Origin of the sequence: Seleniivibrio woodruffii, from assembly GCF_004339245.1 — a bacterium.
In the GTDB taxonomy this organism is placed as follows: Bacteria; Chrysiogenota; Deferribacteres; order Deferribacterales; family Geovibrionaceae; genus Seleniivibrio; species Seleniivibrio woodruffii.
In genome coordinates this window covers 689,612-744,671 of record NZ_SMGG01000003.1, presented here as the reverse complement: position 1 = coordinate 744,671, position 55,060 = coordinate 689,612, and the positions used below count along the sequence as shown (strand labels likewise).

Below are 55,060 nucleotides of genomic sequence, written 5' to 3'. Positions count from 1 at the left end.
AACAACCACGCCTGCGCCAACAGTACGTCCGCCTTCACGGATTGCGAAGCGAAGACCGGGGTCCATAGCGATGGGTGTGATAAGTTCAACATCACAAGAGATGTTATCGCCGGGCATTACCATCTCTACGCCTTCTGCAAGAGTGATGATACCTGTAACGTCTGTTGTTCTGAAGTAGAACTGAGGTCTGTAGCCGCTAAAGAAAGGTGTATGACGTCCGCCTTCCTCTTTAGCAAGGATGTATGCCTCAGCTTTGAACTTCTTGTGGGGAGTGATTGAGTTCGGCTTGGCAAGTACCTGACCGCGCTCAACGTCGTCCTTTTTAATACCGCGGACAAGAATACCTACGTTGTCGCCAGCTGTTCCTTCATCAAGAAGTTTGCGGAACATTTCGATACCTGTTACGGTTGTTTTCTGTGTGTCACGGATACCGATGATCTGGACTTCTTCGCCGACTTTGACTTTACCACGCTCTACTCTGCCGGTTACAACTGTACCACGGCCGGAGATGGAGAATACGTCCTCGATGGGCATAAGGAAGTCTTTATCGATATCACGCTGGGGTTCCTGAATGTAGTCATCAAGTGCCTGCACAAGGTCAAGGATAGGCTGAGACCACTTGGGGTTGTCGCCGTCGTTAAGAGCCTGAAGTGCGGAACCTTTGATGATGGGTGTATCGTCGCCGGGGAACTCATAGGCAGAGAGAAGATCTCTGATTTCAAGTTCAACGAGTTCGATAAGTTCCTCGTCGTCTACCATGTCGATCTTGTTCATGAATACTACGATGTAAGGAACGCCTACCTGACGAGCGAGCAGGATGTGCTCACGGGTCTGGGGCATGGGGCCGTCAGCGGCAGACACAACGAGAATTGCGCCGTCCATCTGTGCAGCACCGGTGATCATGTTCTTAACGTAGTCGGCGTGACCGGGGCAGTCAACGTGAGCATAGTGACGCTTGTCAGACTCGTACTCCACGTGTGCTGTTGCGATGGTAATACCGCGCTCTCTTTCTTCAGGAGCTTTGTCGATGTTACCGTAGTCTACGAACTGTGCGTAGCCTTTCTTCGCAAGGATGTTAGTGATCGCTGCGGTCAGTGATGTTTTACCGTGGTCAACGTGGCCGATTGTACCAACGTTAACGTGAGGTTTCGTTCTTTCGAATTTAGACTTGGCCATTTAAGTCCTCCTAAAACTTTTAACTTCTTATTTTGAATGAGCTTTAACTATTTCATCAGCGATGTTGTTGGGAACCTGCTCATAGTGGTCGAACTGCATTGTTGATGTAGCTCTACCCTGAGTGATAGATCTCAGCTGAGTAGTGTAACCGAACATCTCTTTCAGAGGCACCATACATTTAACAACCTGTGCGCCGCCTCTCATGTCCATACCCTCTACCTTGCCTCTTCTGGAGTTAAGGTCGCCCATTACGTCGCCGGTGTATTCATCGGGACAAACGACTTCAACTTTCATGATAGGCTCAAGGATAACGGGGCCTGCTTTCTTGGAAAGTTCTTTGAAAGCCATAGATGCCGCAATTTTGAACGCCATCTCGTTTGAGTCAACATCGTGGTATGAACCGTCATAAAGGACAGCTTTAAGGTCTTCAACGGGGTAGCCTGCAAGGCATCCTGTTTCCATTGCTTCCCCGATACCTTTTTCAATAGCGGGTATGTATTCTCTGGGAACCGTACCGCCCACGATCTTGTTCTCGAATACGAAGCCCGTGCCGGGTTCCTGAGGATGCAGCTCGATGCAAACGTGACCGTACTGACCACGACCGCCGGACTGCTTGATGTATTTGCCCTCTCCGGAAACGGACTTGGTAATTGCCTCACGGTAAGCAACCTGAGGATTACCGACGTTGGCTTCAACTTTGAACTCTCTCATCATCCTGTCGACGATGATCTCAAGGTGAAGCTCACCCATACCGGCGATGATTGTCTGACCTGTCTCTTCGTCAACACGAACTCTGAAAGAGGGATCTTCCTGAGCAAGTTTCTGAAGAGCAACGGACAGTTTATCCTGATCGCCTTTAGTTTTAGGCTCAACGGCAACTGAAAGAACAGGCTCGGGGAATTCCATAGCTTCAAGAATTACCGGCTTGCTTTCGTCGCAAAGAGTGTCACCCGTGATGGTGTACTTAAGACCTACTGTCGCACAGATATCTCCGGCGCAGATCTCTTTGATCTCCTCACGTTTGTCGGCGTGCATCTTAAGAAGACGGCCGATTCTCTCTTTCTTGCCTTTTGTTGAGTTTATTACATAGTTACCTGCTTCAAGCACGCCTGAATAAACTCTGAAATATGTGAGCTGACCCATGTAGGGGTCTGTCATAATTTTGAATGCAAGGGCAGAGAAGGGTGCTTTGTCGTCTGCTGCTCTCTCTTCTTCTGCGCCTGTATCAGGGTTAACACCTTTGATGGGCGGAATGTCTGTGGGAGAGGGCAGGTAAGCAACAACTGAGTCAAGCATGGGCTGAACTCCTTTGTTCTTGAACGAAGAACCGCACACTACGGGGATGAAGTCGATGGCTATAACGCCTTTACGAAGGGCAGCCTTCACTTCTTCCTCGGTGAACTCCTCGCCTTCGAAGTATCTGTTCATCATCTCTTCGTCAGATTCACAGACAGTTTCGATAAGTTTAGTTCTGTACTCTTCAGCTTTGTCGACAAGGTCTTCGGGGATTTCAGCTTCGTGGAAAGCTGCGCCGAGTTCCTCACCTGTCCAGATGAATGCTTTCATCTTAACAAGGTCGACTATACCCTGAAATTTGTCCTCAGAACCGATAGGAAGCTGGATGGGAAGGGGCTTGGCTTTCAGTCTGCTCTCGATCTGAGATACGACGTTATAGAAATCCGCACCTGTTCTGTCCATCTTGTTTACGAATGCGATTCTGGGAACTTTGTATTTATCAGCCTGACGCCAAACGGTTTCAGACTGGGGTTCAACACCACCCACTGCGCAGAAAACTGCAACAGCGCCATCGAGTACTTTCAGAGAACGCTCAACTTCGATTGTGAAGTCAACGTGTCCGGGGGTATCGATGATGTTTACCACGTGGTCTTTCCACATGCACTGAGTTGTAGCGGATGTGATGGTGATACCACGCTCACGCTCCTGCTCCATCCAGTCCATTGTAGCGGCGCCGTCGTGAACTTCGCCGATTTTATAGTTAACACCGGTGTAAAAGAGTATTCTCTCAGTTGTGGTCGTCTTACCGGCATCGATGTGAGCCATGATACCGATGTTTCTCTGCATGTTCAGAGGTGCTTTTCTAGCCACAGTGAGCCTCCATTACCATCTGAAGTGGGCAAACGCACGGTTTGCTTCAGCCATTTTGTGAGTGTCTTCTTTCTTTTTAAAGGCGTTTCCTTTGTTTTCGGAAGCGTCGATAAGTTCAAATGCAAAGCGGTCAACCATGGTTCTTTCTTTTCTGTTTCTGGAGGCGTTGATGAGCCACCTGATAGAAAGAGCCTGTTTTCTGCTCAGTTTAACTTCGATGGGCACCTGATATGTTGCTCCACCTACTCTTCTTGATTTAACTTCAAGCTGGGGCTTAACGTTTTCAACCGCCTGACGGAACACTTCGATTCCTTCTTTGCCGGTTTTCGCTTTGATAAGCTCAAGCGTCTGGTAGAATACTCTCTCGGCGACTGACTTCTTGCCATCGTACATCAGGCTGTTGATAAATTTAGTCACCAGAGTGTCGCCGTAAACGGGGTCACCAAGAACCTCACGTTTCTTAGCTACTCTTCTTCTTGCCATATTAGTTCACCTTGCCTTACTTAGGTCTTTTAGCGCCGTATTTAGAGCGGCTTTTCTTTCTGTTTTTAACGCCTTCTGCGTCAAGAGCTCCACGGATGATCTTATAACGAACACCGGGAAGGTCTTTTACCCTTCCGCCTCTCACAAGAACAACTGAGTGTTCCTGAAGGTTGTGGCCGATACCGGGGATGTAAGCTGTAACTTCGATCCCTGATGTGAGTCTTACCCTTGCAACTTTTCTAAGAGCCGAGTTAGGTTTCTTAGGTGTAGTTGTGTAAACCCTTGTGCAAACGCCTCTTTTCTGAGGGTTTCCCTGAAGGGCGGGCGACTTGGTTTTTTCGACCGGTTTCTTTCTGCCTTTTCTTACCAACTGATTAAGTGTAGGCAACGTCGCACCTCCATAAATATTGCTTCGCATTTATATCAAGTTCCTGCGGCGATCTTCGGGCGCAACAGGACGCACCAATATCAGGCGAAGAGCAAACACAATAGCAACCGCAGGAGATAAAGTCAAGAACAATATTTAAGGTGAAAACCGCACGGGAAGGGGGTGGTGAGAGGAGAATCATCATATCGGATTTGGTGTTTAGATGCAAGTTATACGAGGAAGATTTTGTGAGATGAGCAAAAGCATACGTTTAAGTATGTGTTGCAAGCGAACGGAATCTGACGCAGCAATGCGCCGCAGATAAACACCAAACAAAAAAAGGGGAGCTTTTCAGCTCCCCCTGTTTACTAGGCTTCCTTTGTTCCTGCGTTAAGGAACTTATATTTGCTGTTGCAAATATGCTTCGAACCTGTACCGGCGGGTATGAGTTTACCCATGATAACGTTCTCTTTAAGGCCTCTGAGCTCGTCCATCTTACCGGAGCAAGCAGCGTCGGTAAGAACTCTGGTGGTCTCCTGGAAGGAGGCGGCAGAGATGAAGCTGTGAGTGTTAAGAGCCGCTTTGGTGATACCCTGAAGAATGGTACGTCCCTGAGGCGGTCTTTTGCCTTCTGCTATCATCTCTTCATAAACCTTAACGAATTCGGATTTGTAAACCTCTTCGTTGGGCATGAAGATAGAGTCGCCGGCTTCCTCGATAACGATCTTCTTAAGCATCTGGCGAACGATAACTTCGATGTGCTTATCGTTGATATGAACACCCTGCTTACGGTAAACTTCCTGAATCTCGTCAACGAGATATTTCTGCAGAGCCTCTTCACCGAGAACCGCCAGAATATCGTGGGGGTTCACGAGACCGTCAATAAGAGCCTCGCCCGCTTTGATACGGTCGCCGTCGTGGACGTTGATGTATCTCTGAACGGAGATGCTGTAGCTCTTCTTAACGTTAGTCTCTTCGTTGGTGATGGTAAGTTTTCTTAAGCCACGGGCAGTGTTCTCAATTGAAACTATACCGTCAATCTCTGCGATAACCGAAGGATCTTTAGGCTTACGGGCTTCGAAAAGCTCTGCAACCCTGGGAAGACCCACGGTGATGTCTTTTGTTTTCTGAGTATCTCTGGGTATTTTTGCCACGATATCACCGGGCATAACCTCTGCACCCTCTTCCACCATGATGTTTGCACCGACGGGGAGGATGTAGCGCTGGATAGTTTTGTTATCCTCGCTCTTGATAGAGATACGGGGCTGTTTGCGGCCTCTTGTGTTGCTGATGATTACCTTCTGTGACAGACCTGTGATCTGGTCGATGTCCTCTTTCAGGGTCTCACCTTCAACGATATCGCCGAAAGCAACCTTACCTTTAAATTCTGTCATGATGACAGCAGCATAGGGATCCCACTCAGCAATCAGATCGCCCTGTTTTACCATAGAGCCGTCTTTAATGTGCAGTTTGGTTCCGTATGCAATGTTGTATTTCTCAAGTACACGGCCTTCGACATCGATGATCTTAAGGATACCGTTACGGTTAAGGACAGTAGGTTCACCGAACCTGTTGTCAACAACCTTCATATCCTCAGTCTGGATGCGGCCGCCTATCTTGGCGTTCAGGCTTGACTGCTCTGCGGATGAAGAAGCAACACCACCGATGTGGAACGTTCTCATCGTAAGCTGAGTACCGGGTTCACCGATTGACTGTGCCGCGATGATACCCACCGCTTCGCCCATCTCAACCTCACGGCGTGTTGCCAGGTCAAGACCGTAGCACATGCGGCATGCGCCGTGCTTAGCTTCACATGTCAGGATTGAACGAACCATTACTCTGTCGATTCCCGCCTGCTCTATTTTGTGGACGATCTCCTCTGTTATGAGTGAACCGGCCTCAACGATCAGTTCGTCTGAAACTGAGTCGTAGATGTCCTCAAGAGTGTAGCGTCCGAAGATACGCTCACCAAGGGGCTCAACAACTTCAGAACCCTCCATGAGAGCTGTGATCACGATACCTTTGATGGTATGGCAGTCGTCCTCGGAGATGATGACATCCTGAGCAACGTCGACCAGACGTCTTGTAAGGTAACCTGAGTTCGCAGTTTTAAGAGCCGTATCCGCAAGACCTTTCCTCGCACCGTGGGTGGAGTTGAAGTACTCGGACACCGTCAGACCCTCACGGAAGTTTGACGTAATGGGTGTCTCGATGATCTCGCCCGAAGGTTTGGCCATAAGACCCCTCATACCCGCAAGCTGTGATATCTGCGCCTTAGAACCCCTCGCACCTGAGTGCGCCATTATATAGATGGGGTTGTAGAAGCGTTCACGCTTGGCAGTTTTCGATTTATCGCCGCCGATGGTCTGAATGTTTTTCATCAGTTTATCGGTGATGACGTCGTTTGTTGTAGACCATGTATCGATGATCTGGTTATAGCGTTCGCCCGCTGTCAGAGCACCTTCACGGTAGTGGTCGTTAATTTCACGTACTTTCTGGTGCGCCTGAGCGAGCAGGTCGGCCTTCTCATTAGGAATGATGAAGTCATCAATACAGATTGAGTAGCCCGCAACCGTTGAGTATGCGAAACCAAGGTTTTTAAGTGCGTCAAGGAACTGAACCGTGTGGAAGTTGCCCAGACGTTTGTAAATTGTGTCAACCAGCGTTACGAGGTCCTTTTTGGTGAAAAGACGGTTAACGACATCAAACTCTATTCCTTCGGGAACTATCTTATAAAGGATGATCCTGCCGGGAATTGTGTCGTATATCTTGCCGTTCATTCTCACTTTGATCTCAGCGTGGATATCCACTTTCTTGTGATCCAGAGCGATGAGAACCTCTTCGGGGCTGGAGAATTTCATTCCTGCGCCTTTAGCGTTTCTCATCTCGCGTGACAGGTAGTAGATTCCGAGAACCATATCCTGTGTAGGCGTGGCAAGGGGCTTGCCGTGGGCAGGTGAAAGTATGTTGTATGAAGCGAGCATCAGTGTGCGTGCTTCAAGCTGTGCTTCGTATGACAGAGGAACGTGAACCGCCATCTGGTCACCGTCGAAGTCCGCGTTGAACGCAGGACAAACGAGGGGGTGAAGTCTGATAGCCTTGCCCTCGATGAGGACAGGTTCAAATGCCTGAATACCGAGTCTGTGGAGCGTAGGGGCACGGTTCAGAAGAACGGGGTGCTCTCTGATAACCTCTTCCAGAACGTCCCAGACCTCGGGTCTCTGCTCTTCAACCATCTTTTTGGCCTGTTTAATGGTGGAAGCGATTCCTCTTTCCTTCTCAAGTTTGTAGTAAAGGAAGGGTTTGAACAGTTCCAGCGCCATTATCTTGGGGATACCGCACTGGTGCATGTTAAGGCTGGGTCCCGCAACGATAACGGAACGGCCTGAGTAGTCAACCCTTTTACCCAGAAGGTTCTGACGGAAACGACCCTGCTTACCTTTGATCATGTCGGAAAGAGATTTCAGAGGGCGCTTGTTGGAGCTTCTGATAACTCTTCCGCGTCTGCCGTTGTCGAACAGTGCGTCAACCGCTTCCTGAAGCATACGCTTCTCGTTGCGGATGATGATCTCTGGTGCGTTCAGTTCCATCAGCTTCTTAAGACGGTTGTTCCTGTTTATTACCCTTCTGTAAAGGTCGTTAAGGTCGGATGTCGCAAAGCGGCCGCCGTCCAGAGGAACAAGGGGACGAAGCTCGGGCGGAATTACGGGGAGAACGTCAAGGATCATCCACTCAGGTCTGTTGCCGGACTTGCGGAATGCCTCAACCACTCTCAGACGTTTCGCCAGCTTCATCTTCTTCTGCATGCTGGTGGTGTCACGGAGTTCCTCTTTCAGCTCGATGAGCAGAAGGTCAAGATCCACTTTTTTCAGCAGGTCTTTAATTGCTTCCGCACCGATCTTCGCTTCGAAAGAGTTGTTTCCGTGGTCTTCGATCAGTTTTCTGTATCTGTCCTCTGTAAGCAGCTCACGCTCTTTCAGGGGAGTAGCCTTCGGATCCGTAACTATGTAGGATTCGAAGTAGATGATTCTTTCAATATCCTTGATGGAAAGGTCAAGGATCGAGCCTATACGGCTGGGAGTGCCTTTGAAGAACCAGATGTGGCACACGGGAGAAGCGAGGTCGATGTGACCCATTCTCTCACGTCTCACTTTAGACTGAATAACCTCAACGCCGCACTTCTCGCACACGATTCCTCTGTGCTTCATACGCTTGTACTTTCCGCAGAGACATTCCCAGTCCTTCACGGGACCGAATATCTTCGCACAGAACAGACCGTCCCTTTCAGGTTTGAAGGTACGGTAGTTGATGGTTTCAGGCTTTGTAACCTCGCCGGAAGACCACTCAAGGATCTTCTCGGGAGAAGCTATTTTGATTCTTATTGCATCAAAAAATCTTTCTTTTTTGTTGTCGAACAGGGTACTCACTTTCATATGTTATGAGTCCTCCGTAGTGTCTTCTTCTGTCACTGCATCCTCTGGAAGCTCAATGATTCCGTCTTCATTGTATGTCAGCAGTTCTATGTCAAGCGCCAGACCCTGAAGTTCTTTGATAAGAACGTTAAAGGATTCGGGCATGCTCGGGCTGAATGAGAAGTTACCGTTGACGATGGCTTCGTAAACTGTTGTACGTCCCTCAACGTCGTCGGACTTAACTGTCAGCATCTCCTGAAGGATATGCGCCGCACCGTATGCCTCAAGTGCCCAGACCTCCATCTCTCCCAGTCTCTGTCCGCCGAACTGAGCCTTACCGCCCAGAGGCTGCTGAGTAACCAGAGAGTACGGGCCTGTTGAACGGGCGTGGAGTTTGGTATCAACAAGGTGGTGCAGCTTAAGAACATACATGATGCCCACTGTCACTTCCTGCTCAAACTTGTCGCCTGTTCTGCCGTCATACAGAGCTGTCTGTCCGTCGGACTGGAAGCCCGCTTCAAGCAGCATATCTTTGATGTCCGATTCACGGGCACCGTCGAAAACTTCTGTTGCAACCTTGATGCCGAGTGCTCTCGCCGCCCAGCCGAGGTGAACTTCAAGAACCTGTCCCACGTTCATCCTCGAAGGAACTGAAAGGGGGTTCAGGACTATGTCAACGGGTGTGCCGTCGGGCAGATAGGGCATGTCCTGAATGGGAAGTATTCTTGAAACAACACCCTTGTTACCGTGACGTCCGGCCATCTTGTCACCAACGGAGAGTTTTCTCTTGATGGCAACATAAACCTTTACTGATTTAAGAACGCCTGCGGGAAGTTCGTCGCCCTTCTCCACTTTGCGCTTCTTATCTTTATAGTAGTCGTCCGCCTCTTTAACTTTTTCGAAGTAGATGGCGTTGACCTTTTTAACTTTTGCGTCAAGCTCTTTCGCCTCAGCTACATCAAGCTGGATGAGGTCTGTGTAGGGGAGTTTGTAAAGAACTTCCTCTGTCAGAACCGTACCTGCGGGGATGCTTGCCGTGGGCGAAGTGTATTCGCTTTTCAGTGTCAGACCGATGAAGAGTTCCGCAACCTTTTCGTTTCTTGATTTCTCAAGAGCCTTGAGTTCACGCTCGTAATCTCTCTGGATTGCGATGTATTCCTCTTTTTCGATCTGCTCTGTTCTGTAGTCCTTGTCGATTCCCCTTCTTGTCATCACCTGTACGTCAACGACAGTACCGTGGATGCTGGGGGGAACTCTCAGAGATGCGTCCTTAACGTCGCCCGCTTTCTCACCGAAGATCGCACGAAGCAGTTTCTCTTCGGGTGTGGCCTGAGTTTCGCCTTTGGGCGTAACTTTGCCGACGAGGATGTCACGGGGTTTAACTCTTGCGCCGATGCGGATGATACCTGATTCGTCGAGGTCTTTCAGAGCCTCGTCGGAAACGTTGGGAATATCAGCCGTGATCTCTTCGGGTCCGAGTTTTGTATCTCTGGCCTCAATTTCGAATTCTTCGATGTGGATTGAGGTGTATCTGTCTTCACGGACAACCCTTTCTGAAATCAGAATGGAGTCCTCATAGTTGTAACCCATCCAGGGCATGAATGCGAGAACCATGTTCTGACCGAGAGCAAGCTCTCCGTTGTCAGTTGCAGGGCCGCCCGCAAGGAATGTTCCCACATGAACTTTTTCGCCGGGTCTTACGATGGGCTTGAAGTTGATGCAAGTATCCTGGTTGGATCTTCTGTATTTCACAAGTTCGTATACGTCCAGACCGAAGTCTTCGCCGTCGGTGTAGCGTACACATATCTTTGATGAGTCGATGTATTCAACAACGCCCGCTCTTTTTGCGGTGATGACCGCTCCGGAGTCAACGGCAACCTTCTGCTCCAGACCTGTTCCCACGATGGGGGAGTCGGTACGGATAAGGGGAACTGCCTGACGCTGCATGTTCGATCCCATAAGTGCCCTGTTCGCATCGTCGTGCTCAAGGAAGGGAATAAGAGCTGCGGACACTGAAACGATCTGCTTGGGAGAGATATCCATGAACTGGATAGACTCTTTCGCCGTAAGCAGAGGCTCGCCGAGGTGTCTTGCCGCTACGAAATCCTTCACAAATGAACCGTCCTCGTTCAGAAGGGCGTTGGCCTGAGCGATGAAGTAGTCCTCCTCCTCAATTGCCGACATGTAGACGACTTCGTCTCTAACAACGCAGTCAGCTACCTTTCTGTAAGGCGTTTCGATGAAACCGAACTCGTTCACTTTCGCATAGGTTGTAAGCGATGTGATAAGACCGATGTTCGGACCTTCAGGTGTTTCAATGGGGCAGATACGTCCGTAGTGAGATGTGTGAACGTCACGTACCTCGAAGCCGGCTCTGTCTCGGTTAAGACCGCCGGGGCCGAGTGCAGAGAGCCTTCTTTTGTGGGTAATCTCACTGAGGGGGTTGGTCTGATCCATGAACTGCGAAAGCTGGTAGCTTCCGAAGAATTCCTTAATGGATGCAGACAGAGGCTTAGCGTTCAGCAGATCCTGAGGAGTCAGGTCTTCAACGTCCTGAATGCTCATTCTCTCCTTAACGGTCTTTTCCATTCTGGAAAGGCCGATACGGATATGGTTCTGCAGCTGCTCGCCTGCCGCACGCACACGTCTGTGACCAAGGTGGTCGATGTCGTCCACACGGTCAAGACCCTTACGGATGTTCTCCAGAACACGGATGGTTTCAACTATATCTTCTTTTGTAAGTGTGGTTGTATCAAGGTCAACGGAGAGACCGAGTCTCTTGTTGATCTTAAGACGGCCGACCTTCGACAGGTCATATCTCTTCGGGTTGAAGAAAAGGTTGTCGAAAAGGGTTCTGGCCGTATCCTCCGTTGCGGGTTCGCCGGGACGGAGTTTTTTGTATATATCAATGAGAGCCTCTTCCTGAGTCTTAACCTTGTCAGCGGCGAGGATGTCCCTCATAACGCTGTCAGCGGTAAGTCTGTCGATGAAGAGAACTTTGAAGTTCTGTACGTTTGCTTCCTTGATCTTGTCGAAAAGCTCAAGATTGACCTGAGTGTTGGCCTCGATGAGCACTTCGCCGAAGCTGTCAAGCACGTCCTCTGCAAAGAAGGTATGCTCAATATCTTCAAAAGTGATGGGCAGTTTTGTTATGCCGGCTTTTGAGATACGCTTTCTGGAAGCTTTGGTGATCTTATGTCCGGCCTTAACGATAACGTTTCCTTCTTCGTCAACGATATCGAGACTGTTACGCAGACCGAGAACTATGTCCTCGTTGAAATCCTTGAACATAGATGCGCCGTCGAAGAAGATGTTCTCCTTGGTGTAGTACATGTTCAGAATCTCATGCTCTGTGTAGCCCAGTGCTTTCAGCAGGACTGTAGCGGGGATCTTACGCTTCTTGTCGATGCGCACATACATGATGTTCTTGGAATCAAAATCGAAATCTATCCATGAACCTCTGTAGGGGATGATCCTTGCGCTGAAAAGGTGCTTCTCGATAACGCCTTTAGAGGACGTAAGGTCCTCGAAGAAGATACCGGGTGAGCGGTGGAGCTGATTTACGATAACCCTTTCAACACCGTTGATAACGAAGGTACCACGGTCGGTCATAAGGGGAATATCGCAGAGATAAACCTCCGATTCCTTGGCAGAAACAACTGATTTCTCACCTGTTTCCTCGTTGACATCATAAGTTACCAGCCTGACTTTGATCTTCAGCGGGGCAGCATATGTTGTACTTCTGTCAATGGCTTCCGAAGGAGTGTATTTGTGCTTTTCTATTGAATAGTTGATATACTCCAGCACGGCGGTCTCGTTGAAATCCGTGATGGGGAATATCTCTCTGAACACCTCTTCCAGACCCTTAAGGCTGCGTGATTCAGGAGTTTTTTCGGCCTGAAGAAACTCGAAATAGGAGTCTCTCTGCACCTCAATGAGATCCGGAATATCAATAACCTTATTGATTCGGGAAAAATTGCGTCTCTGGGTGGGTTTGCTGGTCAAATTCATTCGTTTCACCTTCCGGTAAATTATTAACGAAAGAGGGGGGAGCAGTGCTCCCCCTTTTTAGGATTGCTTGTTTAACAGTAACTTAAGCGGGTTGTTACTTAACTTCAACAACTGCGCCGGCTTCTTCAAGCTTAGCTTTGATAGAAGCAGCTTCCTCTTTAGTTACACCCTCTTTAACGGGTTTCGGAGCTTCGTCAACTACAGCCTTAGCCTCTTTCAGTCCAAGACCTGTAAGCTCTCTAACTACTTTAATAACCTGAACTTTTTTCTCGCCGCCATCTTTGATGATTACGGAGAATTCAGTTTGCTCTTCAACAGCTTCAGCTGCAGCGGGAGCTGCAACAACTGCTGCAACGGGAGCAGCGGCAGATACGCCGAATTTTTCTTCGAGCTCTTTCACGAATTCAGCAAGCTCGATAACAGTCATTTTCTCGATAAACTCTACTACTTGATCCTTAGTTACAGACATCTGTGTCCTCCATTAATTCTGTTTTTTATCTTTCACAGCGTTCAGGACGTTCAGCAGGCTTCTTGGTATGTTAGCAAGAAGCGAAACGAAGTTGACGACAGGTGCGTTCATTGAACCAAGCATTTTGGCGAGCAGTTCTTCTCTGCTCGGCAGGTCTGCCAGTGTGTTCACATCTTCGGCTGTGAGTTTGTTACCGTCAAGGTAACCGCCTTTGATCTTAAACTTATCATAGGACTTGGCGAATTTTTTGAATTCTTTGGCGATGGCGGCAACATCACCAGTTACGATAGCGCAAGTAGTGGGCTCTTTCAGATTTTCATCCAGAGCGGTAATATTGTTGTTGTGAAGGGCGATTTTCAGAAGCGTGTTCTTGACTACTTTGAAATCGCTTCCCTGTGCTTTGATAGCCGCACGAATAGCGGTTATCTGGGGGAAGGTAAGGCCCTTATAGTTTGCCAAGAACAGCGCATCGGCACTTTTGACCTGTTCGGTCAGTGCACTCACTAATTCTTCTTTATCAGCTCTTTTCACGCTGTTCCTCCGTTTCCGGTTGTCTATTGCAACCGATTTCCGCAGGATTTAATACGCCATTATTGCAGACGCAACCTGCTTCTTTAACCGTGTAATTTCCTGTGTTACAGTTCGTTGACCAGCTTGTGATGGTCTACTTTTACGCCGGGTCCCATTGTCGCTGACAGTGCGATACCACGGACGTATTGTCCTTTTGCTGAGGACGGCTTCATCTTGATAAGCGTATCAAGAAGAGCCCTGATGTTTTGATCGAGTTTGTCGTTTTCGAAGCTTTTCTTGCCTACTGTAGTGTGAATGATACCGACTTTATCCACACGGAATTCAATCATACCGGCTTTCAGCTCTTTCACAACTTTTGCCACATCGGGAGTTACCGTTCCGACTTTGGGGTTAGGCATAAGGCCTCTGGGTCCGAGTACACGTCCCAGTTTACCAACCTGAACCATCATGTCGGGTGTTGCCACTACTTTGTCGAATGCTGTCCATCCGCCCTGGACCTTTGCGATAAGTTCGTCGTCACCTGCGAAATCCGCACCCGCATCGAGTGCTTCCTTCTGTTTTTCGCCTTTGCAGAATACAAGAACCTTAACATCTTTTCCTGTACCGTTGGGAAGACTTACGGAACCGCGAACCATCTGATCAGCGTGCTTGGGGTTAACACCAAGTTTGATAGCGATGTCGATGGATTCGTCGAATTTTGCGAAAGCGGCTTCCTTAGCGAGAGCTATAGCCTCTCCCAGATCGTAAGATTTTTCTGCGTCAATCTTACCTGAGGCAGTCTGGTACTGTTTTCCTCTAGCCATGTTTCACCTCTGAAAATTAGTCTTTAACTTTTACACCCATGCTGCGTGCGGAACCTGCAACGATTTTCATTGCCTGCTCGATGTCAGCGGTGTTAAGGTCGGGCATTTTTGCCTCTGCGACCCTTTTGAGCTGTTCTTTTGTCAGCGTTCCTGCAACGTCTTTTTTAACGTTGGTAGCACCGCTTTTGATTCCCAGCTCTTTTTTGATCATGTCTGTTACGGGGGGAGTCTTAGTCACGAAAGTGAAGCTTCTGTCCTCGTAAACAGTGATGACCACGGGAATGATCCAGTCGCCCATGTTCTGGGTTTTAGCGTTGAACGACTTGCAGAATTCCATTATGTTCACGCCTCTCTGACCGAGAGCGGGACCAACGGGGGGCGAAGGGTTTGCTTTGCCCGCAGGAATCTGCAGTTTAACGCTTCCTGTTATTTTCTTGGCCATTTATAAACCTCCGAATCAGGCCTCAGCCTATCCGTTTAACCTGCAGATAATCAAGTTCCACAGGTGTTTGTCTTCCGAAAATGCTGACGATAACACGGACTTTCTCTTTGTCGGGGTTAACGTCTTCAACCGTACCGGTGAATCCGAGGAAGGGACCGTCCACAACCTCAACCTTGTCGCCTTCAACATATCTGGAGGCGATTCTGGGAGCCTGTGACTTGGCAAGGTCGATCATAGCCTTAACGTCCTGCTCAGGAATCGGAACAGGGTTAATGCCGCCTACGAATCCGGTTACTTTGGGGATACTTTTGACAACGTGCCAGTTGGAGGTAGACATCTCCATGTGCACCAGTATGTATCCGGGGAAAGTCTTTTTCTTACTGATCTTTTTCTTGCCTTTCTTCAGCTCGACAACGTCTTCAGTAGGGATGAGAACATCATCAATCTGCTCTTTCAGCCCTTCGTTTTTGACCTTCTCCTCAAGGAGCGTTACAACACGCTTCTCGAAGCCGGAATAAGTGTGTACCACATACCACTGTTTTGCCATTATGTTCTACCTAGTATAAGAACGAAGTAAGTTTGGCAAGGCCGAAATCGACGACACCCATAAATATGGCAAGCACCACGCAAATGGTGATAACCACGGCAGTAGTACCGACGGTGGATTCTTTGGTCGCCCAAACCACCTTTTTCAGCTCTTCCTTAACTTCGTTGTAAAACTCAGACACCTTGATCATGTTTCCAAGCTCTTCTTAATTATATTTATGGCAGGCCAGAGAAGACTCGAACTTCCAACCCCCGGTTTTGGAGACCGGTGCTCTGCCAATTGAGCTACTAGCCTGCAATTCTGTTTAAGCGTTAATGCTTATTTTGTTTCTTTATGAAGAGTATGCTTGCGTTCACGCTTGCAGTACTTCATGAATTCCAGTTTGCCTGTTGTCGTTTTCTTATTCTTTGTTGTAGAATAATTTCTTTCTTTGCACTCAGTGCAAGCGAGTATTACTTTCTCTCTCATTATATTACTCCGAGATTTCGACAACCACGCCTGCGCCAACAGTACGTCCGCCTTCACGGATTGCGAAGCGAAGACCGGGGTCCATAGCGATGGGTGTGATAAGTTCAACATCACAAGAGATGTTATCGCCGGGCATTACCATCTCTACGCCTTCTGCAAGAGTGATGATACCTGTAACGTCTGTTGTTCTGAAGTAGAACTGAGGTCTGTAGCCGCTGAAGAAAGGTGTATGACGTCCGCCTTCCTCTTTCGCAAGGATGTATGCCTCAGCTTTGAACTTCTTGTGGGGAGTGATTGAGTTCGGTTTAGCAAGTACCTGACCGCGCTCAACGTCGTCCTTTTTAATACCGCGGACAAGGATACCTACGTTGTCGCCAGCTGTTCCTTCATCAAGAAGTTTGCGGAACATTTCGATACCTGTTACGGTTGTTTTCTGTGTGTCACGGATACCGATGATCTGGACTTCTTCGCCGACTTTGACTTTACCACGCTCTACTCTGCCGGTTACAACTGTACCACGGCCGGAGATGGAGAATACGTCCTCGATGGGCATAATGAAGTCTTTATCGATATCACGCTGGGGTTCCTGAATGTAGTCATCAAGTGCCTGCACAAGGTCAAGGATAGGCTGAGACCACTTGGGGTTGTCGCCGTCGTTAAGAGCCTGAAGTGCGGAACCTTTGATGATGGGTGTATCGTCGCCGGGGAACTCATAGGCAGAGAGAAGATCTCTGATTTCAAGTTCAACGAGTTCGATAAGTTCCTCGTCGTCTACCATGTCGATCTTGTTCATGAATACTACGATGTAAGGAACGCCTACCTGACGAGCGAGCAGGATGTGCTCACGGGTCTGGGGCATGGGGCCGTCAGCGGCAGACACAACGAGAATTGCGCCGTCCATCTGTGCAGCACCGGTGATCATGTTCTTAACGTAGTCGGCGTGACCGGGGCAGTCAACGTGAGCATAGTGACGCTTGTCAGACTCATACTCTACGTGTGCTGTTGCGATGGTAATACCGCGCTCTCTTTCTTCAGGAGCTTTGTCGATGTTACCGTAGTCTACGAACTGTGCGTAGCCTTTCTTCGCAAGGATGTTAGTGATCGCTGCGGTCAGTGATGTTTTACCGTGGTCAACGTGGCCGATTGTACCAACGTTAACGTGAGGTTTCGTTCTTTCGAATTTGGATTTTGCCATGTAATCTGTCCTCCTGAAAAAGAAGATAAAGCCCACGACCGGACTCGAACCGGTGATCTCGTCCTTACCAAGGACGTGCTCTAGCCACCTGAGCCACGTGGGCATAGCATATAAAAAAAAACAGACGTAACTGTATCGTCCGTCTTTTATACAGCTTATTTTTTAGAAAAAAAAGCGGGCAACGGGATTCGAACCCGCGACCCTCAGCTTGGAAGGCTGATGCTCTAGCCAACTGAGCTACACCCGCATTTTTCCTATAAAAAAGTGGGGAGAGAAGGATTCGAACCTTCGAAGTCATCCGACAACAGATTTACAGTCTGCCCCCTTTGGCCGCTTGGGTATCTCCCCTCACGTGGCAGCAGAGCGCTGCACACTGAGTCCGTGAAGCAAAAAAAAGCTGGTGAAAGGAATTGAACCCTCAACCTACTGATTACAAGTCAGTTGCTCTACCGTTTGAGCTACACCAGCTTACCGTGAAACGGAGGTGAATATTATCGTTTAAAGATATAGATGTCAAGAGTTTTGTTGAAAAAAAATTAAAGTTTTTTTAATTGCCCTGAAACCCGCTAAACACAAGGATTTAAAAAAGAATTTAGCATCATCCGGAGGAATGTTCCATACTTTTTTTTATCAATACTCTGACACCTTCACTCTGTAAAGCATAAAAAACCTGTTTGCCCGATTTTTTCCATGTTACCAGCTTTGAATTGCGGAGGATACGAAGCTGATGAGACACGGCAGACTGGGAGACTCCGGCCAGCTCGGCTATGTCCGCAACGCAGAGTTCTGAAAGGGAGAGTGCATATAATATTTTGACACGGGTGTGGTCGCAAAGTATCTTAAACGTGTCCGCCATATTTAATGTAATGGTCTCCGGCGGCATCCTGTCCTTCATTTTGGGCAGCATGTCCTCAACTGGTTCCGCTAACTGAAATATATTATTGGCCATATTTTCCTCAAAATTTCACTCACTCATTCATGGAGAGATTCTTCGGCTAATGCCTCAGAATGACTGCGGCTATACAAACTCCGTCACTCTATTCTACAATTACCACAAGTGGACTCATACAGCCTTCGGCTAGTGAGCGAAACAGTCTCATTGAATAGAGATTCTTCACTGCGTTCAGAATGACATACTACACATAAGATTGTCACTCTGAGCTTGCGAAGAGTCTACATTCGGAGAGATTCTTCACTGCGTTCAGAATGACTGCAACTGCACAGCCTCAGCATTAAGTGCCCGACAACACACATGAGCACCTGCTCAGATGTGTATGATATTCCGCTCTTTTCCTTATGTCAATATATGTTTATGCACCCTGATACATATTGCCTGTTGACATCAGGTCGGTTTGCATCATAATGATAAGTTCTTAATCGCAATCATAACAGGCTATAAATGCTTATGGAGAGATATATATGAACATTCAGCAAATGATGAAACAAGCTCAGAAAATGCAGAAAAAGATGGAAGAGGCTCAGGCCGAGGCGGCTCTTGAGGTTGTCGAAGCCACTGCCGGCGGCGGAATGATCACCGTTAAGGTGAACGGCAAGCAGGAGATAGTGGGCATAACCATTGAAAAAGACGTTGTTGACCCCAACGATGTTGAGATGCTTCAGGATCTCATTCTGGCGGCTGTCAACGAGGGACTTAAAAAATCACAGGAAGTGGTTCAGCAGAAGATGTCTGCTGTTACGGGCAATCTGGGCATCAACTTCCCCGGCATGTTCTAATAACCCCTAATGAAGAACAGAATTTTTGAAAGGTGCGTGGGCGAGCTTTCAAGGCTTCCGGGCATCGGCAGAAAGACTGCGGTGCGCCTTGCGCTTCATCTTCTGAAATCCGACGCCCAGCTGGTCAAAAACCTTGCTGAGAGCATGACGGAGCTTAAGGAGAAGACCGTTTTCTGCAAAGTGTGCGGAAACCTTGCCGAAGAGCCTATCTGCCACATATGTCAGGACGGATACCGCAAGAACGGCCAGCTCTGTGTGGTTGAAGAGGCAAAAGACATCTTTGTTCTGGAAAACACAGGCTTCTTCCGTGGACTCTACCATGTTCTGGGCGGCAGAATATCCCCTCTGGACGGCATAGGCCCGCAGGATCTGTCTATCGACAGACTGCTTGAGCGCATTGCGGCGGAGGGAATCACTGAGGTGATAATCGCCACCAACCCCGACATAGAGGGCGAAACCACTGCAATCTATCTTTCAAAGGTTCTCAAAAACAAAGGCGTCCGTGTAACAAAAATAGCCAGCGGCGTGCCCATAGGCACCAACCTCGAATATACGGACGAGCTGACGCTTTTCAAGGCTATGGAACAGCGCACCGAATTTCACGATTAACAACGGATTACATACATGCCAAAGGAAATAATAGTAAACTCGACCCTCAACGAGGCTCGGGTGGCGGTGCTGGAAAACGGCAACCCCGCCGAGATCCTCATTGAGAGGGCGCACAGTAAAAATGTCGCCGGAAACATATATAAAGGACGTGTGATAAAAGTCCTCCCCGGAATCCAGTCCGCATTTGTGGATATCGGCCTTTCAAAGGCGGCCTTTCTGCCCGCCGCAGACGTCTACGTTGAAAACGGAGAGCGTGTGAGCTTTCTGGAAGCTATGGACGGAATGCAGGACGAGGCGGATGTCGACACCGCCACACCTTCTGAGCCCAAAGAGGTTCCCCCCATCGAACAGCTCTTAAAAGAGGGTCAGGAGATCATCGTTCAGGTGGCCAAGGAATCCATCGGCCAGAAGGGCGCAAGGCTGACCACCCATCTCACTGTTCCCGGAAGATATATAGTGCTGATGCCCGGCTATGAACACGTCGGCGTATCACGCAAAATAGAGGAAGAGGAGGAGCGGGAACGCCTCAGACTCATCCTTAAAGAGATAAAGAAAGAGGGAATGGGGCTTATAGCCAGAACTGTTTCCGCAGGGCACGACCGTGACGAGATAGTGGCCGACCTCGACTACCTTGAGCGTCTCTGGTCTATGATAATGGATAAGATATCCACATCAAAAGCTCCCTGCATGGTCTATGAGGATCACGGGCTCATCTTCCGCATACTGCGTGACACCGCAACGGCGGATGTCAGCCGCATTATCATAGACAATAAGGCGGACTACCTTAAAATAAAATCGTTCCTCCGCGAATTCATGCCCGACATTAATATAGAGGTCAGCCTCTACACCAACGACATCCCCATCTTCGATTACTACAACATCGAGATAGAGATAGGCCGTATTCTGGACAAAAAGGTCTGGTTGAAATCAGGCGGCTATATAGTTATTGATCAGGCCGAGGCACTCACCGTCATAGACGTTAACACCGGAAAATTCGTCGGCAAGCGGAACTTTGAGGAGACCATCCTCAAAACCAACCTTGAAGCCTCAAAAGAGATCGCCTGGCAGCTGCGTCTGCGCAACATCGGCGGAATCATAATAGTTGATTTCATCGACATGGCAAAAGAGGAGAACCGCCAGAAGGTTCTCAAGACAATGGATCTGGAACTGAAAAACGACAGAGCCAAGTCCAGCGTGGTGAACATTTCGCCGCTGGGACTTGTGGAAATAACCAGAAAGCGTGTTCAGGAGAGCCTCACCCGCTCACTGAGCGAACCCTGCCCCTACTGCGAGGGCAGAGGCATCGTAAAAAGCAAGCTCACGGTCTGCTACGACATCCTGCGGGAGGTGCGCCGCATAGCCCCCTTCTTCAGAGACAAAAAGGTATACATCGAAGCTCACCCGGAGGTTGTGGACCTTATACTCGACGACGAAAAGCAGTCGCTGGACGAGATAGAGCTTATGATGAACATCAAGGTGGAGGTCACTCCCAACGAGTCCTTCCACATACACGACTACGAAGTAACACCGATGGACTAACATGTACAACAGACAGGACGCATTCTACAAAAAAGCAAAGCGAGAGGGCTACCGCTCCAGAGCGGCATACAAGCTCATTGAGCTTAACAAGAAATATGAGATATACAGGAACGGGCAATACGTTCTCGATGTGGGCTGTGCCCCCGGAGGCTGGTCTCAGGTCGTGGCGCAGATGTCAAAGACCCGCATAGTGGGCGTTGACCTTCTGGAGACCGGCGAAATGGAACTTGACCGCTACACCTTCATTCAGGGTGACATAACCGAACAGGAGACTGTTGACAAGGTTCTGGCTGTCAGTTCCGGCTATGATGCGGTGATTTCCGATGCCGCACCGAACACTTCCGGATCAAAACTGCTCGACCACGTAAATTCTATTGAACTTGTGCGTAAAATATTCTATTTTGCCTGCTCCGTTCTGAAGCCCGGCGGAAATTTCGTCTGCAAGGTATTCGAAGGAGAGGACAGGGACGCACTGGTGAAAGAGATGAGAGTGCATTTCGAGTTCTGCAAGCAGTTCCGTCCAGAGGCCACCAGAAAAGGCTCATTCGAAATGTATGTTATTATGAAAGGTTTCAAAGGTTTAAAGAGTGAATAAAGATCTTTTATCCGTTCTGAAGCTTGTCTCCGAAGGTTCCGTAAACCCTGAACAGGCTCAGGAGCTTATCAGAGGATTTTCCGACGGCGAAGAGGTCAAGATCGATACGGACAGAAAGAACCGTGTGGGTTTTGAAGAGGTTGTATACGGCAGAGGAAAGACCGTTGCCCAGCTTGCTTCAATTGCCGCAACCTATGCAGAAAAAGGTCTGAACCTCATCTGCACGGGACTGTCTGAAGAGAAGATAAAGGAGCTTGAACCCCTCTGCCCCGACTGCACCTTTGCGGCGGACGCAGGAATAATGAAGCGCATAGTTAAGCCCATAGACACAAAACAGGGCTCGGTGGCGGTCATTACTGCGGGAACAAGCGACATGCGCACGGCGAAGGAGGCGGCAGAGATTCTGGCCTTCAATGGCGTCAGCGCAAAGCTTTATGCCGATATCGGCGTGGCTGGCATACACAGATTCCTCAGCTACAAAAATGAGATATCGGATGCGGACGTGATAATCGTTGTTGCCGGAATGGAAGGCGCACTGCCCTCCATCACAGGCGGGATGTTTCCCCAGCCGGTGATAGCTGTGCCCACCTCAACAGGCTACGGCACTGCTCTGAACGGTTTCACCGCCCTTTTTGCCATGCTGACCAGCTGTGCGGCGGGTCTGACAGTGGTGAATATTGACAACGGATTCGGCGCTGCAATGTCAGCAATCAGGATTATTAATACATTAAACAAATACAGAACCCGCCAGTAATGCACTATAGAGCATTATTTGAATATGCAGGTTTTGTTGATTAACGAACATTTATTCATTTTCCTATGGTATTTTTTAAAGCGAAATGCTAGCTTATGTCCATAAATATACTTATTTGAGACATTTTATTGTGAAAAAACGGAGGAGAAAATGCCCAGACCATCTAAGCCTAGAGTTATAGGCGCGCAACCCGAAATTTCCAGTTTCAAACCCAGAGGTATCTCAGCAAAAAAACTCAAAGCTGTAAACCTCACCCTTGACGAGTTCGAGGCTATCCGCCTTGCAGACTATCAGGGACTCTCTCACGAGGATGCGGCTGTTCTTATGAACATCTCACGCCCTACATTCTCAAGACTGGTTGAAAAAGCCAGAATCAAAGTCGCATCATTTATTATTGAAGGTTCAGAACTGAATATCTCAGGCGGCAACGTTACGTTTCAGGACAGAGGATGCAGCGTCTTCAAACAAGCCCTGCCCGACAGCAGGATTGAAAGAAGAAAGCATTCTGCGGCGGCTCTCGAAGAGAGCTATTGCTAAGTTAAACTCTGAGGCGGCTTTCGGGCCGCCTTTTTATTTTTTTCTTCATTTCTCAAAAAATTTTTTTAAATCTTTTCTATACTCTCCCAATACACGGTGTGCGTCATAAAACCCTATAACTTTCGCAAATACCTGCTATAAATATGCAAAATGTTGACAAAATGAATGCCTGACAATAAGTTGACTATCCTCCTGATATCAAAACACATATTTTCTACACAATTACTCATAAGTTTAATATTGACATAAAAACGGTATGTCCATAATATTCATATATTCATTTTTCTCTGGAGGATTTATTATGGAAGAATGGTTCTCAACGTACTCGGAAAAGCTTAAGGCGATCGGCCACCCCATCAGACTCAAACTTATGGTCGGCCTAATGAGCAACGAGTGCAACGTGACCAAAATTTGCAAAGGACTTGATATACCTCAGGCAACCACAAGTCAGCACCTTGCCATACTCAAGAACAAGGGGCTCATCAAGGGAAAAAGATCCGGAACAAGCATATGCTACAGCATAGCTGACGACGGCATCAAAGCTATGACTAAAGAATTAATGGAGAAGACAGGATGCGTATCCCCATGCGAGGGTTCACACTAAGCCTGATTCTGCTTTTTGCGGCAGCACAGGCACAGGCGGTTTCGCTCACTTTTGCCCAGGCAAAGGACATGGCACTGAAAAACTCATACGTCATAAAGTCCTATAAAGCGGGCGAAGAAGCGGCAGGATATGTTAAAGATCAGGCTAAAGGGGCATTTCTGCCCACGCTCAGCCTGCATCAGACCCTTATGAAGACGGACGAACCGGGCAATGCTGCGTTTGCGACTGCCAGACAGGGCAGGTTCGACATGAACTATTTCACAAACAACATGGCAAACCCCGACAGAGTCACCAGCTACACCACACAGGTGCAGGTGATGCAGCCGGTGTTTATGCAGGGACAGATCTATTTCGGTGTAAAGCAGGCGGACATGGCATATCAGGCCAGCCGCATGGAGACCGAAAGAGCGACTCAGTTCACCCTTTATAACCTTCATATGGCGTTTTACGGTCTTGCTCTGGCCGAAAAGGCACTGGACACCGCCAGACACTCGTATGAACGTACCGAAAGGTACTACAGGACGGCAAAGGATTTCTTCAATAACGGACTGATAGTTAAAAGCGACCTGATGGTCTCCGAAAGCTACCTGCTGATGAACGAGCAGGCGGTTAAAGAGGCCGAGAAACAGCATGCGGTGGCAACAAGCAACCTGCAGAGGCTTTTGGACACGGACGAACCCATCAAGGTCGTCTGGACAACACCCGAACTTGAATTTTCGGAGGACGTGGCGAAATATACCGCTCTGGGTCTTTCCGAAAGACAGGACCTCATAGCCATGCAGAACTATCTGAAATCCGCTGAATACGAGAACAAAAAGGCAAAATCAGCCTTTCTGCCCTCGGTATATCTCTTTGCCGACTACCAGCGCAACGATGACAAATTCTTCGGCGACAACGGAAACGGAACAACCTACGGAGTTCAGGCCGATCTGAACCTTTTCAAAGGTTTCAGCGACCACAACAAAGTTGGCGAAACAAAAAGCAGACAGCTGTCGCTTATGCACCGCATTGCCGATAAAAAACTTGAGATCAAGTCCGAGATCAAAAATTCTTATTACGGCGTAATTGCCGCTTCAAAACAGATCGAGGCCTCAAAAAAACGTGTGGAGGCTGCCTTTGCGGCGCTGACCATCACTGAGAACAGATTCAACGAGGGTCTTTCGAAGATAACTGAGCTTCTGGACAGGGAGGTTGACCTGAAACAGGCGGAACTTTCTCTTTATATGTCCGAATATCAGGAGATAGTCGAAATGGCCGGACTGCATCTGGCGGCCGGAAACCTTAAATAATCAGTATTCTTTTCAGGCTCCCTGTCTTTTGCGGGGAGCCGTTTGAAGAAAGGACGCCATAGTCCCGCCAGCCACGATCCGGTGGTATAATACATATATTTGTCCAACTGAACTTTAAGTGAATAAATCACTTGATAATTGCGCCACAAATATCATATTATCCGAATATAACAGAATTAAAGGGGTTTGAAGATGTTGCGTAAGTTTATTGTATCGGCAGCCATTTTGTCTCTGCTGACCGCATGCGGCGGCGAAAAGAAGGAAGAAGCGGCCAAGACACCCGCCACGGTTAAGGTTCAGCTCCATGAGGTAAAGCTTACGGATGCCGACTCCACAAGGGTTTTCACAGCCACAGTGTCCAGCGACAAAACAGCCGTCATGATACCGAAAGTGACAGGCTACGTTGAGCAGATTCTGGTGACTCCCGGTCAGCAGGTAAAGGCCGGTCAGCTTCTGGCGGTTATAAAGAGCGGGGAGCTTGAACAGAAGATGGCCATTGCGGCCTCCGGCGAAATGGAGACACAGAACGCCATGCGTCAGGCCGAAATAGGCTACAAGATGGCGAAATCCGAGTTCGACCTTGCCGAAAAGACATACAACAGATATCTGAACCTCATCAGAAACAGCAGTGTCAGCAAACAGGAATTTGATCAGGTGGAATCCCAGTATAAACTCGCAAAGGAGAACCTTGCCCTTTCAGCCGAAAAGGTTCAGCAGGCAAAGATACGCTCCGGTCAGGCGGGCGCAATGCGTGGCGAGGTGAACACCTATCTTTCATATACACAGCTCAGAGCACCCTTTGACGGTGTTGTTCTGGAAAAGAACATGGATGCCGGAAACCTTGCGAACCCCGGAAGCCCTGTGCTGAAAGTCGGCAACAACGTTCCCGTCATAGTGGCATACATCAGCCAGAACATGATATCCGCTCTGAAACTGGGTACGAAAGCCACTGTGTCCATCGACTCCACAGGCGAGGAGTTCGAAAGCAAAGTTCTTGAGATAAGCCCCGACATAGACCCCGCCACGGGCAACTTTAAGGTAAAACTCTCCGGCTCTGAAAAACTGGCGCAGGGGATGTTCGCCAAGGTGCGGTTCATCACCGGAGTTGAAAAGGTGATAGCTGTTCCCGATTCCGCAGTGGTGATCCGTGGTCAGCTCAGCCTCGTTTTCGTGAACGACAAGGGCAAGGCCGACATGCGTGTGGTGAAGACCGGACGTGACTTCGGCGGCTTCACGGAGATACTTTCAGGTCTGTCCGCAGGCGAGAAGGTTGTTTCGTCCAATGCGGCAGTGCTGAAATCCGGCGACATACTTGAGGCGAAATGATGGAAAATCCGGATAAGAAGAATCTGGCGGCCAGAATTGCCGCCGCATTCATAACATCAAAAATAACTCCCCTTCTGGTGATAGCCACGCTTTTCATAGGCATGGTGTCCATCATCATGACCCCCAAAGAGGAGGAACCCCAGATAGTCGTGCCAATGGTGGACATTCTCGTCCCCTACCCCGGAGCAACCGCCAAGGATGTTGAAAAAGCGGTCACGGAACCTCTGGAGGAGATAATCTGGGAGATTCCCGGCGTGGAATACGTCTACAGCACCAGCATGAACGACCTGAGCATGGTCATTGTGCGTTTCAAGGTGGGCGAGGATGAGGAAAAATCCATCACCAAGCTGAAAGACAAGATCGACTACAACATGGACAGAATGCCCCACGGCGTTCAGTCCCCTTTAATAAAGAAACAGTCCATCGACGACGTGCCCCAGATGGCCTTCACCTTCTGGTCGGAGAAATACGACTCATACCAGCTGCGCAGGATAGTCTCCGAGGTTCAGAAGAACCTGAAAGAGGTGGACAACGTATCCAAAACCGAGATAATCGGCGGCTACAAACGCATGGTGCGCATTGAGCCGAACATAGAAAAGCTGAAAAGCTACAACCTCGACCTCTTCCGACTGCACAAAGCGGTGGAGATGAGCAACCTATCCCTTAACACAGGCGAGATAACCAAGAACAACAAAGTTCTGTATGTCAGCGCAGGCGGATTCTATAAAGATGCCGAGGCGCTCAGGAACATGGTGGTGGGCGTTGCGCAGGGCAAAGCGGTCTACATGAAGGACGTTGCCGAAGTGACCGACGGCCCGGAAATTCCCGACCATATTCTTCTGATGGGCTTCAAAGCATCAAAAGACACCGAACGCTATCCGGCCGTGACCCTCTCCATCTCCAAAAGACAGGGGAGCGACTCGGTGGTGGTGTCTGAAGCGGTGCTCCATAAGCTCGACATGCTGAAAGGCTACATAATCCCCGACGACGTTCACGTTGAGGTCACCAGAAACTACGGCGAAACGGCATTCGTAAAGGTTATGACCCTCATAGAGCACCTTGTGGGCGCAATCATTGCGGTGATAATCGTAATGAGCCTCACCATGGGCTGGCGTGCGGGTGCGGTGGTGTTCGTTGCGCTTCCCGTGACGTTCGCTCTGACCTTCTTCGTATATTTCATGTTCGACTACACACTCAACAGAGTTACGCTATTCGCCCTTATCTTCGTTGCAGGGCTTGTGGTGGACGATGCAATCATCGTTGTTGAGAACATGGAACGGCATTTCCGCCTCGGTGCAAAAAACCTGCTGCAAAAGGCCATCTATGCGGTTGGCGAGGTGGGCAACCCCACTATTCTTGCCACCGTGACGGTGATCGTTGCCATATTCCCCATGGCTTTCGTAAGGGGGCTTATGGGACCCTACATGAAGCCCATGCCAATCGGCGCATCCCTTGCGATGATATTCTCGCTGTTCGTTGCGCTGATAATCACCCCTTGGCTGGCCTATAAACTTCTGGCGGGGCATGCGGCAAAGAACGCAGGCGAACCCGTTGAGGATGAGGCCGCATACGTTAAAAAGACAAAACTCTATTCAGTTTACAATAAATCGTTCTCACTGCTGATAGACAGCGCACGCAACAGGATACTTTTCGGAGTTGTGATGCTTTCGCTGTTTTTCGGTGCGTTCCTTTTCATCCCTACAAACCTTGTGGTGATGAAGATGCTCCCCTTCGATAACAAGAACGAGGTTCAGATAGTTATAGACATGCCGGAAGGAACCCCCCTTGAGCGGACGAACCTTGTGGCATCCGAGGTTGGCAAGTATCTGGCGACGGTGGACGAGGTCAAGGACTATCAGATATACACCGGAATCTCTTCGCCCTATAACTTCAACGGTCTGGTGCGCCACTATTTCATGCGCCGTGGCCATAACGTTGCGGACATTCAAGTGAATTTTGTGGACAAGAGCCAGCGGAAACTGGACAGCCACGAGATGGCCAAGAAACTCCGTCCGCAGGTTCAGGAGATAGGCAATAAATATCAGGCAAATATAAAAATTGCAGAAGTTCCGCCCGGCCCTCCCGTGCTCTCCACCCTTGTGGCAGAGGTTTACGGACCTGACGAAAAGACCCGCTCGGACGTGGCAAAACAGGTGCTCGACATCTTCAGAACCACAAAGGGCGTCGTGGATATAGATACCTACGAAGAGGACGACATGATGCAGTACGACCTTCAGGTGGACAAGCAGAAGGCCGCCGTCATGGGCATCTCCTCCGAGATGGTATCAAAGACTCTCTATACGGCTCTTCAGGGCATGAAGGCCGGTGTGCTCCACACCGAAGAGGACAGGGAACCTGTTGACATAACCATTAAACTGCCTGAGGACAGACGGAATATGCTTGAGACCCTTCAGGAGATAACAATAATCTCCATGAGCGGTCAGCCCGTCAGTCTCGGCGAACTGGTGACCGTTCGACAGAAACTCAAGGACAAGGCCATCTACCATAAGAACATGAAGCCTGTGACCTACGTTGTTGCCGACGTTGCCGGAGAGGTTGAAAGCCCCGTATACGCCATTCTGGATATGAAAGAGAGAATGTCGCAGATACAGTGGCACGGAGTTGACGTTAAACAATACTGGACGGGACAGCCGGAGACCTATGATCTGCCGTCTATAAAGTGGGACGGTGAATGGCAGATAACCTATGAGGTGTTCCGTGACCTCGGTCTGGCGTTTGCGGCGGTTCTGGTGCTTATGTATTTTGTTCTGGTGGGCTGGTTCCGCTCGTTCGTGACCCCCATAATAATGATGGTACCCATCCCTCTGTCGCTTCTGGGCATCATCCCCGGACACTTCCTGTTCGGTCAGTTCTTCACCGCCACCAGCATGATAGGCTTCATCGCCCTTGCGGGTATAATGGTAAGAAACGCAGTGCTCCTGATAGATTTCATAGAGCATGCACTGGCAAACGGCAGAACCCTGCGTGAGGCGGTAATCGAATCCGGAGCTATCAGAACCCGCCCGGTTGTGCTGACCACGGTAGCGGTTATAACGGGCGCACTTTTCATGCTCCCCGACCCCATCTTTGCGGGTCTGGGCGTGTCGCTCATTACGGGAGCCGTGGTGTCCACGGTGCTGACACTGCTGATAATCCCTCTTATGTATTTCTTCCATAAGAGGTTCTGGGATAAAAGATATAAGGAGTAATAATCATGTCTATCAAAGATATTTTAAGACTTGTACCCGGGATAATGATCCTGCTGAGCATCGGGCTTTTTCTGGCAACAGACCAGAAATGGTGGCTGGCTCTGGCGGCCTTCGTGGGGCTTAACCTGCTCCAGTCCGCCTTCACCAAATGGTGCCTTCTGGAGGATATCCTCCGCAAGGCGGGAATAAGGGAGATATAAAAAATCAAACGAGCCCGATAGTTTCTCTGTCGGGCTCATTTTTTTTATGCTATACAGTGCCATGAGCATTATTAAAGTTGAGATCAACTACAAAAACCTACTCATAGCCGCAATAGCAACAGGTGTCGTCGTTCTGCTGTTCAAACTGCAGACGATAATAACGGTTTTCGCCGTTTCATTTTTCATAGCATACATGTTCGATCCGGTGGTGGACAAGTTTGAAGAACGGAAAATACCCCGTTCGGTGACCATTCTGGTCATGATGGCACTTACCGCCGCACTGATAGTTCTGCTTCTGGCGTGGCTCATCCCCGTTGCCGCATCGGAACTGCAATACCTCTCCAACAACGTTGCAAACTATGTGGATTCTCTTTTCGGTTTCGTCCAGACATCAGCCGCAGTGTTCGACATACAGCTGGATGTGAACACTCTGAAACAGCATATCGGCTCCCACAGCAGCGACTATCTGAAAGAGATATTCTCAAGCATGTCCAGTCTCATGTCCTCTTTCTCGTCCATGGTCTCTGTTATACTGAACATCGCCCTTGTGCCCATTCTGGTGTTCTATTTCCTTAAGGATTTCGACAAGATTCTGGCTAAGATGCTGGAGTTTCTCAATACACGGTTCAAAATGGATTTCACCGGTTACTACAGGGAGTTCGACAACATCCTCTCAACCTATTTCAGAGGGCAGATAATCGTTGCGGCGATCCTCGGTCTGCTCTACACCCTCGTGCTCTTTATAGCCGGAATAAAACCCGCCGTTATTGTTGGCACTGTGTCCGGAATCCTGAGCGTTGTTCCCTACCTCGGCTTCATTGTCGGGTTCACTGTTTCCGTCATTCTGGCGGCTCTTCAATACGGCGATTTTCTGCATCCGACAATGGTCATCGCCGGTTTTGCTCTCGTTCAGTTTTTCGAGGGCAACTTCATAACACCCAGAATCCTCGGAGGTTCTCTGGGACTGCACCCCACGGCGGTAATTTTTTCTCTGATGGCGGGCGGTGCGCTGTTCGGCATAGGCGGAATGATCATAGCCCTGCCTGTGGCGGCTTTTCTGCGGGTGCTTATCAACCAGCGTTCAGCACAATAATCCAACCCTGTCCTGTCTCTGACATTTTCCTCTTGCACACCGTTATATTCCATGCTACATAACGCTTATGAAAATAGACGGCAAACTCTGGATAGATATTAACGGAAACGGGATAGCAGGGCACGGCAGGATAAAACTGCTGGAACTGGTGCAGGCGACAGGCTCCATTAAGAAAGCGGCTGAAAGCATCAAAATGAGCTACAAAGCCGCATGGGACAGCATAAACCTGCTTAACGAGATATTCGGCACACCGCTGGTGGAGAGACAGACGGGGGGAAAAGGAGGCGGCGGCACAACCCTCACAAAGGCAGGTCTGGAACTGATCAAGACCTATAATCACCTCAGCAGACTGCATATGATGTATCTCGGAACACTGAGCGAATCGAACAAGTTAACAGGCGTTATTCAGACCATAGCCGACAGTTATGCTGTGGTTAAAACCGATCAGGGTGACATCATTTCTGGCTCAATGCTCGATCCGGATCTGAAACCCGGAGAATCTGTTTCGGTTTTCATCAATCCCAAAGATATTATCCTCGTTGACAGCGACAAGCTGAAAACCAGCGCAAGAAACATTCTGCGCACAACCACCGAAAAAGTTGAAAACGAAAAGGACAAGACTGAGGTACTTTTGAAAACGGCATGCGGCACACCGCTGAAACTCAGCATTATGGCGGCCAGCTCCGAAAAACTGGGGCTCAAACCGGGAATGGAGATATTTGCACTTTTCAAAACAGCTTCAGCATTAATAATGAGGTGACATCATGAAAAAACTTCTGATCCTTGCACTTGCACTGGCCATCTCCACAACGGCCTTTGCAAAAGAACTCACCATCTCCGCTGCGGCTAACCTTCAGTTTGCTCTGGAAGAGGTCGCCAAGGCCTACAAAGCAGACACCGGAACCGATGTTAAAGCCACATACGGCGCATCGGGCAAACTTGTTGCACAGATAATCAACGGCGCAAAATTCGATATCTTTCTTGCCGCCGACATGAGCTTCGCCCAGAAAGCGTACGAAGCCGGACTCACAACCGACAAACCCGTTATGTATGCCGAAGGACTTCTGGTTCTCTGGTCAAAAAAATATAACATCAAGTCGATCGCCGACCTGAAAGACCCCAAATACGTTAAGATCGCCATCGCCAACCCCGCAACAGCCCCCTACGGCAGAGCGGCCGTTGAAGCCATGAAAGCATCCGGCGTTTACGATGCCGTAGCCCCCAGAATCGTTCAGGGAGAAAGCATCTCCACCATGGACACATACATTCAGACGGGCGTTGCCGAAGCAGCCTTCGCAGCCAAGTCACACCTTGCCAGCGGCAAAGTTCAGGATGCCGGTTCATGGTTCGACGTTGACAAAAAACTCTACGCACCCATCGAACAGGGCGGCGTTATCCTTAAAGCAGGCGACGTTGCCGAAGCTCAGAAGTTCATGAACTATCTGACCAAAAGCAAAGGCGCAGCGATCATGAAAAAATACGGCTACGAAAAATGAATGTTTTAGAGGCTAAGATTCTTCATTACCGCACTTCCGGCCAGATAATAATCTGCGAGCTGGATACTTTCGGCGAAAACGCCACTGCTGTTCTTCTGGACAGCCCCAGCGAGCTGAAATACATTTTTGAAGGGAACACTGTGAACATGCTGTTCAAAGAGACCGAGGTCATCATCGCCACAGGCGAGATAGGCCAGCTGAGCCTCAACAACAGATTTCCCGCCAGAATAACGGCCATGGAGAAGGGTGAAATTTTCACAAGCCTTGCTCTGGATTTCGGAACGGGCATCGAATCGGTGATAACCACCAAATCCGTTGAAAGACTGGGGCTGGCTGTGGGAACCGAGGTGACCGCCCTTATTAAAGCCAACGAAATTGCAATAGGCCGGAGAGATTAGCATGAGAGAGCTTCTGTCTCCGCTTATACTTACATTTGAACTTGCGGCTGTGACAACCCTCATTCTGGCTGTCACAGCCATTCCCTTTGCCTACTGGCTGGCATCCGCAAACTTCAGGGGAAAATCCATCGTGGAATCCGTAACAGGGCTTCCCATCGTGCTTCCCCCATCTGTTCTTGGTTTCTATCTGCTGGTGTTCATGGGTCCCCACGGATCTCTGGGCGGTATTCTGGCAAAGTTTGACATCCGCATGGTCTTCACTTTCGAAGGCCTTGTGTTCGCATCGGTGATATACAGTCTGCCCTTCATGGTTCAGCCTGTTCAGGCCGGGTTCGAAGCCCTGCCCCACTCTCTGAAAGAGGCATCATACACTCTGGGCAAATCCAGAATACGAACCTTTTTCATGGTGATGCTTCCCAACATAAAGCCCTCTCTGATAACAGGCATTGTCCTCAGCTTCGCACACACGGTGGGGGAGTTCGGCGTGGTTCTTATGATAGGCGGAAGCATTCCGGACGAAACCAGAGTGGCGTCCATAGCCATTTATGATCAGGTGGAGGCGATGAACTATTCAACGGCGCACTTCTATTCGGCGGTGCTGTTCGTTCTTGCTTTTGCTGTGCTCGTCACGGTCAATATGGTAAACAGGAAGATAAGCGGAAAGACAATATGATTGAAATAGATGTAGTTAAACGAATAAAGACCGCCTCGGGAGAGGTCGATATGCACGCAAAGGTGGATATCGAAAAGGGCGGTTTCTGCTCACTCTTCGGAAAATCCGGAGCGGGCAAAACAACAATTCTGCGCATTCTGGCAGGACTGACCGACCCCGACGACGGAGTTATCAGGATTGACGGAAAGGTCTGGTTCGACAAAAAGAACAGGATAAACGTGCCTGTTAATAAGCGTAAATGCGGATTCGTGTTTCAGGACTATGCACTGTTTCCCAACATGACCGTCAGAAAAAATGTGGAGTATGCTTCAGTGAACAGGTCAAACGTGGACAGGCTCATCGACATGGTGGGCATGACCGAGCTGACCCACAGAAAACCCGCCACACTCTCCGGCGGACAGAGACAAAGGGTTGCGCTGGCCAGAGCACTGGCTGCGGAACCGGAGATTCTGCTTCTGGATGAACCTTTTGCGGCTCTGGATGCGGATATGCGCAATGTTCTGCAAAACGAACTTAAAGTTATCCACGACACACTCGGTGTGACCACCATACTGGTAAGTCACGACAAGGGCGAGGTCTTCAAGCTGGCGGACAAGGTCTACTGCATGGACGACGGAGTAATAACCAGAATCGGTACACCCGAAGAGGTGTTCACAGACAGCACCATCAGCGGGAAATTCAAATTCACCGCACGGGTTCTCAAAATTGAAAGGAGCGACTGCCTCTATGTGCTAACGCTCTCCATCGGCTCCGAGGTGGGACACGTCGTCGCCACCCGCTCCGAAGCGGAGGATATAAGCATAGGCGACAGGGTTCTGGTCTACACCAAGGCGTTCAACCCTTCGGTTAAAAAGATATAAGGCACGGAAACCCGTGCCTCAGACTGATAACAAACTATATAGTTTTGCTTTATTGAACCCTCCTTTGGGAAAGGAGGGAAGGGTGGATTTCCCTGCTAATAAAAAAATCCCTCCAAACCTCCCTTTCTAGCTAGCCCGGTGCAGAAACATTCGCAAAGATAGGCGAATGTTTTGCCAAAGGGAGGCTTAACAGTCCAAAGCAAACTTTGTCAACAACCTAAGGCACGGAAACCCGTGCCTTTTTTTATTTCGACAGTATCTCGTTGACCTCTCCGATATAGAGATCGTGATAGTCCTGCTCGGGATACCATTTTGAATCGATATCGTCTGCGATGAAGTTTTTCGGGTCTATGGGCTGACGAAAAATCTTTCTGCAAAGGATCACCTTTGATGCCTCTGTAAAATAGGGTGTTCCTTCGTAATGCTCAAGTGTGAGACCTGAAACCTTTATTTTGTCCTCATTTCTGCCGGAAACCGTTCCCATATAACCCAGCATTTTCGAATATTTCTCCCTGTCGAAAAAGGTCAGGGAAAAACTGTCGGAAGCGTCCATAAACTCTTTAGTGAATCGGCTGGGGCGTACAACTATGAATGCAACGTTCCTGCCCCACATAACCCCCAGCCCGCCCCAGGATGCGGTCATAGTGTTCACCTTTCCCTCTTTCTCCGCCGTAACCAGCATCCAGTCTTTGCCTATCATCCGGAAAGGGCTGTAGTTGAAGCTGTCCGGACTTTCGGAATAAAACCCGCTCATATCTGCCTCCATGATAATTTAATTGTCTTAATTTTAGCGATTTAATCGAACTATTCAATAGAGGATAATTTGTGAGTTACTTACAAAAAAGGCACGGATTTTTTTGTCATTGCGAGGAGGCTGCAAGCTGACGTGGCAATCTCACATATACAGGCAGCCAAATGTTATGAGACTGCCGCAGCAGCTACGCTGCTTCGCAGTGACACAGCAAAAAAGGCACGGAAACCCGTGCCTTCTACAATGCATATTTCACACCTGTTGCTTAGAGCCGAGCAGTTCAAGGCTGAGGTTAAAAAATCTGCTGAGTGTACACATAGGTACATGATGGAGATTTTTTGACCGACAACGCAGAAATGCGAAGTGCTGTAAGCGGCAGACTATCAGTCTACGGCGACTATTATTGAGGATGCCTTCATAATAGTATACACTTTTTTACCCTTCTCCAGAGCCAGATTGTCGCATGAGCCTTTTGTGATGACGGAAACAACTTCCTGTCCGCCTGCAAGCTCAACAACCACCTCAACGTTTACGGAACCCTCTTTAATATCCTTAACTTTACCTTCAAGAACGTTTCTTGCGCTGAATTTCATAACGAACCTCCTGTGTTAACATATTTGGAATATATTACCGCAGAAGACTGTAGTCAAAGAAAAAGACGTTATTTATCAATAAAATAACGCAATGAAATAACCTTTTAATAATGTATGCGGCATTCATTAAAGGAATTAATTCTGATAGCGGATAACGAAAAAATAATTATCTGACGGGAAATGAAAAGTATGTTTTTCCGAAGGGCTCGTTTTTAAGTGTGTAGTGCCACCACTCCTTTTCGTAGTTATAGAATCCGTGTTTTTCCATAACCCTTTTGAGCAGGAGGCGATTCTGCATGGCAGTGCCCGTTATGCGGGGGTTTTCGGTGGCCGACAGACCGCTGAAACAGTCGAAACCTGTTCCCATATCAACGGAATTGTCTCCGAACCGTTTCTCATAGGGTGCATCGCACCGTCTGAGGTTTTCGTAGGGAATAAAAATCTCTTTCGGTGTGCTGCCGAGGGGGATTATGGTCAGATCCACCGTGCCGCCTCTCGAATGTCCCGATTTATGCGCTATATATCCCCGTTTGAACAGGGTTTCTTTCGGCTCGTCGGGGTAGAACTCCCCTTTTGTTTTCGTATCCGCAAAGTCTTTCGCCCAGCGGGAGAAGTGGTCGACCGCCTTTTGCGGGCGGTAGCAGTCGTACACCTTCAGTCCCAGCCCCATCGGAACAAGTTCAGCCTGAACTTTTTTAAGAGCCTGCGCCGCCTGAGAGGTCAGGATGCATTCCGCTTTTTCGTAGCCGTCAACAGGTCTGCCCACAAAGTTGTGGTAGTTGAAATATCTTATGTCATGTGCGATGTCCGGAGCTGTATCCCGCAGATAAACAAATCCGTCCGGCAGGGCGTGACAAACGGAAGACATCAGTAATGCGATAACACACCCGTAAAAAATTTTCATGCGGGTTTAAGAAAGCCTATGCGGATCTTTTTCAGACCGCCGGATTTGAAGAACACGTCAACGTTCGCCGTGTCTCCGGAACCGGTGATGGCGACCACCATTCCCTCGCCGAACATTTCATGCATTACCTTGCTTCCGCTTTTTATGCCGTTGATCTCTTTTGCGGCCACGGCGGCTTTGCGCTCGGTTTTGATATATTCGGGTACGGGGCGTTTCTGGGGTGCGGCCTTCATTCCGACTATGCCCATTTCATCGATGAACCCTGAGCGTCTCTGGGGGTTCACCTTGCCGTAGACCATGCGGGTTCCGGCATAGCTCATGTGCAGGTTCTGCTTTGCACGGGTAACACCGACGTAGCAGAGTCTGCGCTCCTCCTCCAGCTGATCGGGTTCGTCCAGACTGCCCTGAAGGGGGAAAAGTCCGTTCTCAAGTCCCGTGAGGAAAACGTTTTCAAATTCCAGCCCCTTTGCGGAGTGGATCGTCATAAGTTTGACTGCGGCGGTTCCGTCGCCTTCGTCAACGGACGTTGTGAGCGAAGTTGCCGCAAGGAAATCCGATATTGTGCCGTCCTTTACGTTCATTTCGAACTGCACGGCGGCGTTATAAAGTTCTTTTATGTTGTCGATGCGCTTTTCGGCTTCGTGTTCGTCCTCATAGCGTTTGATGAACCCTTCGTAATCGATGCTGTCTATGACCAGCTTGACCATCTGGCTTATTTTGGGTGTGGTTGTCAGCTCTTCAAAAACTGCCAGATAGGGTTCCATACCCTTTCTCTGCGCACCTCTCATCTGAATGAGGAACCTTTTCGATGCCTCAAGCAGGTTGATGCCTTCATGGGATGCATACTCGGTTATGCTGTCCACAGCAGTGTCACCCACGCCTCTGGGGGGAGCCTTAACGCTTCTTGCAAAGGATACCGTGTCGTAAGGGTTGTCGTACAGTCTCAGGTAACTGAGGATATCCTTTATCTCTCTGCGCTGATAGAAGCTTATGCCGCCTATGACCTTATAGGATACGTTCAGGCGGTTCAGAAATACCTCAAAGTTACGGGACTGGGCGTTGGTTCTGTAAAGAACGGCTATCTCGTCTGCGGGCACGCCCTCATCAAGATAATTTTTTATTGTGCCCACAACGTATTCCGCCTCGGCGGTCTCGTTTGAAACGGGCATGACCTGAACCATGCCGCCCTCCTCACGGAAGGCCTGAAGGTCTTTGCCCTTTCTCATGCTGTTGTTCTTTATGAGCTGGTTAGCCGCAGTGAGTATCACAGGGCGGCTTCTGTAGTTCTCTGTGAGCCTGACTATCTTTGCGGAAGGATAGACGCTGTCGAACTCAAGGATATTTCGGATGTCCGCACCCCTCCAGCCGTATATCGACTGGTCGTCGTCGCCCACCACGCAGATATTCGCATCGTCGCCGGAAAGCATGTTCAGAAAAAGAAACTGAATGTCGTTTGTATCCTGATACTCATCCACAAGGATATAGCGGAACATATTTTTGTAATACTCAAGCACTTCGGGATTTGTGCGGAACAGCCTGATGGTCAGAGCAAGCATGTCGTCGAAGTCGATGAAATTCTGCTCTTTCAGCTTCTGCTGATAGATCTTGAACACATCATCCATCATATGAAAAGGATCCGTGCCGGGGTTCAGCCCGTCAACGTAGGCTCTGGTGTTCTTATAGTTGCTGATGCGCCACATATACTGCTTGGGCGGATATTTTTTAACGTCGATATTGAGGTTTTTTACGATATCACGAACGACAGACAGCCTGTCGTCCTGATCCAGTATCCCGAACCCTGCGCCAAGCCCCAGAAGGTGGCCGTCACGGCGGAGAAGTCTCAGGCAGATTGAGTGAAAAGTGCCTATCCAGATGTCGGCCTGAGAGCGTGGAACGAGCTTCATTATACGCTCTTTCATCTCCCCTGCCGCCTTGTTGGTGAAGGTCACCGCAAGGATATTGTGTGCGCTCACACCGAGATTGTTAATGAGATGGGCTATGCGGTAGGTTATCACCCTGGTTTTGCCGGTTCCTGCTCCCGCAAGCACCAGCAGAGGTCCCTCTGTCTTCGTTACCGCTTCATATTGCTGTTGGTTAAGTTCTTTTGAATAATCAGGCATGTTTTATGTTTCCGTGTAGTTTTAAGAGAATCCACCCCTGCCCTCCTTTTCAAAAGGAGGTTTTTTTCCCCTTTATCAAAGGGGGATTAAGGGGGATTTACATTTTTAGTTATCTAAACTTTATGAGACTGCTGCGGGTAAACCCTCGCAGTGACAAATCAGTATCCCAGTGCTTTATAAGCTCCGTAGGCCGCAAGGGGGATGCTGTGCGCTATCTTCCCTTCGGCAATCATACTGCGAAGTTCCTCCGCCGTAACTTCCACGGGTTCGATATCTTCAAACGGATCCAGATTAAGTTCCGCCACCTTCTCGCAGTCCTCCGCAAGATAAGCATAGCAGAAATTATCCATGAAAGCAGGGTTCGGGCGCATCTTTGCCAGAAAACTCATCCGGCCTTCAAATCCGGTCTCCTCTTTCAGCTCCCTTGCCGCTCCGTCCTGCGCATTTTCACCGTTTTCCAGTGCGCCGCCGGGAAACTCATAGGTCACCTCTCCCGTGGCCACACGGAACTGACGGACAAGGATGAACTTTCCCTCTTTTGTTACAGGGATTATCACCGCCCAGTCCTTCATGCTGACAACGGTGAAAACACCCGTTTCCGAGGTTTTGGCAAATCTGTAGTCTCTGTGCTCAACCTTAAGGACAGCGTCTTTGAACTTCTCACGCTGTCCGGTGAGCGTCCATTCCCGCTGCATATTAAAGGATAAGGCCGCTGTCGGATTTTCCGCCGAGACCGCCGAGGTTTCCGGCTATTCTGATGTTTGATTTTGTTTCAACGTATTTGTTGGCAAGATCAGCGGGGACGTCTTTGTATTCATACACGACATGATCCAGTCTGATGCTTCCTCTTACTTCGTCCTCGAAGGGAAATCCGAAGGGGACTATTGCTATCTGAAGTGAGCCTGTGTGGGTGGGCATTGCCTGAACCAGAACAACGTCCTTAACAACGCCTTCAGACTCGTCTTTTATTCCGATAATGGTCTCACCGGAAACAAGTTTTGCAAATACTATATTATCAACCATTGCTATTCTCCTTAATGCCTTTTATACGGGAGAAACACAATAGCACATCAAAAAAAAATATTCAGCATAAAATATCACAAGACACTGGAAAATATGACAAAAAAGCATATATTTGATGAAAATGGATTTCAATAGGAAAGGTCGGCCTTTTTCTTATTGACAACGGGCTACTTACGCCTTATTAAACCCTTAGAAGACATTATGGAGGTATGACATGGCTTACACTATCAACGACAGCTGCACAAACTGCGGCGTATGTGAAGACGAGTGCCCCGTTGGCGCAATCAGCGAAGGCGACGATGCAAGAATGATCGATCCCGATACCTGCACTGACTGCGGCGCCTGCGCAGAAGTCTGCCCTGTAGACGCTATCGACGCGTAATTAACGGCAAACAAAGAATTTTTCCATATAGCCCTGTGTTTTACAGGGCTTTATTTTAAACATAAATACTACAAGGCAGCTAGGATATGGGAATAATAGCAACAATAAAAGAAGAGATAAACACCGTTCTCGAACGTGACCCGGCGGCAAAAAGCAAGCTGGAAATTCTGCTCTGCTATCCCGGGCTTCATGCAATGATAATCTACAGAGCCGCCCACTGGCTCTGGATCCGCAAATTTTTTCTGCTTGGCAGAATGCTCTCCCACCTCGGAAGATTTCTGACCGGAATTGAGATTCACCCCGGAGCCACCATAGGCAAACGGTTCTTCATAGACCACGGCATGGGAGTGGTCATAGGCGAAACAGCCGAGGTCGGCAACGACGTTACAATATATCAGGGAGTGACCCTCGGCGGTGTCAGCCTTGAGAAAAAGAAACGCCACCCCACCATAGAGGACAACGTCATCATCGGTTCCGGCGCAAAGGTGCTGGGCTCTTTCACAGTTCATAAGAACGCAAAGATAGGCTCAAACTCCGTGGTTGTTAAGGAAGTGCCCGAAGACGGAACAGTCGTGGGCATCCCCGGAAAGATAGTCACCAACGGAAAGGAGCCTTCGGCCAAGTTCGACCACAACCTTCTGCCCGACCCTGTTGCCAGAACTATAACAGATATGGCAACCAGAATGTGCCACATGGAATCCGAGATCAACAGTCTCAAAAAGAAGCTGGAAAAATATGAAAATAACAACTAAGAGCCGCTATGCCATCCGCTCGATTTTTGCGCTGGTTCTTCTGGGCGGCGACGAAAAACCCGTCACACTGACCCAGATAGCCGACTATGAGGATATCTCCCGCAAGTATCTGGAGCAGATATTCATCAGGCTCAAAAAAAGCAAAATCGTGGAAGGCTCCAGAGGGGCGCAGGGCGGATATGTCCTTGCCAGACCCGCAAACATGATTACTTTAAAAGAGGTAATTTACGCAATGGACGGTCCCGTTTCCGTTTCCGACTGCACCAACGAAACCCAGTGCGACAACTTTTCCACATGCGGAATCAACTGGCTTTGGTCGGGACTGAAAAAAACAGTGGACAATTACCTTGAGAACATTACTATATATGACCTAAAACGACAGGCAACAGGAGGGAAAAATGTCGATTTACCTTGACTACAGTGCTACAACGCCGGTAGACCCCAAGGTCTTTGAGGCAATGATTCCGTATTTCAAAGAGAAATTCGCCAATCCTTCCAGCATCCACACCCTCGGACGCATCGTTCGGGAGGATGTTGACAAAGCGCGCGCCACAGTGGCAAAATCCATCGGCGCAGAGCCCCATGAGATAATCTTCACCGCCAGCGGAACCTCTTCCGACAACATGGCCATCAGAAGCATAGCGGAAAAATTCGCACACAGGGGCAAGCATATCATAACATCCGTGATAGAGCACAAAGCCGTTCTGCAAACCTGCAAGTATCTGGAAAAGCACGGCTACGAAGTGACCTATCTGCCTGTGGATAAGGATGGCTTGGTGAGTGTTGAAGATTTCAGAAACGCCATCAGAAAGGATACCATCCTCGTGTCCATTATGCTGGTGAACAACGAGATCGGAACGCTCCAGCCCATTAAAGAGATATCCGCAATCGCCAGAAAAAATCAGATCATTGTCCACACAGACGCCGTTCAGGCCATGGGCAAAATGAAGATAGACGTGGGCGAGCTGGGCGTTGATCTGCTCACTTTCTCCGGCCACAAGATATGCGCACCCAAAGGCATCGGCGTTCTCTATGTCGATGAAAACCTTAAGGACGATATGGTTCCGCTGATATTCGGCGGCAGTCAGGAGTTCGGCCTGCGTGCGGGAACAGAGAACGTGGCAAACATCATCGGCCTTGCAAAGGCCTGTGAAATAGTCATGGAGGACGTTGAGAAAGAAGCGGCATACGTTAAAGGCCTGCGTGACCTTTTCGAAAACCGCATCCTGACAGAGATCCCCCAGACTTATGTCAACGGAAGCAGGGAAAAGCGTGTATGCAGCGTGACCAACATAGCTTTCAAGTTCATCGAAGCGGAAGCACTGATGATCTATGCTGAAGAGATATGCTGTTCAACCGGAAGCGCATGTACTTCCGAAAGCGTCGATGCATCCCATGTGCTCTATGCGATAGGCGTTGACCCTGTAGACCTCCACGGTTCAATCCGTTTCAGCTTCGGCCGTTTCAACACCGAAGAAGAGGTCAACCGTGCTGTGGAGATGATTAAGACAAGCGTAGAGAAACTGCGTGCCATGTCACCCCTCGTATAAAAAAAATTCTGAAGATAAAGCGGCGGCACGGGACAGATTTTTAATCCCCGTGCTTGCCGCCTACTATTTCTTTCACTACTGCACCCTGGGCATAATCTACCCATACTTCGGGTTTTACTTCAAGCAGACCGGATACAACGGAACCGAGATAGGACTCCTGCTGTCCATACTTCCCATAGTCTCCTTCACCTGCACAACCCTCTGGGCGGACGTGTTCACAAAGGTCAAACACCGGAAACTGTTCATAGTTTCCGGCATCCTGATATCGTCCTTCGCTCTGGTACCCATATATTTCTATCACAGCAAGCCCATGACCGCAGTTCTTCTGGCGGTGTTCGCATTGGCCAGAACGGGTATTCTGCCTGTGATAGACAGCTTCGCATCTTCGCTTAACGACCGCATGCCCTACGGCAGAATGCGCATCTTCGGCTCTCTGGGATTCATCCTCACATCCACCGCCACAGGCTATTTCTTCGACAGCTTCGGTGCGGCGGCGTTTGTTCTGCTCTATACGGTTTTCAGTCTGCTGTCGGTGGTTCCAGCTCTCCTTGCCAACTACGACACCAGTCTTTTCAAACCCAGACCCAACAGCGAAAAGAGACTGCCATTCCACCTGAAAGTATTTTTCGCAGGGCTTACGATATATCTGTCCTCCTTTGCGTTCCTCAGCAACTTTTTCAATATCAAGGTTGCGGAGGCCGGCTTCGGACAGACCTATGCGGGCTATATGTGGACTGTGGGCGTTCTGGCCGAGATGTTCTTCATGTACCATCAGGAACGGGTGCTGAAATTCATGCGGGCGGAATATATCATCATAGTTTCAATGCTTCTGGGCGGCGTGCGCTATTTCGCAACAGCCCTCACCGATTCGCTCATTCTGCTGTTCTTCTTCTCCGCCTTCCACGGTTTCGCCTATGGAACCATGCACATAAGCGTCATGAAGTTCTTCCGTGAAAAACTTCCTGAATCACTGCGGCTGAAGGCACAGACAATTTACTCAGGTGTCGGCTACGGACTGGGCACAGTGGCGGGTTCCGCCGTTTCGGGCATGGTCTATGACCACATGGGGCTTAAGCCAGTATTTTTCACAGCATTTTTCTTTTGTATCATCGGCGCATCTGTAATATATTGGTACATCGGTATAGAGGGGAAAAATGGCGGCGAACAAAGTTGACACGCTCCTTGCGGAGCTTGAGGAAGTTGCGGCACAGCTGGACATCCGCCTGCGCTATGAGGTGACCCGTGCAAAGGGCGGCCTCTGTCAGGTTGACGGAAAATTCATGTTCATTCTGGACAGAAAGGCGGCCAAGGACTACCGTCTGCTGATGCTCGCCCGTGCTATAAAATCATTCGACCTCTCAAACATATATCTCAGCCCGAAACTGAGGGAGTATCTCGATGAAGAGGTCTGACATTAAGGCTGTGTACGATCTGCTGGAGCAGGCCTACATAGAGATGGAGGAGCCCTCCGTAACAAAGATATCCAAACAGACCAAGCGGGACCCTTTCAGGGTGCTGGTCAGCTGTCTTATCAGCCTGCGCACAAAGGACGAGGTAACCCTTGCCTCCTCCGAAAAGCTCTTCGCAGTGGCTGACAATCCGCAGGATATGGTCAGGCTCTCCGAGGAGGAACTGGCAAAGCTCATTTATCCTGCCGGTTTTTACAAAACAAAAGCCAAGACAATTTTAAACATATGTTATATCCTTATTAATGAGTTCGGCTCCAGGGTGCCTGACGACATAGACACACTCGTCACGCTGAAGGGAGTGGGAAGGAAAACTGCAAATCTCGTTATCGTTGAAGGCTATGGCCGTCCGGCCGTCTGCGTTGACACACATGTGCACCGGATCTTCAACAGACTGGGGTATGTGGCGACCAAAAACCCGGATAAGACCGAGCTAATGCTCAGAAAATATCTGCCGAAAGAATACTGGATACGAATAAACGAAATACTGGTGGCATACGGAAGAGAGATATGCCGGCCGGTCTCTCCCCGCTGTTCAGTTTGTGGGCTGGACAAATACTGCGACAAAACAGGCGTAACAACCCGGAGGTAAAATGCGTCAGCACAATATCGACGAAGTCGATAAACTTATTCTTAACATGCTTGTTAAAAATGCCAGAACATCCTATGCCGACATGGCAAAAGCGGCAGACATGAAGTCCCCGTCTGTCATCGACAGAATTAAGAAACTGGAATCACAGGGGATAATCCGCAACTACACTGTGGATATCGACTACAAACAGCTGGGCTACGATGTTATCGCCTTCATAGGCATATCCATCGACAACGCAAAGCATATAGACGATTTTGAGATCACCATAAAGGATCTGGACGAGGATATCCTCGGCTGTCACCACGTTACGGGGGACTTCACCTTCCTTCTGCACGTGGTCACAAAAAACACCGACACGCTCTCAAAGCTTATTAAAAAGATCCGCAACGTGCAGGGCGTGGACAAGACAAACACAATTCTTGTCTTCTCCACCAAGCTGGACAAAAAGAGACCCGTATGAAATTCAGCGTCGTCATTCCGGTCTACAACAGGACGGACACCCTTCGTTCAGCGATTGAATCCGTTCTCTGCCAGACCTTTAAGGACTATGAGATAATAGTTGTGGATGACGGCTCGGACCTCTCGGTTGCTCAATGTCTTAAGCCCTATATGAACCTGATAAACTACATCCGCCACGACACCAATCAGGGTGTCAGCGCCGCCAGAAACACAGGTATCCGTGCGGCAAAAGGCGAATACATAGCTTTTCTGGACTCAGACGACGTCTGGCTCCCGAAAAAACTGGAGAAGCAGAACGAGATATTCGAAAAGGGATGGCTCTTCTGCTTCACAGACGAATTCTGGTTCAAGACAGACAAGTTCGTAAACCAGACCGACAAGCACGCAAAATACGGCGGGCAGGTTTTCACAAAACTGCTGGACATGTGCCGCATGAGCCCCTCGTCCACAGCGATGCACCGCAGCATCTTCATGACCTGCGGATTTTTCGACCCCGGCATGCGGGTCTGCGAGGACTACGACCTCTGGCTCAGGGTCTCAGCAAAGCACCACATTCACTTTATTCAGGAAAAACTTATCATCCGCCGTGCCGTCACCGACGACCAGCTCAGCAAGAACGTCATGTTCATCGAATCCATCAGACTGGTGTCGCTCGCCCGCTTCGTGCGGTGCAAAAAACTTACACTTTCACAGAAAAGAGCCGCCATGGCAGAGATTAACAGGAAGTTTGCCATCGTACAGAGTGGTATAAAACGGTTTTAATATCTTGCATTAAAAGCGTGTTTTATGTATACTGAAACATTCATTACAAGCAAAAGGTTGTCCCATGAATAGATATATATTTCTAGCCCTTAGTTTTTTAGCGTTTACGGCCTGTGCGCCGATAACAAACTCACCCTCCCCCGCCGATGCGGATTCACTCTCTCAGGCACCCTACAAACCCAAAAAAATTCAGGACGAAGCACCGGTTTTAGACCAGCAGGAACAGACTCCCCCCGAACTTTTTGATAAATACGAAATGTACTCTTTTCTGGAGGATTTCAAATCCAGAGAGCTCGATATATACAACGTTCTTAAGAAACAGACCGAGTTCCACCTCGACCAGAGCGACACCGAATACGGAAAATACGACACAATAGCACTTGTGGAAGAGGAAAGATTCAACTTCTATGTAAACCTCTACACCAACAGATACGCCACCACTTTCCAGAGATGGCTCAACCGCTCAAATCAGTACATCTATATAGTCCGTGACATCTTCCGCAGAGAAGGAGTGCCGGACGACCTTACATATCTGCCCTTCACCGAAAGCGGATTCAACCCCTCCATCACATCCCATGCGGGCGCATGCGGAATGTGGCAGTTTATGAAGGGAACAGGCAAAATGTATGACCTTAACTACAACTTCTGGGTCGACGAACGCCGTGACTTTGAAAAAGCCACAACTGCCGCCGCACGACACCTGAAAGATCTTTACAACAATCTGGGCGACTGGTATCTGGCACTGGCGGCATACAACGCAGGTCAGGGCAAGATAACCACTGCCATAAGACGCTACGAAACAAGAGATTTCTACGAGCTCTCCACCCGTGAGAAAACCTATCTCCGCAACGAAACAAAAGACTATGTGCCGAAATTCCTCGCCCTGCGCTATCTGGCAAGGAACTATCAGGAATTCGGTTTCGATACACCCAACGGACTCCCAATGCTCTATGAAAAGGTCACACTTTACAGCCAGTCGAACCTCTATGTTCTGGCCGATCTTCTGGAAACGGACATAGATACCCTCAGAGAACTTAACCCCGAGCTGATGACTCCCATGACGCCCCCCGTCGGCGAATACGTTCTGCGTGTTCCCTACGGCAAGCGTGTTATGCTTGAAAACAAGCTGGAACATGTCACAGAGGAACAGCTTGCACAGTTTTATGTTGTTAAAGCAAAAGAGGGAGACAACCTGACAAGCATTGCGCAGGAATACGGACTGGATACCACAGATCTTAAAAAGGCGAACGGATTCTCCGTTAACCGTGTAATGAAAGACACCTATGTTTTCGTACCCATCCCCGATGTTTATGACGAAGAACTCAACGCAGGCTTCGCGCAGGAGCTTAAAAGATACAATCCCAAGGTTCACACAGTCCGCAGAGGCGAAACCTTCTACAGCATTGCGGCCAGATACGGCCTCACAGCTGACGAACTTTCAGCCCTCAATAACGACATGTCGCCCAGAAGCATGAGAAGAGGCCAGTCACTGGTTATCTCCGACACCTACTACAGCGACAGGGATAAACGTATCCCCATCACAAAACCCCTTAAAGAACAGACGGAACGCAGAGACACCGTCGTAAGATACAAGGTCAGATCTGGCGACAACCTGTTCCGCATAGCTCAGAAATTCGGAACTACAGTGGCCAGCATCAGAGAGGCCAACGGCATCAGAGGCAACAGCATCATGGTCGGACAAAGCCTCACCATCTCCTCAACATCCGGCAAGGCAGCCAGAGCAACATCTGTTTCAAAGACCACAAAGTATAAGGTCAGAAACGGCGACAACCTCTGGGCAATCGCTAAAAAATTCGGAACTACAGTTGACGATATCAAAAGAACGAACGGCGTGGGCAAAGGCATCCGCCCCGGAATGGTTCTGAGAATCGACTAAGCGTTTTTAATGTAAATATATGAAGGCCGTGAGCTGAAAAGTTCCACGGCCTTTTTTTGTTGAAGAGAGATTCTCCGGCTGAAGCCCTCGCAGTGACGGGAAAACATAAGTCAATTACCTGAAAAGAGATTCTTCATCCTGCGGGTTCAGAATGACGGTATTCTAATCAGAACTTTGTGAAAAGAAGGCTGAAAGCGCACTCAAGCAGTAAAATCGCCATTACGGCATTAGCTATCTTATAGTGCTTATTAAGAAATCTTTTGAAGAAACTTCCGGCAAGCCCCCATGAAAAGGTGCTCATTGCGCTGATAAATGCCAGAAGCAGAGCGAACAGAATTATCGATACCGCAGAGTCATAGTAGGGCAGAATAAAGCCTGAAACCACCGTGAGACCGTACAGAAGTCCCTTAACGTTCATGAACTGGAGCAGAAATCCGGTCAGGAAAGTCGGAGCCTTTCTTCTGGGGAGTGATTCTTCAGGTTTTTCTTTGAAAACTATCCACGCCAGCCAGACGATATATGCCGCACCTGTGTATTTCATAAAAACAAGGTAGTTTTCGCTGGCACCCATCATCCCCGCACTTAGCAGTGCACTGAGGACTATCACAGTAAAAAATCCTGACGATATTCCCGCTATTAGCCTGAAAGTGACGGAAAAACCGTGCATTCTGGCGGTGTTCATGGAAATAAGATTATTTGGCCCCGGTGTGAAGGTGCTTATGGCAACGTAGAGCAGAAAAGAGAGCAGAACTGCTGACGGCATGTCAGGACTGAGTCCGCTTATCCCGTGTTATAACGGCATAGGCTGAGTGGTTGTGGATGCTCTCCATGTTTTCACTGGAAACCTCGAACCAGACCACACGCTCATCTGCCATCAGCTTTGTGGCGGCATTTCGAACTACGTCCTCCACAAAGGTAGGGTTTTCGTATGAATGCTCGGTGACGTATTTTTCGTCCTCACGTTTCAGCAGAGGGTAAACAGGCGAGGATGCCGAAGTCTCGGCAATCTCTATTATCTCCTCTATCCACATAAGTTTTTTCATGCGGACGGAAATGGTCACATAGCCTCTCTGGTTATGCGCACCATATTGGCTTATCTCTTTCGAGCAGGGGCACAGGGTCATAACGGGCACACGGACACTCATGACGGCATCACGCCCTTTCGGGCCTGACGAACCGAAATATTCGCAGTAGTAGTCCATCATAGCTTCCTGTCCGGAAACTGGAGCTTTTTTGCGCACGAAATAGTTGAAAGCCAGCTCTATGAACGCCTCTTCGCTGTCCAGACGCTCTTTCATTTCGTCCAGAATATGCCCGACAGAGTAGAGATTTATATCATCGGAGTGACGGCTGAGTATCTCAACGAACCTTGACATATGGGTGCCTTTGAAATCGTGGGGCAGGCGCACATACATGTTGATGCGGGCGATAGTGTTCTGTTTGCCCTTGTTGCGGTCGGAAAGAATAACGGGATATTGCAGATCCTTGATGCCGACACGGTCGACATCAAGGTTTCTGTTGTCCCTGAGATTCTGTATATCTTTCAATATTACCTTCTTTTACCCATACGCTGATTTGCAAGGAACTGCTGATAGGGTTTTGCGCCCTGAGGAAGTTTTGCGCCCAGATGCATCTGGAGCCACAGGTTTCCGTAGTTCTGCATTTTCAGCTTCTTGCCGTTTTTAACGGCTTCCATTGCCGACTGGAGTTTATCGTCCAGAGGGTTTTTGTCCGCACCTTTGGAAAGGATGACAACCGCTTTGTCAACGTTGCCGTTCTCCAGAAGGAAGAATGCGTAAAGGCTGTATAAAAAGCCCTGTTTAGGAGAGCCTTTGATAGCTTTATCCATGATGGTGTAGCATTTGTCGAACTCGCCCGCTTTAAACCTGAGAGCCGCCAGCATAGCCATTGACATCCAGTTTCTGGAAAAACCGTTTTTCAGATACGCTTCGGCCTCATCAAACTTCTGAGCTGTGTACAGTATGATACCTATCTGGGCATCTATCTGTTCTTTAACGAAAAACTGCCATTTACCGAAGGGATATGCCTCTTTCAGCCTTTCGATCGCCTTTTCGGAACGTCCTGCGGTAAGGTCTTTTTCAACCAGTTTGAAATGGTCTGTGAGCTTGGTCATAAACTTTTTGCCCACAAGGAAGTTGATACCCAATACGCTGACAAGGAACAAGAATATCGGCCAGAATATGCTGTATGTAAGGAAGTAAAGGATGAGCGAAAGAACAGTTGATATCGCAACCGACAAGCCAAGTGTGTACATATTGAGATTCTCCAATTTTATAAAAGGTGTAGGATTATATCATCAAGCGATGAATTTTCAAGCAGAAATGCCGTTATGCTCCGAACGCATTCTGAATATGGGTTATTTTGCCGCTGTCTATTGAGACAACGTCAAACCGTGCGGCTGTGGGCGGCCGACCCGCCATGTATGCCTGCGCAGTGAGCAGAAGCTTCTCCTGCTTTTTCTGCGTCACGGATTCAAACCCCATTCCGAAACCGGAACCGCTTCTGGTCTTCACTTCAACAAACACCAGAACGCCCCCCTTTCGGGCTATTATGTCTATCTCGCCGAACTTACAGCGGAAATTTCTCTCAACTATCTCATAGCCCTGAGAAACAAGGTATTTCTCAGCCTGTTTCTCGCCCTTTCCGCCAAGCCCCAGCATCAGATGAAGTTCCCGCAGAATGTCAGACGGTGCAGAGGCGTCAGCCCGTGTTTCCGTATGCCTTCAAGGTGTTTGGGTGCGCCGTAGCCTTTGTTGGAATACCAGTCGTAGTCGGGATACTGAATGTGCATCTTCGTCATCAGCGCATCCCGAAAGACCTTCGCAACAATAGAGGCGGCGGCAACGCACTGAAACTTATCCTCTGCTTTGAACGGGTGTTCCAGTGGCACTTTAACGTCTTTCAGCTCAACAGCGTCCACGATTATCTTATGATATTCTATGGTTATCTGACCCAGAGCGTCCATCATGGCACGCTTGGTGGCGTTGACAATGTTTATTTCGTCAATGACGGTGTTCTCCACAATGCCGATGCCTATGGCAAGGGCGTTCTGACGGATAACCCCGTCCAGAAGCTTTCTGCGCTTTTCGGGAATTTTTTTCGAGTCGATGAGGCGTTCATCGGAAAAATCCTCAGGCAGAATGACGCAGGCGGCAACCACAGGCCCCGCCAGACATCCCCTGCCCACCTCGTCTATTCCGACAGTGAGCATCTATTTCCCTTTTTTCTTCAGGATCATTCTTTCGATGTAGTCAGCCACTTTGTCAAGCCCCTCTCCGGTTCTGCATGAAGTGGTGAAGAACTCAAGCTCAGGCTGAATGCCCCTTGCATATTCAATGCATTTGTCCACATTGAAATCCACATAGGGGAGCAGGTCTATCTTATTGATGATATAGGCCGAACCTGCACGGGTCATAACGGGGTATTTGGCAGGTTTGTCGTCCCCTTCGGTAACGGAGAGCAGAACAACCTTCGCATCCTCGCCCAGATCGTATTCCGCAGGACAAACAAGGTTGCCCACGTTTTCGATTATCAGCAGATCAAGGTCGTAGCCCAGAGTTTCCAGTGCCCTTTCGATGTCTATCGCCTCAAGGTGGCATGCGTTTCCTGTGTTCACCTGAAACGCTTTAACTCCCGTGGCGTTTATCCTGTCCGCATCGTGGGTCGTTTGCTGGTCGCCCTCAACAACGGCTATTTTGTATCTATCTTTAAGCATCACCAGAACTTTTTCCAGAGTGGAGGTCTTTCCGCTGCCGGGGGATGAAACAAAGTTGAGAACCGCTACGGATTTGAGTTTCTCTCGCATCTCTGCGGCCTTCATCTCGTTCTTGGTGAGTATTTTTTCCTGCACATTAACAATCTTCATCAGTCCACCTCTATTTCTGAAACCGTAAGTTCTTCGCCTGTAAGGAGCTTAACGCTGAATGAACCGCACTTTGAACAGGAGAAGAACATCTCCTCATAGGTGTCGGTTTCGCCGCAGGATTCACATTTCCCCGTAACGGGAACATTGTCGATTATGAGTGTTGACTCCGCCAGAATTGGGTAGTCCTCTTTGATGGCCTCATAGGCGAATTTCAGTGCCTCGCCGTCAACGGCGGAGAGTCTCCCTATTTTTGCCGTGACACTGCGCACAATCTTGGCATCGTTGGCCTTTGCGGTCTCTATCACCAGTTCGATAAGACTGGTGGCAACACCTACTTCGTGCATATTCTGTCCTCCCGCACAATATTTCCCCACTTTTTGAAGGAGATTAAAGGGATTTAAATTAAATTCTCAGAAAATCCACCCCAACCCTCCTTTGTCAAAGGAGGGAGAAGATTCACTTTTTTGACGACATCTTTTTACATTTGCCGAAAAGTTTTATCAGCTCAATCACCCGCCGAACCTCACGCTCAAGCCTGTCGTGGTCGCCGGAATTATTTATAATAAAGTTTGCGTATTTCAGCTTCTCTTCAATGGGCATCTGGGCATCGATTATCTTGCGGGCATCCTCTTCGGATATCCTGTCCCGCTTAACAACCCGCTCAAGCTGAACCTGCGGATCGGTATAAACCACTATAAGCCCGTCAAACCTCTTATAGCTTCCGGATTCCACAGTCAGTGCCGCCTGAGTGATTATGACGGCCTTGTCGTCCTTGCCCTTTATGGCTCCTACAGCCTTGGATTCATATTTCAGTATCGCAGGCTGAACTATCCCCTCCAGAACCTTCCGCTTTTCGGGATCGTTGAACACAATACCCCTAATCTTCGCTCTGTCAAGAGTTCCGTCCTCCGAAACAACATCGTTTCCGAAAGCCTGAACCACGCCTTCATAGGCGGCTTCACCCGGCCGCATGACTATTCGGCTTATCTCGTCCGTATCTATGCAGTAACAGCCGTGCTTTTCAAAGAACATGGCCGCCGTACTCTTTCCGCTTGCGATGTTGCCTGTGAGCCCCAGATACATCTAAACCTCGTATATGTTTCTGAAAACTTTGACCTTCTCCTCGTCTTTCAGAGTGCTGACGAGGACACAGAGCTCGTCCGGCTTATAGCCCTTACAGCCCCACGGACGTTTCTCGTATATTGTGCAGAGATTTTCCGGTGAGAGAAATCTGCATCGCTCTCCGGCCTTTTTGTCTATCTCTTTAATGTCGAAAGCGGTGCAGCAGGTGCCGCACAGCAGACAGTCCACTCTATTTTCCATCGGCTGCTATAACGTTTGACAGTCTGCCGATGCCTTCTATCTCAACATCGACAGTGTCGCCCACCTGCACACGCCCTATGCCCGCCGGAGTTCCGGTGGCAATGACATCGCCCGGCAGAAGGGTCATTATCTCGCTCATGAACTCTATCAGAGCGGGAACGTCGTTTATCATAAGGTCGGTTGTGCCGTCCTGTTTCAGCTCGCCGTTAACGAATGTTTTTATCCTTGCCGTGCGCCAGTCGAAGTCCGTCTGAATGACCGGCCCTATGGGGGCGAAGGTGTCGAAACCCTTGGCTCTGGCAAATTTATTATCTATCTTCTGAAGGTCTCTTGCCGTGTAGTCGTTTATGCAGGTGTAGCCGAATATATATCTTTCGGCGTGCTCACGCTTCACCTTTCTGCATTTCTGTCCTATGACCACAGCCAGTTCGCCTTCAAAATCCACATGCTGGCTGGTTCGGGGAAAAATAACCTCGTCCCCGTGACCGCATACGGCTGTTGAAGGTTTCAGAAATATCATGGGCACTTCGGGAACCTCGTTGCCCAGTTCCTTTGCGTGTTCGGAATAGTTTCTGGCAACACAGACGAATTTTGAAGGATTGACCGGAGGCAGGAGTTTTGCCGATGCAAAATCACGCACTCTGTCCGTCACAACGTATTCTCCGAAGAAAGAACCCTCTATCTCACGGATAACGTCTCCGTCAACAATACCTTTTTTCTCAGCCAGCCCGTCCAGAAATCTGCAAAATCTCATATGCACATCCAAAATAAGTTTAATAGACCAGACAACGCCGCCCCTGCGAGGGAGGCGGAACGTTATAAGTATTTTTCTCTTATATACTTTTCGGCCTCTTCCAGCGACAGGATCTCTTTCGCCGCAAGCTTAGGCCGCACATCGCCAATGATTTCGCCCATCAGTTTTCCCGCAGGAATGCCCATGGACATCAGAAAACCGCCGCTGATCTTCATCGGCGTTTCAAAATCCACATGCCCCATTTCTATCATAACCCTGTGAACGTAGCTCTCGGTGTCCCATACCTCGGCACACTCCCCTGCGGAGGCTATGCCGAAGATCAGCAGAGAATCCTTAACCTCGTCCGGATATTCGTATATCAGCTTTCTCAGGGCAAAAATATCGCATGTTCTGCTGTTCTCCCGCAGTTTCGCCGCCAGTTCCGCCGTGCGGAAAATGGTTTTCGATGATTTAAGCGAAAGCCCCAGCCCTTTTATGGTCTGTTCTGTCTCCGGCTGATCAAAAAGCAGTGCCCCAAGGAAAAATTCCGCCCCGAAGGACATCTTGGCCGCTTCAACAACCACTGCGGAGAGCTTTGCGCCTCTGAATATTTTTCCGAAAAGCCCGCTGTCGTTCATAGAGATTACTGCAACACCCGCATATCTGCCGTTAAACAGCTTTCCCAGCTCCTGCAGAATACGCTCGGAGGCGGGACGGTCTATCATATCTTTTTCAGCGGCTATCTTGCACATGGTCTCTTCGGCTATACCGAACCCCAGCTGTGCCTGAAAGCGGAACGCCCTCAGCATCCGCAGTGGATCGTCCGAAAAGGTGTGATCTGCAACATGGCGGATGACTCCCGCAAAGACATCTGCGCTGTCGCCTGTTATATTACCGTCGAAATCCATCGCAAGGCTGTTGATGGTGAAGTCACGCATCCGCAGATCCTCCTGAATGGTTTCGCCTCTGGGTTTTGAAATATCAAGCTCTGTGTCGGGGCAGACAAGGCGGATATTGTCCTTAAACTCCACCCATGCCGAAGGCAGAATAACACGGACAGCCTGCGCATATTCCTTATAGTCATGGGAAAAACAGACCAGATCAACATCGCCGACATCCCTTTTCAGAAGGATATCCCGAACACACCCACCCACAAGATATGCCTGAAAACCGCACTGTTTGGACAGTGCCCTAAGCTGTGAATAAAAAGGTATTTCCATTCCTTATCTCGCTGCGAAAAGTCTTCCCGACCGGCTCAGTATCACAAATCTTTTAGATGTTGACAACAAACTTTTTCAAAGTGATATTTATCAGATGAAGATACTTATAATATCAGATACGCACACCGATTCAACAGCAAAACTGCCCGCAGAGATAATGAAGGCCGCAGGAGAATGCGATGCGGTCATTCATGCGGGAGATATCGTCAGTTTCAAGCTGATAAGCGAGCTGATGTCGGTCTGTTCTCTGGTATATCCTGTGAAAGGGAACATGGATCCCTATTATAATGACGAACGCCTGCCGGAAACCCGCCTTCTGACATTTGAAGGGGTTAAGATAGGCGTTGCCCACGGAACAGGCAGTCCGGCGGGAATAGAGAACAGACTGCTTTACACCTTCCCCGAAGCGGATATAATAGTCTTCGGGCATACCCATAAACCCTTCTGGGGGGAGATCGGGGGAGTATATTTTCTGAACCCCGGAAGCCCGACAAACAAAAGAACCGAACCGTTTCATACATATGCGGTTCTGACAATAGAGAACGGCACTTTTGATGCCGAGATAATAAGGATAATACAATGAAAGTTGCTATCGTGGGGGCAGGCAGTGCGGGAATGACCGCAGCCTATAATTTCCTGAAACACAAAGACATTCAGGCAGACATCTATGAAAAGGGAAAAGATATAGAGACCAGAACCAGAAACGAGGTCATGGAGGGTT

General features: G+C 49.0%; 61 protein-coding genes and 5 tRNA genes (1 of these 66 only partly in view). 29 read left to right on the top strand and 37 right to left on the bottom strand.

Annotated features, from left to right (window positions below; translation table 11 throughout):
* The 20 genes from tuf (C8D98_RS03570) to C8D98_RS03475 form a co-directional block, all read right to left on the bottom strand.
* A partial coding sequence (gene tuf, locus C8D98_RS03570) for an elongation factor Tu (protein WP_165871171.1) occupies positions 1 to 1,176 on the bottom strand: 1,176 nt, incomplete at its 3' end.
* 27 nt (positions 1,177 to 1,203) lie between these two features.
* On the bottom strand, positions 1,204 to 3,282 hold the full coding sequence (gene fusA, locus C8D98_RS03565) for an elongation factor G (protein ID WP_132872086.1): 2,079 nt from the start codon (positions 3,280 to 3,282) through the stop codon (positions 1,204 to 1,206).
* Between the two features lie 12 nt (positions 3,283 to 3,294).
* Positions 3,295 to 3,765 carry a 30S ribosomal protein S7 gene (rpsG, locus tag C8D98_RS03560; RefSeq protein WP_132872084.1) on the bottom strand — a complete coding sequence of 157 codons (471 nt, stop codon included), beginning with the start codon at positions 3,763 to 3,765 and terminating at the stop codon, positions 3,295 to 3,297.
* Between the two features lie 16 nt (positions 3,766 to 3,781).
* Positions 3,782 to 4,153, bottom strand: a complete 372-nt coding sequence (gene rpsL / locus C8D98_RS03555; protein ID WP_132872082.1) for a 30S ribosomal protein S12 — start codon at positions 4,151 to 4,153, stop codon at positions 3,782 to 3,784.
* A gap of 347 nt (positions 4,154 to 4,500) precedes the next feature.
* Positions 4,501 to 8,565: a DNA-directed RNA polymerase subunit beta' gene (gene rpoC, locus C8D98_RS03550; protein WP_132872080.1), complete on the bottom strand. Its 4,065-nt coding sequence runs from the start codon at positions 8,563 to 8,565 to the stop codon at positions 4,501 to 4,503.
* Positions 8,566 to 8,568: 3 nt separating this feature from the next.
* Positions 8,569 to 12,555 carry a DNA-directed RNA polymerase subunit beta gene (gene rpoB, locus C8D98_RS03545; protein ID WP_132872078.1) on the bottom strand — a complete coding sequence of 1,329 codons (3,987 nt, stop codon included), beginning with the start codon at positions 12,553 to 12,555 and terminating at the stop codon, positions 8,569 to 8,571.
* Between the two features lie 94 nt (positions 12,556 to 12,649).
* Positions 12,650 to 13,024 carry a 50S ribosomal protein L7/L12 gene (gene rplL / locus C8D98_RS03540; protein WP_132872076.1) on the bottom strand — a complete coding sequence of 125 codons (375 nt, stop codon included), beginning with the start codon at positions 13,022 to 13,024 and terminating at the stop codon, positions 12,650 to 12,652.
* Between the two features lie 12 nt (positions 13,025 to 13,036).
* Positions 13,037 to 13,555, bottom strand: a complete 519-nt coding sequence (gene rplJ, locus C8D98_RS03535; RefSeq protein ID WP_132872074.1) for a 50S ribosomal protein L10 — start codon at positions 13,553 to 13,555, stop codon at positions 13,037 to 13,039.
* A gap of 104 nt (positions 13,556 to 13,659) precedes the next feature.
* Entirely contained in the window at positions 13,660 to 14,358 is a 699-nt protein-coding gene (gene rplA, locus C8D98_RS03530; RefSeq protein ID WP_132872072.1) for a 50S ribosomal protein L1, read from the bottom strand.
* A 16-nt stretch (positions 14,359 to 14,374) separates the two neighbouring features.
* On the bottom strand, positions 14,375 to 14,800 hold the full coding sequence (gene rplK, locus C8D98_RS03525; RefSeq protein WP_132872070.1) for a 50S ribosomal protein L11: 426 nt from the start codon (positions 14,798 to 14,800) through the stop codon (positions 14,375 to 14,377).
* A gap of 22 nt (positions 14,801 to 14,822) precedes the next feature.
* The gene (nusG, locus tag C8D98_RS03520; RefSeq protein ID WP_132872068.1) at positions 14,823 to 15,347 is read right to left on the bottom strand and encodes a transcription termination/antitermination protein NusG; all 525 of its coding nucleotides are present in this window, start codon (positions 15,345 to 15,347) and stop codon (positions 14,823 to 14,825) included.
* Positions 15,348 to 15,357: 10 nt separating this feature from the next.
* A complete protein-coding gene (gene secE / locus C8D98_RS03515) occupies positions 15,358 to 15,537 on the bottom strand; it encodes a preprotein translocase subunit SecE (protein WP_132872066.1) in 180 nt (59 codons plus the stop codon).
* 28 nt (positions 15,538 to 15,565) lie between these two features.
* Positions 15,566 to 15,641: transfer RNA gene (locus C8D98_RS03510), tRNA-Trp, on the bottom strand.
* 24 nt (positions 15,642 to 15,665) lie between these two features.
* A complete protein-coding gene (rpmG, locus tag C8D98_RS03505; RefSeq protein ID WP_132872064.1) occupies positions 15,666 to 15,815 on the bottom strand; it encodes a 50S ribosomal protein L33 in 150 nt (49 codons plus the stop codon).
* Between the two features lie 4 nt (positions 15,816 to 15,819).
* The gene (gene tuf, locus C8D98_RS03500; RefSeq protein WP_132872062.1) at positions 15,820 to 17,010 is read right to left on the bottom strand and encodes an elongation factor Tu; all 1,191 of its coding nucleotides are present in this window, start codon (positions 17,008 to 17,010) and stop codon (positions 15,820 to 15,822) included.
* Between the two features lie 29 nt (positions 17,011 to 17,039).
* Positions 17,040 to 17,113 (bottom strand) — tRNA-Thr (locus C8D98_RS03495).
* A gap of 70 nt (positions 17,114 to 17,183) precedes the next feature.
* A tRNA-Gly gene (locus C8D98_RS03490) sits at positions 17,184 to 17,257 on the bottom strand.
* An 18-nt stretch (positions 17,258 to 17,275) separates the two neighbouring features.
* Positions 17,276 to 17,358 (bottom strand) — tRNA-Tyr (locus tag C8D98_RS03485).
* A 47-nt stretch (positions 17,359 to 17,405) separates the two neighbouring features.
* A tRNA-Thr gene (locus C8D98_RS03480) sits at positions 17,406 to 17,478 on the bottom strand.
* Between the two features lie 130 nt (positions 17,479 to 17,608).
* On the bottom strand, positions 17,609 to 17,959 hold the full coding sequence (locus C8D98_RS03475; RefSeq protein ID WP_132872060.1) for an ArsR/SmtB family transcription factor: 351 nt from the start codon (positions 17,957 to 17,959) through the stop codon (positions 17,609 to 17,611).
* Positions 17,960 to 18,429: 470 nt separating this feature from the next.
* On the opposite strand from C8D98_RS03475, the gene C8D98_RS03470 reads away from it, so the two are divergent.
* The 17 genes from C8D98_RS03470 (at position 18,430) to C8D98_RS14035 (ending at position 33,926) form a co-directional block, all read left to right on the top strand.
* On the top strand, positions 18,430 to 18,744 hold the full coding sequence (locus C8D98_RS03470) for a YbaB/EbfC family nucleoid-associated protein (RefSeq protein ID WP_132872059.1): 315 nt from the start codon (positions 18,430 to 18,432) through the stop codon (positions 18,742 to 18,744).
* A gap of 9 nt (positions 18,745 to 18,753) precedes the next feature.
* Positions 18,754 to 19,353: a recombination mediator RecR gene (gene recR / locus C8D98_RS03465; protein ID WP_132872057.1), complete on the top strand. Its 600-nt coding sequence runs from the start codon at positions 18,754 to 18,756 to the stop codon at positions 19,351 to 19,353.
* Between the two features lie 15 nt (positions 19,354 to 19,368).
* Positions 19,369 to 20,892, top strand: a complete 1,524-nt coding sequence (locus C8D98_RS03460) for an Rne/Rng family ribonuclease (RefSeq protein ID WP_132872056.1) — start codon at positions 19,369 to 19,371, stop codon at positions 20,890 to 20,892.
* A gap of 1 nt (position 20,893) precedes the next feature.
* Positions 20,894 to 21,487 carry an RlmE family RNA methyltransferase gene (locus tag C8D98_RS03455; RefSeq protein WP_132872054.1) on the top strand — a complete coding sequence of 198 codons (594 nt, stop codon included), beginning with the start codon at positions 20,894 to 20,896 and terminating at the stop codon, positions 21,485 to 21,487.
* Positions 21,480 to 22,241 carry a nickel pincer cofactor biosynthesis protein LarB gene (larB, locus tag C8D98_RS03450; protein WP_132872053.1) on the top strand — a complete coding sequence of 254 codons (762 nt, stop codon included), beginning with the start codon at positions 21,480 to 21,482 and terminating at the stop codon, positions 22,239 to 22,241. The genes C8D98_RS03455 and larB overlap by 8 nt, the downstream gene beginning before the upstream one ends.
* A gap of 150 nt (positions 22,242 to 22,391) precedes the next feature.
* Positions 22,392 to 22,778, top strand: coding sequence for a DUF134 domain-containing protein (locus tag C8D98_RS03445; protein WP_132872051.1), 387 nt, complete (start codon positions 22,392 to 22,394; stop codon positions 22,776 to 22,778).
* A 301-nt stretch (positions 22,779 to 23,079) separates the two neighbouring features.
* Positions 23,080 to 23,382 carry an ArsR/SmtB family transcription factor gene (locus C8D98_RS03440; RefSeq protein ID WP_132872049.1) on the top strand — a complete coding sequence of 101 codons (303 nt, stop codon included), beginning with the start codon at positions 23,080 to 23,082 and terminating at the stop codon, positions 23,380 to 23,382.
* Positions 23,352 to 24,671 carry a TolC family protein gene (locus tag C8D98_RS03435; protein ID WP_243640903.1) on the top strand — a complete coding sequence of 440 codons (1,320 nt, stop codon included), beginning with the start codon at positions 23,352 to 23,354 and terminating at the stop codon, positions 24,669 to 24,671. Before C8D98_RS03440 ends, C8D98_RS03435 begins: the two co-directional genes overlap by 31 nt.
* Positions 24,672 to 24,863: 192 nt before the next feature.
* The gene (locus C8D98_RS03430; protein WP_132872047.1) at positions 24,864 to 25,997 is read left to right on the top strand and encodes an efflux RND transporter periplasmic adaptor subunit; all 1,134 of its coding nucleotides are present in this window, start codon (positions 24,864 to 24,866) and stop codon (positions 25,995 to 25,997) included.
* Positions 25,994 to 29,206, top strand: a complete 3,213-nt coding sequence (locus tag C8D98_RS03425) for an efflux RND transporter permease subunit (protein WP_132872045.1) — start codon at positions 25,994 to 25,996, stop codon at positions 29,204 to 29,206. Before C8D98_RS03430 ends, C8D98_RS03425 begins: the two co-directional genes overlap by 4 nt.
* Before the next feature lie 5 nt (positions 29,207 to 29,211).
* On the top strand, positions 29,212 to 29,406 hold the full coding sequence (locus tag C8D98_RS03420) for a YgaP family membrane protein (protein ID WP_132872044.1): 195 nt from the start codon (positions 29,212 to 29,214) through the stop codon (positions 29,404 to 29,406).
* Between the two features lie 61 nt (positions 29,407 to 29,467).
* Positions 29,468 to 30,499, top strand: a complete 1,032-nt coding sequence (locus C8D98_RS03415; RefSeq protein ID WP_165871170.1) for an AI-2E family transporter — start codon at positions 29,468 to 29,470, stop codon at positions 30,497 to 30,499.
* 67 nt (positions 30,500 to 30,566) lie between these two features.
* A complete protein-coding gene (locus C8D98_RS03410; RefSeq protein ID WP_132872041.1) occupies positions 30,567 to 31,259 on the top strand; it encodes a TOBE domain-containing protein in 693 nt (230 codons plus the stop codon).
* Positions 31,260 to 31,263: 4 nt separating this feature from the next.
* Positions 31,264 to 31,995, top strand: a complete 732-nt coding sequence (gene modA / locus C8D98_RS03405) for a molybdate ABC transporter substrate-binding protein (protein WP_132872039.1) — start codon at positions 31,264 to 31,266, stop codon at positions 31,993 to 31,995.
* The gene (locus tag C8D98_RS03400) at positions 31,992 to 32,393 is read left to right on the top strand and encodes a TOBE domain-containing protein (RefSeq protein WP_132872038.1); all 402 of its coding nucleotides are present in this window, start codon (positions 31,992 to 31,994) and stop codon (positions 32,391 to 32,393) included. Before modA ends, C8D98_RS03400 begins: the two co-directional genes overlap by 4 nt.
* A 1-nt stretch (position 32,394) precedes the next feature.
* Positions 32,395 to 33,066 (top strand): molybdate ABC transporter permease subunit, encoded by a 672-nt coding sequence (gene modB, locus C8D98_RS03395; protein ID WP_132872036.1) that lies wholly within the window; start codon positions 32,395 to 32,397, stop codon positions 33,064 to 33,066.
* Complete coding sequence (locus C8D98_RS14035; RefSeq protein WP_132872034.1) at positions 33,063 to 33,926, top strand: ABC transporter ATP-binding protein; 864 nt, start codon at positions 33,063 to 33,065, stop codon at positions 33,924 to 33,926. The genes modB and C8D98_RS14035 overlap by 4 nt, the downstream gene beginning before the upstream one ends.
* Positions 33,927 to 34,170: 244 nt before the next feature.
* On the opposite strand, the gene C8D98_RS03385 is transcribed toward C8D98_RS14035, so the two are convergent.
* From C8D98_RS03385 to C8D98_RS03360, 6 genes are all read right to left on the bottom strand, one after another.
* On the bottom strand, positions 34,171 to 34,680 hold the full coding sequence (locus C8D98_RS03385; protein WP_132872032.1) for a flavin reductase: 510 nt from the start codon (positions 34,678 to 34,680) through the stop codon (positions 34,171 to 34,173).
* A gap of 380 nt (positions 34,681 to 35,060) precedes the next feature.
* A complete protein-coding gene (locus C8D98_RS03380) occupies positions 35,061 to 35,270 on the bottom strand; it encodes a TOBE domain-containing protein (protein WP_132872030.1) in 210 nt (69 codons plus the stop codon).
* Between the two features lie 166 nt (positions 35,271 to 35,436).
* Entirely contained in the window at positions 35,437 to 36,138 is a 702-nt protein-coding gene (locus C8D98_RS03375) for a M15 family metallopeptidase (RefSeq protein WP_207891234.1), read from the bottom strand.
* Between the two features lie 32 nt (positions 36,139 to 36,170).
* Positions 36,171 to 38,294, bottom strand: a complete 2,124-nt coding sequence (locus C8D98_RS03370; RefSeq protein ID WP_132872026.1) for an ATP-dependent helicase — start codon at positions 38,292 to 38,294, stop codon at positions 36,171 to 36,173.
* 158 nt (positions 38,295 to 38,452) lie between these two features.
* A complete protein-coding gene (locus tag C8D98_RS03365) occupies positions 38,453 to 38,989 on the bottom strand; it encodes an NUDIX hydrolase (RefSeq protein WP_132872025.1) in 537 nt (178 codons plus the stop codon).
* A 1-nt stretch (position 38,990) separates the two neighbouring features.
* Complete coding sequence (locus C8D98_RS03360) at positions 38,991 to 39,317, bottom strand: hypothetical protein (RefSeq protein WP_132872023.1); 327 nt, start codon at positions 39,315 to 39,317, stop codon at positions 38,991 to 38,993.
* Between the two features lie 214 nt (positions 39,318 to 39,531).
* Here C8D98_RS03360 and C8D98_RS03355 point away from each other — a divergent pair, with 214 nt between their 5' ends.
* From C8D98_RS03355 to C8D98_RS03310, 10 genes are all read left to right on the top strand, one after another.
* Positions 39,532 to 39,699, top strand: coding sequence for a 4Fe-4S ferredoxin (locus tag C8D98_RS03355; protein WP_132872022.1), 168 nt, complete (start codon positions 39,532 to 39,534; stop codon positions 39,697 to 39,699).
* Positions 39,700 to 39,785: 86 nt separating this feature from the next.
* Positions 39,786 to 40,451 (top strand): serine O-acetyltransferase, encoded by a 666-nt coding sequence (cysE, locus tag C8D98_RS03350; RefSeq protein WP_132872020.1) that lies wholly within the window; start codon positions 39,786 to 39,788, stop codon positions 40,449 to 40,451.
* Positions 40,435 to 40,866, top strand: a complete 432-nt coding sequence (locus tag C8D98_RS03345; RefSeq protein ID WP_132872018.1) for an RrF2 family transcriptional regulator — start codon at positions 40,435 to 40,437, stop codon at positions 40,864 to 40,866. Before cysE ends, C8D98_RS03345 begins: the two co-directional genes overlap by 17 nt.
* Complete coding sequence (locus C8D98_RS03340; protein WP_132872017.1) at positions 40,850 to 42,001, top strand: cysteine desulfurase family protein; 1,152 nt, start codon at positions 40,850 to 40,852, stop codon at positions 41,999 to 42,001. Before C8D98_RS03345 ends, C8D98_RS03340 begins: the two co-directional genes overlap by 17 nt.
* A complete protein-coding gene (locus C8D98_RS03335; RefSeq protein WP_132872015.1) occupies positions 41,979 to 43,175 on the top strand; it encodes an MFS transporter in 1,197 nt (398 codons plus the stop codon). The genes C8D98_RS03340 and C8D98_RS03335 overlap by 23 nt, the downstream gene beginning before the upstream one ends.
* On the top strand, positions 43,156 to 43,413 hold the full coding sequence (locus C8D98_RS03330; RefSeq protein ID WP_132872014.1) for a hypothetical protein: 258 nt from the start codon (positions 43,156 to 43,158) through the stop codon (positions 43,411 to 43,413). The genes C8D98_RS03335 and C8D98_RS03330 overlap by 20 nt, the downstream gene beginning before the upstream one ends.
* Positions 43,400 to 44,059: an endonuclease III domain-containing protein gene (locus tag C8D98_RS03325; protein WP_132872012.1), complete on the top strand. Its 660-nt coding sequence runs from the start codon at positions 43,400 to 43,402 to the stop codon at positions 44,057 to 44,059. Before C8D98_RS03330 ends, C8D98_RS03325 begins: the two co-directional genes overlap by 14 nt.
* Before the next feature lies 1 nt (position 44,060).
* On the top strand, positions 44,061 to 44,519 hold the full coding sequence (locus C8D98_RS03320; protein ID WP_132872011.1) for an Lrp/AsnC family transcriptional regulator: 459 nt from the start codon (positions 44,061 to 44,063) through the stop codon (positions 44,517 to 44,519).
* A complete protein-coding gene (locus C8D98_RS03315) occupies positions 44,516 to 45,280 on the top strand; it encodes a glycosyltransferase family 2 protein (RefSeq protein WP_132872009.1) in 765 nt (254 codons plus the stop codon). Before C8D98_RS03320 ends, C8D98_RS03315 begins: the two co-directional genes overlap by 4 nt.
* A 64-nt stretch (positions 45,281 to 45,344) precedes the next feature.
* Complete coding sequence (locus tag C8D98_RS03310; protein ID WP_132872008.1) at positions 45,345 to 47,177, top strand: LysM peptidoglycan-binding domain-containing protein; 1,833 nt, start codon at positions 45,345 to 45,347, stop codon at positions 47,175 to 47,177.
* A 166-nt stretch (positions 47,178 to 47,343) separates the two neighbouring features.
* On the opposite strand, the gene C8D98_RS03305 is transcribed toward C8D98_RS03310, so the two are convergent.
* The 11 genes from C8D98_RS03305 to C8D98_RS03255 all read right to left on the bottom strand — a co-directional run bounded on the left by C8D98_RS03305 (position 47,344) and on the right by C8D98_RS03255 (position 54,339).
* Entirely contained in the window at positions 47,344 to 47,940 is a 597-nt protein-coding gene (locus C8D98_RS03305; RefSeq protein WP_132872006.1) for a LysE family transporter, read from the bottom strand.
* A 1-nt stretch (position 47,941) separates the two neighbouring features.
* Complete coding sequence (gene folE2 / locus C8D98_RS03300; protein WP_132872004.1) at positions 47,942 to 48,724, bottom strand: GTP cyclohydrolase FolE2; 783 nt, start codon at positions 48,722 to 48,724, stop codon at positions 47,942 to 47,944.
* 2 nt (positions 48,725 to 48,726) lie between these two features.
* Positions 48,727 to 49,452, bottom strand: coding sequence for a tetratricopeptide repeat protein (locus tag C8D98_RS03295; protein WP_132872003.1), 726 nt, complete (start codon positions 49,450 to 49,452; stop codon positions 48,727 to 48,729).
* A gap of 73 nt (positions 49,453 to 49,525) precedes the next feature.
* Positions 49,526 to 49,858, bottom strand: a complete 333-nt coding sequence (locus C8D98_RS03290; protein ID WP_132872001.1) for a YraN family protein — start codon at positions 49,856 to 49,858, stop codon at positions 49,526 to 49,528.
* Entirely contained in the window at positions 49,858 to 50,409 is a 552-nt protein-coding gene (rnhB, locus tag C8D98_RS03285; RefSeq protein WP_132872000.1) for a ribonuclease HII, read from the bottom strand. The genes C8D98_RS03290 and rnhB overlap by 1 nt, the downstream gene beginning before the upstream one ends.
* Positions 50,410 to 51,063 (bottom strand): hydrogenase nickel incorporation protein HypB, encoded by a 654-nt coding sequence (gene hypB / locus C8D98_RS03280; protein WP_132871998.1) that lies wholly within the window; start codon positions 51,061 to 51,063, stop codon positions 50,410 to 50,412.
* Positions 51,063 to 51,407, bottom strand: coding sequence for a hydrogenase maturation nickel metallochaperone HypA/HybF (locus tag C8D98_RS03275; protein ID WP_132871997.1), 345 nt, complete (start codon positions 51,405 to 51,407; stop codon positions 51,063 to 51,065). Before C8D98_RS03275 ends, hypB begins: the two co-directional genes overlap by 1 nt.
* Before the next feature lie 112 nt (positions 51,408 to 51,519).
* On the bottom strand, positions 51,520 to 52,146 hold the full coding sequence (coaE, locus tag C8D98_RS03270) for a dephospho-CoA kinase (protein WP_132871995.1): 627 nt from the start codon (positions 52,144 to 52,146) through the stop codon (positions 51,520 to 51,522).
* Complete coding sequence (locus C8D98_RS03265) at positions 52,147 to 52,386, bottom strand: YkgJ family cysteine cluster protein (RefSeq protein ID WP_207891233.1); 240 nt, start codon at positions 52,384 to 52,386, stop codon at positions 52,147 to 52,149.
* Positions 52,376 to 53,140, bottom strand: coding sequence for a fumarylacetoacetate hydrolase family protein (locus C8D98_RS03260; protein WP_132871994.1), 765 nt, complete (start codon positions 53,138 to 53,140; stop codon positions 52,376 to 52,378). Before C8D98_RS03260 ends, C8D98_RS03265 begins: the two co-directional genes overlap by 11 nt.
* 62 nt (positions 53,141 to 53,202) lie before the next feature.
* Complete coding sequence (locus C8D98_RS03255) at positions 53,203 to 54,339, bottom strand: tRNA nucleotidyltransferase/poly(A) polymerase-related protein (RefSeq protein WP_132871992.1); 1,137 nt, start codon at positions 54,337 to 54,339, stop codon at positions 53,203 to 53,205.
* 94 nt (positions 54,340 to 54,433) lie between these two features.
* Here C8D98_RS03255 and C8D98_RS03250 point away from each other — a divergent pair, with 94 nt between their 5' ends.
* Positions 54,434 to 54,922 (top strand): metallophosphoesterase family protein, encoded by a 489-nt coding sequence (locus C8D98_RS03250; RefSeq protein WP_132871991.1) that lies wholly within the window; start codon positions 54,434 to 54,436, stop codon positions 54,920 to 54,922.
* On the top strand, positions 54,919 to 55,060 hold the beginning of the coding sequence (locus tag C8D98_RS03245) for an NAD(P)/FAD-dependent oxidoreductase (protein WP_132871989.1). 1,211 nt of this gene lie beyond the right edge of the window; only the first 142 of its 1,353 coding nucleotides appear in the window; its start codon is at positions 54,919 to 54,921; its stop codon lies beyond the right edge, outside the window. Before C8D98_RS03250 ends, C8D98_RS03245 begins: the two co-directional genes overlap by 4 nt.

Bases quoted from the DNA above. Each gene is read 5' to 3' on its own strand.
- C8D98_RS03265 (WP_207891233.1), bottom strand. From the start codon at position 52,386: ATGGAAAATAGAGTGGACTGTCTGCTGTGCGGCACCTGCTGCACCGCT.
- tuf (WP_132872062.1), bottom strand. From the start codon at position 17,010: ATGGCAAAATCCAAATTCGAAAGAACGAAACCTCACGTTAACGTTGGT.
- C8D98_RS03305 (WP_132872006.1), bottom strand. From the start codon at position 47,940: ATGCCGTCAGCAGTTCTGCTCTCTTTTCTGCTCTACGTTGCCATAAGC.
- rpoC (WP_132872080.1), bottom strand. From the start codon at position 8,565: ATGAAAGTGAGTACCCTGTTCGACAACAAAAAAGAAAGATTTTTTGAT.
- C8D98_RS03275 (WP_132871997.1), bottom strand. From the start codon at position 51,407: ATGCACGAAGTAGGTGTTGCCACCAGTCTTATCGAACTGGTGATAGAG.
- C8D98_RS03255 (WP_132871992.1), bottom strand. From the start codon at position 54,339: ATGGAAATACCTTTTTATTCACAGCTTAGGGCACTGTCCAAACAGTGC.
- rplA (WP_132872072.1), bottom strand. From the start codon at position 14,358: ATGGCTAGAGGAAAACAGTACCAGACTGCCTCAGGTAAGATTGACGCA.
- modA (WP_132872039.1), top strand. From the start codon at position 31,264: ATGAAAAAACTTCTGATCCTTGCACTTGCACTGGCCATCTCCACAACG.
- C8D98_RS03460 (WP_132872056.1), top strand. From the start codon at position 19,369: ATGCCAAAGGAAATAATAGTAAACTCGACCCTCAACGAGGCTCGGGTG.
- C8D98_RS03475 (WP_132872060.1), bottom strand. From the start codon at position 17,959: ATGGCCAATAATATATTTCAGTTAGCGGAACCAGTTGAGGACATGCTG.
- C8D98_RS03425 (WP_132872045.1), top strand. From the start codon at position 25,994: ATGATGGAAAATCCGGATAAGAAGAATCTGGCGGCCAGAATTGCCGCC.
- C8D98_RS03250 (WP_132871991.1), top strand. From the start codon at position 54,434: ATGAAGATACTTATAATATCAGATACGCACACCGATTCAACAGCAAAA.
- C8D98_RS03340 (WP_132872017.1), top strand. From the start codon at position 40,850: ATGTCGATTTACCTTGACTACAGTGCTACAACGCCGGTAGACCCCAAG.
- C8D98_RS03375 (WP_207891234.1), bottom strand. From the start codon at position 36,138: ATGTCTTCCGTTTGTCACGCCCTGCCGGACGGATTTGTTTATCTGCGG.
- C8D98_RS03445 (WP_132872051.1), top strand. From the start codon at position 22,392: ATGCCCAGACCATCTAAGCCTAGAGTTATAGGCGCGCAACCCGAAATT.
- C8D98_RS03330 (WP_132872014.1), top strand. From the start codon at position 43,156: ATGGCGGCGAACAAAGTTGACACGCTCCTTGCGGAGCTTGAGGAAGTT.
- C8D98_RS03415 (WP_165871170.1), top strand. From the start codon at position 29,468: ATGAGCATTATTAAAGTTGAGATCAACTACAAAAACCTACTCATAGCC.
- coaE (WP_132871995.1), bottom strand. From the start codon at position 52,146: ATGTATCTGGGGCTCACAGGCAACATCGCAAGCGGAAAGAGTACGGCG.
- C8D98_RS03370 (WP_132872026.1), bottom strand. From the start codon at position 38,294: ATGCCTGATTATTCAAAAGAACTTAACCAACAGCAATATGAAGCGGTA.
- recR (WP_132872057.1), top strand. From the start codon at position 18,754: ATGAAGAACAGAATTTTTGAAAGGTGCGTGGGCGAGCTTTCAAGGCTT.
- C8D98_RS03310 (WP_132872008.1), top strand. From the start codon at position 45,345: ATGAATAGATATATATTTCTAGCCCTTAGTTTTTTAGCGTTTACGGCC.
- rpmG (WP_132872064.1), bottom strand. From the start codon at position 15,815: ATGAGAGAGAAAGTAATACTCGCTTGCACTGAGTGCAAAGAAAGAAAT.
- C8D98_RS03345 (WP_132872018.1), top strand. From the start codon at position 40,435: ATGAAAATAACAACTAAGAGCCGCTATGCCATCCGCTCGATTTTTGCG.
- secE (WP_132872066.1), bottom strand. From the start codon at position 15,537: ATGATCAAGGTGTCTGAGTTTTACAACGAAGTTAAGGAAGAGCTGAAA.
- modB (WP_132872036.1), top strand. From the start codon at position 32,395: ATGAGAGAGCTTCTGTCTCCGCTTATACTTACATTTGAACTTGCGGCT.
- C8D98_RS03260 (WP_132871994.1), bottom strand. From the start codon at position 53,140: ATGAGATTTTGCAGATTTCTGGACGGGCTGGCTGAGAAAAAAGGTATT.
- C8D98_RS03325 (WP_132872012.1), top strand. From the start codon at position 43,400: ATGAAGAGGTCTGACATTAAGGCTGTGTACGATCTGCTGGAGCAGGCC.
- C8D98_RS03290 (WP_132872001.1), bottom strand. From the start codon at position 49,858: ATGCTGGGGCTTGGCGGAAAGGGCGAGAAACAGGCTGAGAAATACCTT.
- rpoB (WP_132872078.1), bottom strand. From the start codon at position 12,555: ATGAATTTGACCAGCAAACCCACCCAGAGACGCAATTTTTCCCGAATC.
- nusG (WP_132872068.1), bottom strand. From the start codon at position 15,347: ATGGCAAAACAGTGGTATGTGGTACACACTTATTCCGGCTTCGAGAAG.
- C8D98_RS03400 (WP_132872038.1), top strand. From the start codon at position 31,992: ATGAATGTTTTAGAGGCTAAGATTCTTCATTACCGCACTTCCGGCCAG.
- C8D98_RS03320 (WP_132872011.1), top strand. From the start codon at position 44,061: ATGCGTCAGCACAATATCGACGAAGTCGATAAACTTATTCTTAACATG.
- C8D98_RS03295 (WP_132872003.1), bottom strand. From the start codon at position 49,452: ATGTACACACTTGGCTTGTCGGTTGCGATATCAACTGTTCTTTCGCTC.
- rplK (WP_132872070.1), bottom strand. From the start codon at position 14,800: ATGGCCAAGAAAATAACAGGAAGCGTTAAACTGCAGATTCCTGCGGGC.
- C8D98_RS14035 (WP_132872034.1), top strand. From the start codon at position 33,063: ATGATTGAAATAGATGTAGTTAAACGAATAAAGACCGCCTCGGGAGAG.
- C8D98_RS03365 (WP_132872025.1), bottom strand. From the start codon at position 38,989: ATGCAGCGGGAATGGACGCTCACCGGACAGCGTGAGAAGTTCAAAGAC.
- C8D98_RS03380 (WP_132872030.1), bottom strand. From the start codon at position 35,270: ATGAAATTCAGCGCAAGAAACGTTCTTGAAGGTAAAGTTAAGGATATT.
- C8D98_RS03440 (WP_132872049.1), top strand. From the start codon at position 23,080: ATGGAAGAATGGTTCTCAACGTACTCGGAAAAGCTTAAGGCGATCGGC.
- rnhB (WP_132872000.1), bottom strand. From the start codon at position 50,409: ATGCTCACTGTCGGAATAGACGAGGTGGGCAGGGGATGTCTGGCGGGG.
- hypB (WP_132871998.1), bottom strand. From the start codon at position 51,063: ATGAAGATTGTTAATGTGCAGGAAAAAATACTCACCAAGAACGAGATG.
- C8D98_RS03315 (WP_132872009.1), top strand. From the start codon at position 44,516: ATGAAATTCAGCGTCGTCATTCCGGTCTACAACAGGACGGACACCCTT.
- C8D98_RS03455 (WP_132872054.1), top strand. From the start codon at position 20,894: ATGTACAACAGACAGGACGCATTCTACAAAAAAGCAAAGCGAGAGGGC.
- rpsG (WP_132872084.1), bottom strand. From the start codon at position 3,765: ATGGCAAGAAGAAGAGTAGCTAAGAAACGTGAGGTTCTTGGTGACCCC.
- C8D98_RS03430 (WP_132872047.1), top strand. From the start codon at position 24,864: ATGTTGCGTAAGTTTATTGTATCGGCAGCCATTTTGTCTCTGCTGACC.
- C8D98_RS03470 (WP_132872059.1), top strand. From the start codon at position 18,430: ATGAACATTCAGCAAATGATGAAACAAGCTCAGAAAATGCAGAAAAAG.
- C8D98_RS03355 (WP_132872022.1), top strand. From the start codon at position 39,532: ATGGCTTACACTATCAACGACAGCTGCACAAACTGCGGCGTATGTGAA.
- rplL (WP_132872076.1), bottom strand. From the start codon at position 13,024: ATGTCTGTAACTAAGGATCAAGTAGTAGAGTTTATCGAGAAAATGACT.
- cysE (WP_132872020.1), top strand. From the start codon at position 39,786: ATGGGAATAATAGCAACAATAAAAGAAGAGATAAACACCGTTCTCGAA.
- C8D98_RS03410 (WP_132872041.1), top strand. From the start codon at position 30,567: ATGAAAATAGACGGCAAACTCTGGATAGATATTAACGGAAACGGGATA.
- C8D98_RS03360 (WP_132872023.1), bottom strand. From the start codon at position 39,317: ATGGTTGATAATATAGTATTTGCAAAACTTGTTTCCGGTGAGACCATT.
- C8D98_RS03435 (WP_243640903.1), top strand. From the start codon at position 23,352: ATGCGTATCCCCATGCGAGGGTTCACACTAAGCCTGATTCTGCTTTTT.
- C8D98_RS03420 (WP_132872044.1), top strand. From the start codon at position 29,212: ATGTCTATCAAAGATATTTTAAGACTTGTACCCGGGATAATGATCCTG.
- C8D98_RS03385 (WP_132872032.1), bottom strand. From the start codon at position 34,680: ATGAGCGGGTTTTATTCCGAAAGTCCGGACAGCTTCAACTACAGCCCT.